This is a genomic window from Pseudomonas peli, assembly GCF_050563605.1.
In the GTDB taxonomy this organism is placed as follows: Bacteria; Pseudomonadota; Gammaproteobacteria; order Pseudomonadales; family Pseudomonadaceae; genus Aquipseudomonas; species Aquipseudomonas peli_A.
Genome location: NZ_JBNXUH010000021.1, coordinates 1 through 45,766 on the forward strand (window position 1 = coordinate 1; position 45,766 = coordinate 45,766).

The window sequence follows — 45,766 nt, forward strand, 5'->3', positions numbered from 1 at the left end:
GTCGCCGCCGGCGTCAGTTGTGTAAAAGAGACRRMRGAGAMAGCTGAAGDTCCKGCCCGGCNGCCRGGCCCGCTGCSCCCCGCCCCGCCCCCGCCCATAAGCGACGCCAGTTGCTKGGCAAKGGCCRGGCCGAGACCGGTACCGCCATAACGGCGGGTGGTCGAGGCATCGGCCTGCTGGAAACTGGTGAACAGCTGCCCGCACTGCTGCTCGGTAAGGCCAATACCGGTATCGCTGACCTGGAACTCCAGACAAAGGTCATGCGCAGCGGTGTCGCGCAGGGCCACAGCGACCTCGATCCGCCCCTGTTCGGTGAACTTCAGCGCGTTACTCAGGTAATTGAGCAAAATCTGGCGCAAGCGCAGCGGGTCGCCATGCAGCTGATCCGGCACCTGCGGCAGGATTTTCAGCTCCAGTTGCAGGCCCTTGCCGAGAATGCGCGGCTGCAGCAGGCCGGTGGTCTCGTGCAGCAGCTGTTCGAGGCTGAAGTCCTGGGTGTCCAGTTCGAGCTTGCCGGCCTCGATCTTGGAGAAATCGAGAATGTCGTCGAGGATACCCAGCAGGTGCCGGCTGGAACTCTGCACCTTGCTCAGGTAGTCGCGCTGGCGCTCATCCAGGGTGGTCGCCAAAACCAGATGGGTCATGCCGATGATGGCGTTCATCGGCGTACGGATCTCGTGACTCATATTGGCCAGGAACTCGGCCTTGACCCGCGCCGCAGTCTCGGCCAGCTCGCGCGCCTCACGCATCTCCGTGGCGGCGGCCTGCTGCAGCGAGATGTCCTGGACGATCCAGATCGAGCCCTGCTCGAGATCCCCTGGGCACACCGCGCGGGCACTGAGGCCGGCCCAGAACAGGCTGCCATCCTTGCGCCGCACCTGCATCTCGCGGCGGAAGGTCGAGCCCTCATGCAGTTGCTGGCGAATCCCGGCGACAAATTCCTGATTGAGCAGCTCGCCCTGCCAGATGGTAGCGGGCTGCTGCAACAGCTCACCCTCGGCATAGCCGAACACCTCATGCAGGCTGGAGTTGGCCTGCACGATCAGCCCACCGCGGATAAAGGCGATGCCATAGGGCGCCGCCATCAGGATCGCCCGTTGCTGCTCGTGGGCCAGCTGCAAACGCCGCTCATGCTGCTTGCGCAGGCTCAGATCGCGGATCACCACGCACATCGATTGGCTCTCGCCCTGGCGCGATGGCAGCGCCGACAGACGCACCTCGTTGGGAAACTCGCTGCCATCGAAACGCAGCGCCATACCCTCGCCCACGCTGATCCGCGTGGGGTTGGCCTGGAAGGCCTGCAGGATGCTGCCTAGCGCCTCACGCTGGTCGTACGGCACCAATGCCTTGAAGTGCCGGCCGAGTAACCCGCCGCTCGGATAGCCGAAAATGCGCTCGCATTCGAGGTTGGCCAAGATGACCTGCCCCTGCTCGTCGAACACCAGCATGCCATCGGGCGCCGCCTCGACGATGCCACGGAACCAGCTTTCCGTGGTGGCCAACGCGTGCTGTTGCACTTCCAACTGCCGCGCTTGCTGATGCGCCTGGTGCAACAGCGCCTGCTTGTACTCACGCTGCAACAGCAGCCCCCACCAGGCGCAGATCGGCTCGTGCAGGGCGCTCAGCAGTGCCAGCTGCTGGGCACTCGGCTGCTGCGCCAGGCGCAGCTCGACGATGCCCTGCAGTTGGCCGTCGTGCAGCAACGGCAGGTGATAGCGCAGGCAGCCTTCGCTGCTCGCCACGCTCAATTCGTCCTCGCTGAAGGAGACCGTGCTACCTGGCAGCCACTGCGCCAAGCGCGCAACCAGGCAGGCGGTGAATGCCGTCTGGCTGGGGCTGGACTGCAGCTCCTGAGCCAGCTCACCGAGGCGATCCTTGGCCCATTGCTGGTGCAGGATCTGCTGGTTGACCTGGCGGTAGGCATCCAGGGCACGGGCCAGGGCACCTAATTCGTTGCGCACCCGACAGTTGACCAGGCTCTCGATGTCCTCACCCGCCTGCAGTCGCAGAGTCTGTTCGGTCAGCATACGCAGCGGCTTAAGCAGGCCGCGACGCACAAACAGCAGCATCACCAGCACCACATAAAACACGGTAACGATCAGCATCAGTGCAGCCAGGCGCTGAGCCGCCGTGGCCTGCTTGATCGACTCGGCCGCCTGCTGACTCAGCCGGACAAAGACACCATCGCGCAGTTCATCCAGCGCCCGGGCGATTTCCAGCTCGGTGTTTACATAAATCTGCTGCTCCAACTGCTGGCTGGCACCGTGAGCGGATCGCTCCGTTATGGCCAGCTGCTCCATCTGCACCTGCAGCCCATTGAGTTCGGCGGTACGCCGCAACAACCGTTTTTCCTGCGGCAACAGAGGCAAGCCCAACAACTGTGCGCGCATCTTGGTGACGCCGCCTTCCCGGCTCAGCTGGCGATACTGTTCTCGATAGGCATCATTGCCAGAACTCACATACAGACGGGCGTACTGGGTCATCAGCCGATTATCAGACGCCAGCTGCGCAGTGAGCGCGGTTACCTCGAAACGCTGCTGCGCCACCTGCAGGCTCTGCCGGTAATGCCGATCGGCCTGCCAGACACTGGCCAAGCAGGCGATGCCAATCACCAGCATGCCGCCTGCCAACCACTTGCTCAGTTTATCGAGACTCACTCGCTCACCCTCTTCGATCACGACTGCCAAGGCGCCGCAACAGGAGGGTTGCGGCGCCCGGAAATCCGGGATGGCATTGACCCACGGCCAGGGTGCCGCTGCTCTGAAATCCCCTGAAAAGCCATGAAGTGGGCGCTGAAAGATGCTGATTGGCTCAGCCGAGCACGCGTGGCGGTGGTCAAGCCAAGCATGCGCGCCCAGTCGGCCGGATTTTCTCTGAGAGGCCACCGATTACCGTCAAGTATTCGTGACAATCTTCGAGAGTAAGAAGGCGAAGAATGGCCGCACCGCCAGCTTCGTATTGTTTTTTTTACAAGCCAGCGCCTCGCCGAAGCCCTACTGCCCCATCCAACCAGATGCAGCGCCAATCCTTCTGCGGTACTGCTAGTGCAATACAACAAAACTCCGCGGCAGCGCCGCAGACGAGGAGGCAATGCAATGACACCCACGCAATACGTGGCTCGCCAACCGGATGACAGTGGCTTTATCGATTACCCGGAGGCTGAGCATCAGGTGTGGAATACCCTGATCACCCGTCAGCTCAAGGTGATTGAAGGGCGCGCCTGCCAGGAATACCTCGATGGTATCGAGCAGCTCGGCCTGCCTCATGAGCGCATTCCGCAGCTCGGCGAAATCAATCAGGTGCTGCAAGCCAGCACCGGCTGGCGTGTGGCGCGGGTGCCGGCGCTAATTCCGTTTCAGACTTTCTTCGAGCTGCTGGCCAGCAAGCAATTCCCGGTGGCGACCTTTATTCGCACGCCTGAGGAGCTGGACTACCTGCAGGAGCCGGATATCTTCCACGAGATCTTTGGTCACTGTCCGCTGCTGACCAACCCCTGGTTCGCCGAATTCACCCATACCTACGGCAAGCTCGGTTTGGCCGCCAGCAAGGAAGAGCGTGTGTACCTGGCGCGCCTGTACTGGCTGACCATCGAGTTCGGCCTGGTTGATACCAGCCAGGGCCAGCGCATCTACGGCGGCGGCATTCTTTCCTCGCCGAAAGAAACCCTCTACTGCCTGTCCGATGCGCCGCAGCACCTGGCCTTCGACCCGATTGAGGCAATGCGCACGCCCTACCGTATCGACATCCTGCAGCCGCTGTACTTTGTTCTGCCCGAGCTCAAGCGCCTGTTCGAACTGGCCCATGAAGACATCATGGCCATGGTGCAGCAAGCCATGCGCCTAGGCTTGCATGCGCCGAAGTTTCCGCCGAAAGCGGCATAACCTTTGTAGGATGGCCCGACACCCATCCTACGGCTCACTTTTGACCCTTGGAGAATCCCCATGTCCCTTGCCCAAGCCCAATGCGAAGCCTGCCGCGCCGATGCGCCAAAAGTCAGCGATGAAGAACTGGCCGAACTGATCCGCGAAATCCCCGACTGGAATATCGAAGTACGCGGCGACCATATGGAACTGGAACGGGTTTACCTGTTCAAGAATTTCCGCCACGCCCTGACCTTCACCAACGCGGTCGGCGCCATCGCCGAGGAAGTCGGCCACCACCCGGCGCTGCTCACTGAATGGGGCAAAGTCACCGTGACCTGGTGGAGCCATGAAATGCGCGGTCTGCACCGTAACGACTTCATCATGGCCGCGCGCACCGATGTACTAGCCGCCAGCGCCGAGGGCCGCAAGTGAGTCATTTCCACAGGATTGTGCGAGTGCCTGGCGACCCGATTCTCGGTCTGATGGACGCCTACCGCGCTGACCGTAACCCGGCCAAGCTCGACCTCGGCGTGGGCGTGTACAAAGACGCTCAGGGCCTGACGCCGATTCCGCGCGCGGTAAAGCTCGCCGAACAGCGACTGGTGGAAAGCGAAACGACCAAGAGCTATATCGGCGGCCATGGCGACCCACTGTTTGGCAGCCTGCTCAGCCAGTTGGTACTGGGCGCCGACAGCCCGCTGCTGGCCGAACGCGCTGGCGCTACCCAAACGCCTGGCGGTACCGGAGCGCTGCGCCTGTGTGCGGACTTTATCGCTAACTGCCTGCCGGGCCGTGGCATCTGGCTAAGCGACCCGACCTGGCCAATCCACGAGAGCATCTTTGCTGCCGCCGGCCTAAGCGTTGGCCATTACCCCTATGTCGGCGCGGACAACCAGCTGAATGTCGAGGCGATGATCGCCGCCCTCGCCCACGTGCCCAAAGGCGATGTGGTGCTGCTGCACGCCTGCTGCCACAACCCCACCGGCTTCGACCTCACACCGCGTGACTGGAAGCGTGTGCTGGAGGTGGTAAAAGCCCGCGAGCTGCTGCCGCTGATCGACTTCGCTTACCAGGGCTTTGGCGATGGCCTGGAACAGGACGCCTTTGCCGTGCGCCTGTTTGCCGCCGAGCTGCCCGAGCTGCTGATCACCAGCTCCTGCTCGAAGAATTTCGGTCTGTACCGCGAACGCACCGGCGCACTGATCGTCTGCGCCGAGACTGCGACAAAGCTGCAGGACGTGCGCAGCCAGCTGGCGTTTATCGCGCGCAATCTGTGGTCTACCCCGCCGGCCCATGGCGCGGCAGTGGTCGCCACTATCCTGGCTGACACCGAGCTGAACAGCCTCTGGGTCAGCGAGCTGGACGCCATGCGCCAGCGCGTCGCCAGCCTGCGCGCCGGGCTGGTTGAAGCCCTGCAACCTTACGGCCTGAGTGAGCGCTTTGCGCATATCGCGGTGCAACGCGGCATGTTCTCCTACACCGGTCTGAGCCCAACCCAGGTGCAACGCCTGCGCGATGAGTTCAGCGTGTATATGGTCGGCTCAGGCCGAGCCAATATGGCCGGGCTCGACGCTGAGCGCCTGGATCAGCTGGCCAGCGCGATTGCTCGGGTCTGTGGCTGAGCGAACTGCGAAAAGCATCGCAGCTAAAGCCCCTCCCACAAGTGGTCGCTGATCCTGTTGGAGGGGCTTTAGCCGCGACAGGGGCTGCCCCAAAGCGAGAGTCATGGTGGTGCAACAGGGTTTATCGGCGCCCTCGGCACGCGCATAAAGAGCGGCCGGGAATATCCATCGACCGTTTATCTATAAAATTAATCTTTCAAAAACAATAGCTTAATTCGTTACCCAGCTAAGCACTGGCACCCTTCATGCTTGCACTCAGCGGCATAGTTCCCTAGGGTAGGTCGCCATGTGGTCCCTGATTGCCCCTATCAGCTCGTTGCTCGGTGGGGTTGCTTTACTCCTCCTCGGCAATGGTCTGCTCAACACCCTACTGACCCTGCGTGGCGTCGCCGAAGGCTACTCCACCTCGATGCTCGGCCTGATTATGTCCGGGTACTTTGTCGGTTTTCTCCTTGGCACCTGGCTAGCGATTCCGCTGGTCCGCCGCGTTGGGCATATCCGTGCGTTTGCCTTTTGCGCCGCCCTCGCTGCCATCACCGCCCTGCTCCATGTCCTGATCGTCGACCCTTGGGTTTGGCTGGGTCTGCGCGTGCTCTACGGCCTGGCGCTGGTCAGCCTGTATATGGTGATCGAGAGCTGGCTTAACGCGCAGGTGCCCAACGACAAACGCGGCCAGGTGTTTGCCGTGTATATGGCGGTCAACCTCGGCGCGCTGGCCGCCGCGCAGCAGCTGCTCAATCTGGCCTCGCCGAGCGACTTCGTGCTGTTCGTGCTGGCCGCCATGCTGATCAGCGCGGCCTTGATGCCCATCACCCTGACCCGGCAGATCCAGCCCAGCGTGCCAGATACCCTGCACACCAATCTGCGCCAGATCGCTGGTATCGCCCCACTGGCGTTGGCCGCCGCGGGCTTATCCGGTCTGGCCCTCGGCGCGTTCTGGGGCATGGCGCCGGTATACGCCAGCCTGAACGGCTTCGATGCCACCGGCGTGGGTTTGCTGATGAGCAGCACGATTCTCGGCGGCGCACTGTTGCAATGGCCGATTGGCATCTACTCGGATAAACACGACCGTCGTCTGGTGCTGTTCTGGGTGGTGGCGCTGGCCGTAGTGGTCGCCCTGCTGATGAGCCTGCTACCGGCCGGTCGCCTGCTGCTCGGGTTGATATTTATCTGGGGCGGCCTGGCGTTTGCCATCTACCCGATTGCCGTGGCGCAGCTGATCGACCAATTGCACAGCGATGAAATCCTCGCCGGCTCCAGCAGCCTGCTAATGGTCAATGGCATTGGCTCGGTGTGCGGCCCGTTACTCGCCGGCCTGCTGATGCAGCACCTGGGCGCTCAGGCGCTGCCGCTGTATTTCGCCGCCACGCTCGGCCTGCTCGCGGCATACACGCTGTACCGCCTGCGCCATGTCAGCGACCTGGTCAGCGCACCGGCCGGGCACTTTATGCCCATGCTGCGGACCAGCCACACGGTGCTTGAGCTGATGCCCGATGCACCGCCCACAGACGACCCAGACTCCACTGACTCACATGAGGACCCGCCCAACCCGGCGCCGCAGACGCCTGGGTAAACCAAGAGACGAACGCCCCGTGGCGCAATCGTCCATAGCTCGTCGGCCTTTGTCGGCGCGTCACTGCACCCACTTAACTGGACAGGAAGACAGCGCATGTTACTTGCCACCGATCTCGATGGAACCTTTCTCGGCGGCGATCCCAAGGATCGCCTAAGCCTCTATCAAACCATCGCCGCCCACCCGGAAATCCGCCTGGCCTATGTCACCGGCCGCAGCCTGGAGTCGGTGCTGCCACTGCTGGCAGACCCGACCCTGCCGCAACCGGATTTCATCATCTCCGACGTTGGCGCCAGCCTGGTGCATGGCGACAGCCTGCAGCCAATCCAGCCGCTGCAAAGCGCGGTGGACGCCCTCTGGCCCGGCGACAGCCAGGTTGCCAGCGCCATCGAACGCTTTGCCCTGGAGCGTCAAGACGTACCGCAGGTGCGCCGCTGCTCCTACTTCTGTAGCCCCGAGCAGGCAGCCAACCCGGAGCTGCTGACAATTGCTGAAAGCCTCGGTTGCGACCTGCTCTACTCGGCCGAGCGCTATCTGGATTTCCTGCCCAAAGGTGTTAACAAAGGCAGCAGCCTGCAGGCGCTGATCGACTGGCTGGAACTGGACAACGACCAGGTGCTGACCGCTGGCGACACGCTCAACGACCTGTCCATGCTGAGCGGCCAGTTCAAGGGCGTCTGCGTAGGCGCATCCGAGCCGGGCCTGCTGCAGGCCACGCGGCAGTATTCGCGGGTATTCCATGCCGAGCGCGCCGGGTGCGGCGGCATTCTTGAGGCCTTTGTGCATTTTGGCTTTCTCGGCAAACAGGGCATCGCTGCCGAAGGTAAGCAGGTTGCCGACCCCGGTAAGGCCGATCTGGTGATGGTCTACCACCGCCTGCCCTATGAAGAATTCCGTGGCGCTGATGGCAAGCTGCAGCGCCGCCGCCCGACTTCACCCAACGGCATTATTCCGACCCTGCTGAGCTTCTTCGGCGATGGTCGCGCCGGTTCCTGGGTGGCCTGGGCCGAGCATGACGAAAACAGCGGGGAAACCTTCGACAGCCACACCACCGTGGATGCCGAGCGCTACCCAAAACTGACCGCCGCACGGGTGGCGCTGAGCAAGGAAGAGGTCGACATTTTCTACAAGCGCTTCTCCAAGGAAGCCTTCTGGCCGACCCTGCACACCTTCTGGGAGCGTGCGCAGTTCCGTGAAGACGACTGGCAGGTGTTCCTCAAGGTCAACCGCGCCTTTGCCGAACGCACCGCCCTGGAAGCAGCTGAGGGCGCCACCGTCTGGCTGCACGATTACAACCTGTGGATGGTCCCCGGCTACCTGCGCGAGCTGCGCCCGGATCTGCGCATCGCCTTCTTCCACCACACCTACTTCCCTTCGGCGGATGTGTTCAACGTGCTGCCCTGGCGCCGGCAGATCATCGGCAGCCTGCTGCAATGCGACTACATCGGCTTCCATATCCCGCGCCAGGTGGAAAACTTCGTCGATGCTGCGCGCGGCGTGATGCCACTGCAAACCGTCAGCCGGCAGAACTGCGCACCACGCTTTATCACCTATGGCTGCGCCGTGGGCCTGGAGCGTATGACCACCGCCGTGGACACCGGCAGCCGCGTGGTCAAACTCGGTGCTCACCCGGTGGGCCTGGATATCGAGCGAGTACGCAGCGCCCTGGCCGCGCCAAAGATCAGGCAAATGATGGAACGCCTGCGCGCCGAGCTTGCCGGGGTCAAACTGATTCTCTCGGTGGAGCGCCTCGACTACACCAAAGGCATTCTGGAAAAGCTCAACGCTTACGAGCGCCTGCTGGAGGAAAACCCCGAGCTGCTGGGCAAGGTCACCCTGGTGACCGTATGCGTGCCGGCGGCCAAGGAGATGACCATCTATGACGAGCTGCAAGGGCAGATCGAGCAAGCCGTGGGCCGCATCAACGGCCGCTTTGCCCGCATCGGCTGGACGCCGCTGCAGTTCTTCTTCCGCAGCCTACCGTTTGAGGAAGTTAGCGCCTGGTACGCCATGGCCGACGTGATGTGGATTACCCCACTGCGCGACGGCCTCAACCTGGTGGCCAAGGAATTTGTCGCCGCTCAGGGCTTGCTGGATGGGCGTGGCGTGCTGGTGCTCTCGGAGTTTGCCGGCGCTGCCGCCGAACTCAAGGGCGCCCTGCTGACCAATCCGCATGACCCGGTGGACATGGTGCAAACCTGTTACGTGGCGCTGAACATGCCCAAGGCCGAAGCCCAGGCACGCCTGCGTGAGCTGTTCGATATCGTCAACTACAACGATATCCGCCGCTGGGGCGATGAGTTTCTCGCTGCCGTCAGCGACCCGCAGGATCAACTGGACCGCGCCCTCGGGCTGGTCGGCTAGGCGGCAACGGCGCAGCTGCGTAGTTCAGCTGCGCCGAGCCAAGCCTGCATACCTAGCCCATCTGCGCATCAATATCGCAGTTAATCATCCAGCCGACGCCAAAGCGGTCGGTGAACATGGCAAAGCGCGTGGCCCAGAAGGTCGCCTGCAACTCCATCTGCACCGAACCGCCCGCCGACAGCGCTTTATACAGGCGCTCGGCCTCCGGCACGTTTTCCACCTGCAGGGAAACCGAAGCGCCCTTGATACCCTCGTACGCCATACCCGGAAAGGTGTCGGACGCCATCAGCAACTGATCGCCCACTGTCAGGCAAACGTGCATCACACGGTCATGAAACTGCTCCGGCACATTGCCAGCTTCCGGGCTTTCGCCCATGCGCATCAGCTCCAGACTGCCGCCCAGGCATTCGGCGTAATAGTTAAAGGCCGCTTCGCACTGGCCATCGAAGGTCAAGTAGGTATGGATCTTCATCTGCACTCTCCTTAGTACTTCTTCATGGTTGTTTTACGATTCAAGCCGCGTGCGCAGGCGTTCTTCCTGTTCACGCATCTCGGGGGTTAATTCGTCACCAAAATCCTCGGCCTCAAAAATCTGCCGGATCTCGATTTCGCTATCGCCTGGCATCGGGTTGGGGCAACGCTTGACCCACTCGATGCACTCCGCCAGAGACGCCACCTGGAAAATCCAGAAGCCGGCGATCAACTCCTTGGTTTCTATAAAAGGCCCATCCGTAACGCTGCGCTGGCTGCCAGAGAACTTTACCCGCACGCCTTTGCTGCTCGGCTGCAGGCCTTCACCGGCGAGCAGCACGCCCGCCTCAACCAGCTCTTCGTTGTAACGCCACATCGCCGCCATCAGTTCTTTACTGGGCATAAAGCCGGCTTCGGAATCTGCAGTAGCCTTGACTATCACCATAAAACGCATTGCCTTCCTCCTTGTTCGGTTCGGTAAACCGCACGCAGGGTGCGCTGTACGCGCCCTACTGCAGACAGCGAACCCGTGGCAGGGTTCTAAACCATAGTCGAGCGCGCGACAGACGAATCGACAGGCGTAGGAAATTTTTTTAGTTGAGTTACAGCGCTACTTTCACCACCGAGAGAACAAAGGTGACGATCAACCGCTCACCCAGCAGAACGCCCCACCAATGCAGCTGAGTGGCGTTGTTGCCCTTGCACTGGTTTTCCCCATGTACTGCTGGTCCATGTCGACACTGCTGAAGGCTGGATCGACCGGGTGTTCGCCACGGCCATGCCGCAGCCGTAAAGGCGCAGATTGCTCACGGCAACTTCGACTATTGCGCCGCCAAGGGGGGAGCTTACAGCTGCGGCTCAACTCCAACAGCGGAGGCGGCCCAGACCTTGCGGATGAGTTGGGCGCATAGCGCCCCTCGCTCAGCCCAGCAACTGCAAGGCCTCGCTGCTGCATTGCTGAATGCGTGCCCAGTCGCCGTTCCTGACCCACTCGCTGTCAAACATCCAGGTACCACCGACACACATCACGTTGTTTAGGGCCATATAGCGCTGCACGTTGCCTGGATTGATTCCGCCAGTGGGGCAGAATTTCACTTCACCGAAGGGCCCACCCAGGGCTTTGAGCGCCGAGGTGCCGCCGCAAACTTCTGCGGGGAACAACTTGAAGCGGCGGTAGCCAAGGGCATAACCAAGCATGATGTCGGAGGCGCTGCCAGTACCGGGCAACAGCGGTACCTCGACCTCCAGGCCGGCCTGCAGCAACTCGGCGGTCGAACCCGGGGTGACGATAAATTGCGCGCCGGCCTCAAGCGCCGCGTCGAGCATCTGCCGATCCAGCACCGTGCCGGCACCCACGCACAGCTCGGGGCGCTGTTCGCGCAGCAGGCGGATGGCCGTGAGGCCATGGGCCGAACGCAGGGTGATTTCCAGCACCGTCAGGCCACCAGCGGCCAGGGCATCGGCCAGCGGCAGGATATCCGCTTCTCGGGCGATGGTGATCACCGGCATGATCCGCGCCCGGGTGCAGATGCTGTCGATCTGGGCGATCTTCTCGGCCATGCGGGCCTGCGGGCTAGTCTCGTTGATGGTCATATCGGCTGGTCCTTCGGCCCTAAGGGCACCAGTAAATCTCAAGGGAAGAATGCAGCAAGGCGCGGATCGGCATGCTCACCACATCGCTGCCTGCCAGGGCCGCACGCAGAGTAGCCAGCTTATCCGGGCCCTGAATCGCCAGTAACGTCAGACTCGCCGCCGTCAGCAGTGGCAGGGTCAGGGTCAGACGCTGAGCCGGCTCACTGGGGGCCTGCATCGGCAAGACTCGGTTCGGGCAGTCGACCTGCAGAGCCAGGTCCAGATTGGGGCTGTTGGGAAACAGCGAAGCGGTATGGCCGTCGTCGCCCATGCCGAGCACCAGCACATCGATCGGCGGCAGGTCGACAAGGGACGCATCAGCCAGCTCGGCGGCCTGCTGCAGACTGCTCGCCACCCGATACAGGCCGAGAAACCGTACTTCGGCAGCCGGGCCGCGGAGCAGATGACGACGCACCAACCCCTCGTTACTGCTGGCGTGATTGATCGGTACCCAGCGCTCGTCCGCCAGGCTGATCGTCACCTTGTGCCAGTGCAGTGGCTGCTGCGCCAGAGCGTCGAAAAAGGCAATCGGGCTGCGCCCTCCGGACACCACCAGGGTCGCCTGACCGCGGCTTTCAATGGCAACCCGCAGCGCTTCGGCCACGACCACGGCCTGCGCCTCGGCTAGGGCCTGGGCATTGGCATGACTGTGGGCAACCACGCCCGGCGGCAGTTCGAGATCAGAGATCGCCATACCAGCTCCTCCCGTCACGGGTGATCAGGGCAATCGAGCCCATCGGCCCCCAGGAGCCGGCGGCATAGGGTTTGGGCGCGTCACCCAGGCGTTTCCAGCCGGCGATCAACTGGTCGCACCATTGCCAGGCGTGCTCGATCTCGTCTTTGCGTACAAACAGGTTCTGATTGCCGCGCATCACTTCCAGCAGCAACCGTTCGTAAGCATCGGGTACCCGGGCGCTGCGGTAGGTGTCGGAGAAATTCAGTTGCAGCGGGCCGCTGCGCAGTTGCATGCCCTTGTCTAGGCCCTGGTCCTTGGTCATCACCTGCAGAGCAATGCCCTCGTCCGGCTGCAGACGGATGATCAACTTGTTGCCGATCAGCTGGCGCTGCTCCGGATCGAAGATGTAGTGCGGCGGCGTCTTGAAGTGGATAACAATCTGCGACATTTTCTGCGCCATGCGCTTGCCGGTGCGTAGGTAGAACGGCACGCCGGCCCAACGCCAGTTGCGGATATCGGCGCGCAGGGCGACGAAGGTTTCGGTGTCGCTGCGGGTGTTGGAATTCTCTTCTTCAAGGTAGCCCGGTACCGCCCTGCCATCGCTACTGCCGGCCACGTACTGGCCACGCACCACCTGCTGGCTAAGCTGCTCGCCGGTGATCGGGGCCAGGGCCTTGAGTACCTTGACCTTCTCGTCGCGAATGCTGTCGGCGGAGAGGTCGCTGGGCGGGTCCATGGCAATCAGGCAAAGCAGTTGCAACAGGTGGTTCTGGATCATGTCGCGCAGCTGGCCGGCCTGGTCGAAATAACCCCAGCGGCCCTCGATACCAACCTTCTCCGCCACGGTGATTTCCACGTGGGAGATATGGTTCTGGTTCCACTGGGTTTCGAACAGGCTGTTGGCGAAACGCAGGGCGATCAGGTTCTGCACCGTTTCCTTGCCCAGGTAATGGTCGATGCGATAGATGCGGGTTTCCGGGAAGTACTGTGCCACCGCGTCGTTGACCTCGCGGGACGAAGCCAGGTCGTGGCCGATGGGCTTTTCCAGCACGGCGCGGGTGCGCTCGGCCAGGCCGACCGCCGCCAGGTTGGCGCAGATGCCGCCGTACACCGAGGCCGGGGTGGCGAAATAGGCAATCAACCGCTCACTGCTGCCAACCTGTTCGGCCAGCAATTGATAGTCGTCGGCCTTGAGGAAATCCATGCTCAGGTAGCTCAGGCGCGCCTGAAAGCGTTGCAGTACGGTGTCGTCCACCTCGGCGGCCGGCACATGGCGGCGCAGGTGTTGTTCGATCTGCTGCAGATACTGCTGCGCCTCGCCGGTTTCGCGGGCTAGGGCGAGAATCTGCGTATCGGCGTGCAGCAGCCCGGCCCGATCCAGCTGATAAAGCGCCGGAAACAGCTTGCGCAGCGCCAGATCACCCAGGGCACCAAACAAGGCAAAAGTACAAGATTCAACGATTATCGAAGGCATAATGTTTGTTCTTTTATCAATTTAAACTAGGAATACCCGACTTAACGGGTTTAATCAAGGCGATATGTAGTAATAAAACAACATAACAACAACTCCCACTCCGCAGTGGTCGCCGCCAGATCCAATCAGTACGATAGGCAAGCAAACTCAGTAAAGGTTTAAGGAATCAACATGGATCGCGTGCGCAATTTACTGGAGCAGATCCAGGGTCGACTCGACAGCCTGAACAAGGCCGAACGCAAGGTCGCCGAGGTGATCCTGCAAGGTCCGCAGCAGGCCACCCGCCTGAGCATTGCCGCCCTCGCCCAGGCCGCCCATGTCAGTGAGCCCACGGTCAATCGTTTCTGCCGCTCCTTCGGCGTCAGCGGCTACCCCGAACTGAAGATGCAACTGGCGCAGAGCCTGGCCAGTGGCGCTGCCTATGTCAGCCGCGCAGTGGAAGCCGACGACACGCCGGAAGCCTATACCCGCAAGATCTTCGGCAGCGCCATCGCCTCACTGGACAGTACCTGTCAGTCCCTCGACTCGCAGCTGATCAGCCGCGCCGTCGATTTGCTGATCCAGGCCCGCCAGATCCACTTCTTCGGCCTCGGCGCTTCGGCTTCGGTAGCCCTGGACGCGCAACACAAGTTCTTCCGCTTCAACCTGGCAGTCACCGCGCATTCCGACGTACTGATGCAGCGCATGCTGGCCTCGGTGGCACATACCGGTGATCTGTTCGTGATCATCTCCTACACCGGACGTACCCGCGAGTTGGTGGAAGTGGCACGCCTGGCCCGAGAAAACGGCGCCTCGGTACTCGGCCTCACGGCCGCCGGCTCGCCCCTGGCCCAGGCCTGCACCCTGAGCCTGCACATCCCACTACCCGAGGACACTGACATCTATATGCCGATGACCTCGCGGATCATCCAACTCACCGTGCTCGACGTGCTCGCCACCGGCATGACCCTGCGCCGTGGCGTGGACTTCCAGCCGCACCTGCGCAAGATCAAGGAAAGCCTTAACGCCAGCCGCTATCCGGTGGACGAGGAACTGCTGTAATTTGCCAAGGCGCCGTATATGGCCCCCCTCAACCTAACCGCGCCTGCAACACCAACACGGCCTCTTCACCCGGTTTGAGGATCAGGCTATCGGCGCCGCAACAGGCGGCCTGAACACTTAGAAAACCCAACGCCTCACTCCAGCCGACATCGGTCAAAGGCCGACTGCCGGGGTGCCAAACCACGCTGTTGGCAGCACCTTGCGTATCGATCAACAAGCTGCGCTGCCAGGCCAGATCCTGCAGCTGCAGGAGCCCGCCATGACGAAAGATGCGGTGGCAGCCATTCTCGACCCGCAACGCACCGCGCTGCTGGCAGTCGGCGCGCCTGAGCAGGTCATGGCCGTGGACACCCTCCAGGCCGAGCACGGTCACCCGCACCACATCGCTGACACGCCAATAGGCATGCAGGGCATGGCTCAGTTGGCAGGACTCGCTGTCCTGATGACTGCTGCGCAGGCGCAGACGCATGCCCTCGCCCAGCTCGGCTTCCAGGGTCACCTGCCAGTCACACAACTGCAATTGCCAGCGCAGGCGCACGCCCTGCTCGTCCACAGTGCAGTCCAGTAGTTCCCAATCGCTCAACCGCGCCCAGCCATGGGATGGCCAGCCACTCTCACCGGGATGTCGACCAAACCAGGGCCAGCACACCGGCACCCCACCACGAATCGCCCCACCGCGCTGCCAGTGACTGGCACACCAGAGCCAGGGCCGCTGGTCGCGGGGCTGGAAATGCAGCAGCTGCCCCCCCTGACGGCTGAATGCTGCCTGAAAGCGCGAATGCTCGATCAACAGCAGGTCGCGCTGCTGATGGCTGACCCAGCGCAGGCCGGGCTCTCCAGAGGGCGCAAACAACCCGGACAGGGGATGCTCGGCGGCAAACCCTGGCCGGGTTGTTGGCGCAGCTATGGGGGCGCCTGAAGCAGCCCCATAGCGGGCCCTGTTACTCGGCTTGGCAGGCACCGGCCTATTTCCACCAGTATTCGACCTGTACGCCGAAGTTGGAGCCATGCCGAGCATTGTCGAAAGCACCGCTGTCCGACAGCGCCGAACCGGCGGCGATCAAGCTGGCCGCGCGTTGCGCCGCTTCGTTCCAGCTGGCATAGGTGTAGTACAAGCGCACTTCCGGACGTGTCCAAAAACCTGGACCGGCCGGCGACCAGGTCGGCGCCACAGTGAACTTGGTCAGCTTGCGCGTACCGTCGGTGGCATCAACCTGATCATGGCCCAACTCGCCGACCAGCTTGAACTGCTCGGTAAAGGCGTAGCTGGTACGCCCGCCGACCGACAGCCAATCCTGGTCGTCGCCATCAGGACGGATGTCCTTCTGGTAGATGAACTGCACCTGGCCGCCCAGGCGTGGCGTAGCCTGCCAGTCAAAGAACTCGACCAGGCGATAGCTCTTGTTGTCGCGTTCCAGGGTCACGTCACCGGTGTAACCCAGGCCCGTACCGGGGCCGCGGCCGTACTGCAGGGCCAGGGTGTTCTTGCCGCCGAGGAAATCGCTCTGTTTGTGCTGCGCGGTGATCGCCCAGCCGCTGTGGGCATCGGTGCTGTCGGGCTTGTCGATATAGCTCAGGCCGAACTCCAGCTCACCGCCCGGATTGACCTTGAAGCCGGCGACGTTGAAGTCGTGGCGATTGATATAGGGCTCCTGGAAATAGCTGTCCTTGCGCGAAAACGCGTAGCTGTATTTCAGCCCACCCAGCTCGAAGTCCTCGATACCGGCGCCGGTACCGCTCTGGTTCCAGTAGAAGAAGTCAGAGATATGGATATCGTTACGCTTGTAGAAGCGCCGCCCGGCCCAGACCGAACCGCCATTGAGCGCACTGACGTTGCTCCACTCCGCGTACATCTGGTTCATCCGCGCGAAGCCGTAATCGCCGGTGAACTTCGGCGTATGGCCATAGGCGTTATACAGCTGCGCCATGCCCTCGACGCTGAGTACCGAGCCGTCGTCGAAGCTGGCCAGATCCTGACGCAGATCCAGCTCGATGTACTGCTCACACTCGTTGCCCAGGCGGTATTTCGACTGCGCGCCCGGTAACTGGAAGCAGGATTGCGTACCGCCGTTCTCCGAACCGCCGACGCCGCTACGGGCGTAACCCGTAAACTCCAGCGCGCTCGCGGCCTGAGGCAAGGCCAGGCTACCGAGGGTCAGTGCCAGGCCGAATTTCATTGCTGCTCTCATGTTTACTCCTTCTTGTTTTTATTGTTGTAACGCTTGCTGCAGGGTCCCAAAGGCGCGGATGTGGCAGGCGCCCTCGGAGATGTTTAGCTGCGTAGTCTCAGCGGCTCTTGAACTGGGCGACCTTGCTTGCCTGCTCAACCGTTTGCGGCTTTCCCGGCAGCAGGCGCTCGCCACTCTGAGCGTCGAACAGCAGCACCTTGCTCGGGTCGAATTGCAGCTCTAGGGTTTGTCCCACCCGGGGCGCATCGTCTGGGGCCATGCGGCAACACACCTTGGTCTGATTCAGCTCGACGAACACCAGGGTGTCCGGCCCGGTGGGCTCGATAACCTCGGCCTCGGCACGGATCGACGATTGATTGCGGCCCTCGGCCGTGGCCAGGAGGATCTGCTCGGGACGAATGCCGAGGATCACCTCGCGGTTCTCGAAGCCCGCCTCCATCGCCCCAAGCGGCAGTTCGCAACGTGCCTGACCCGAGTCGAGCAACGCCAGCAATTGACCGTCGCGGCGCTGCAGGCGCAGGGGAATGAAATTCATCGGTGGCGAGCCGATAAAGCTCGCCACAAACAGATTGGCCGGATCGTTGTAGATCTCACGCGGGGTGCCGAACTGCTGGATTATGCCGTCCTTCATCACCGCCACCTTGTCGCCCAGGGTCATGGCTTCGATCTGGTCGTGGGTGACATACACCGTGGTGGTCTTCAGGCGCTGGTGCATCAGCTTGATTTCGGTGCGCATTTCCACGCGTAGCTTGGCGTCGAGGTTCGACAGCGGCTCGTCGAACAGGTAGATCTTCGGCCGCCGCGCCAGCGCCCGCCCCATGGCCACGCGCTGCTGCTGACCACCGGAGAGCTGGCCGGGTTTACGGCTGAGCAAATGTTCGATCTGCAGCAGCTTGGCCACCCGCGCCACTTCGGCCTCGATATCGGCCGGCGCCATTTTGCGCATCTTCAGGCCGAAGGCGATGTTGCCGTGCACGGTCATGGTCGGATACAGCGCATAGGACTGAAAGACCATGGCGATATCGCGATCCTTGGGGCTCATGCCGCTGATGTCCTGATCGTCGACCAGAATCGCCCCGCCGCTGATCGCCTCCAGCCCGGCGATGCAATTCATCAGGGTGGATTTACCGCAACCGGACGGTCCCACGAGAATCAGAAACTCGCCGGAGTCGATTGAGATATCGATGTTCTTCAAGGTGTCCGCCAGGCCGCTGCCGTAGGACTTGTTGACGTTGCGCAGTTCGAGGGTTGCCATTGTTGTTTCTCCAATCTTGAAGGCGTCAGCCTTTCACCGCGCCGGCAGTCAGCCCGCGCAAGAAATATTTGCCAGCGAGGATGTAGACGACCAGCGTGGGCAGCCCGGCGATCATCGCGGCGGCCATATCGACGTTGTATTCCTTGGCCCCGGTGCTGGTGTTGACCAGGTTGTTCAGGGCCACGGTGATCGGCTGGGTATCGCCGCTGGCGAACACCACACCGAAGAGGAAGTCGTTCCAGATCTGGGTGAACTGCCAGATCAGGCAGACCATGATGATCGGGGTCGACATCGGCAGCAGGATGCGTCCGAAGATGGTGAAGAAACCCGCCCCATCCAGTCGCGCCGCCCGCACCAGGGCATCCGGAATGCTCACGTAGTAGTTGCGGAAGAACAGCGTGGTAAAGGCCATGCCATAGACCACATGGATCAGCACCAGGCCGCTGGTGGTATTGGCCAAGCCGAGATGACCGAGGGTGAAGGACGCCGGCAGCAGCACCACCTGGAACGGCAGGAAGCAGCCGAATAGCAGCAGGCCGAAGAACAGCTGTGAGCCGCGAAAGCGCCACATGGCCAGCACATAACCGTTCAGCGCGCCGATCACGGTGGAAATCAGCACCGCCGGGATGGTGATCTTCACCGAGTTCCAGAAGTAACCACCGACGCCATCCCAGGCTTTGAGCCAGCCGATGGCGGTAAACACCTCCGGCCAGGACAGCAGGTTGCCGGTGCGGATATCTTCCGGGCTCTTGAAGCTGGTCAGCAGCATGATGATCAGCGGGATCAGATAGACCGCACAGGCCGCCAACAGGGTGGCGTAGATGGCCAAACGGCTCAGGCTAAAAGCGCGATTAGTCATGGCGTTTGCCTCGCAGTTCGGAGTACAGGTAGGGCACCAGAATCGCCAGCACCGCGCCGAGCATCAGGATCGCGCTGGCCGCGCCGAGGCCCATCTGGCCGCGGGTAAAGGTGTGGGCGTACATAAACATCGCCGGCAGATCGGAGGCGTAACCGGGGCCGCCGGCAGTCATCGAGGCCACCAGATCGAAGCTTTTGATCGCGATATGCGCGAGGATCATCAGCGAGCTGAAGAACACCGGTCCCAGGCTCGGCAGCACGATACGCAGGTAGATATTCGGCAAGCTCGCCCCGTCGACCTGGGCGGCGCGAATAATCGACTGATCGACCCCACGCAAACCGGCGAGGAACAGCGCCATAACAAATCCCGAGGCCTGCCAGACCGCGGCGATTACCAGGCAGTAGACCACCCGATCGGGGTCCACCAGCCAGTCGAAACGAAAACCTTCCCAGCCCCAGTCACGCAGCATCTTGTCGATGCCCAGGCCTGGGTTGAGCAGCCACTTCCAGGCGGTGCCGGTGACGATCATCGACAGCGCCATGGGGTACAGAAAGATGGTGCGGATAAAGCCTTCGCGGCGAATGCGCTGATCCAGCAGCACCGCCAGCAGCACGCCAATCACCAGGCTGATGCTGATAAACAGACCGCCGAAGACCATCAGGTTCTTGCTCGCCACCCACCAGCGATCGTTGTCCCACAAGCGCGCGTACTGCTGCAGGCCAACCCAGCTGTAGCTGGGCATAAAGCGCGAGCTGGTGAACGAGAGGACAAAGGTCCAGAGGATGTAGCCGTAGAAGCCGACCATGATGATCAGCATGCTCGGTGCCAGCACCAGCTTGGGCAGCCAGCGCTGCAGCGCATCCAGCGGCGAGGCCTTGCTAAAGACGGCGATTGAACTCATGGGTAACTCCGTTGCGTGATGCGTTACCTACAAAACCCGGCACAGCCGATCCCCTGGCGCATGCTTTGCAGCATGCACCGGAGAAGGCAGAGGTTTATAAGCCGGCGGGTTGCACCCGCCCTACGTAGCGCTCTGTAGTGAGCGCCAGTGCTCTACTGCACGGCCTGAATGGCCGCTGCCAGTTGCTGGGCGGCCTTGTTCGGGTCGGCCTTGGGGTCGTTGAAGAAGTTGGTCACCACATCGAACACCGCGCCCTGCACATAGCTGGAGGCGGCCATGCCGTGCGCCATGCTTGGTTGCAGACCGCCACTGGCTGCCGCTTCCTTGAAGTCCTTCATCGAAGCCTGAGCGCAGGCATCGAAGGAACTCATGTCCATATCCGTGCGTACCGGGATCGAACCTTTGTTCTGGTTGAAGAACTCCTGAAACTCCGGCTCCATCACGGTGCGCGCCAGGTCTTCCTGAGCCTTGCGGTTTTCCGCATTGCTCAGCTTGAACATGGCCAGGGAGTCGATGTTGTAGGCGAAACTACCTTTGGTGCCGGGGAACGGCAGGCACTGGTAGTCCTTGCCGGCGACCTTGCCCGCGGCAGTCCATTCGCTCTTGGCCCAGTCGCCCATGATCTGCATGCCGGCCTTGCCGTTGATGACCATAGCGGTGGCGCTGTTCCAGTCACGCCCGGCGGCGTTGGCATCGACATAGCCGCGCAGCTTCTGCAGGGCGGCGAACACCTCGACCATCTTGGCGCTGGTCAGCACCGACTCATCCAGATCGACGAACGCCTTGCGGAAATCATCCGGGCCGAGCACGGCCAGGGCCAGGTCTTCGAACACGGTGCTGTCCTGCCAGGGCTGACCGCCGTGGGCCAGGGGCATAAAGCCGGCGGCCTTGAGCTTGTCGGCGGCAGCGAAGAATTCATCGAGGGTGGTCGGTGGCGTGGCACCAGCCTTGGCGAACACCTCGGGGTTGATCCACAGCCAGTTGACCCGGTGCACATTGACTGGCACGGCCACGTAGTCGCCGCCGAACTGCATCACCTTGATCACCTGGGGCGGCAGCAGCTTGTCCCAGCCATTCTGCTCGGCCACCTGATTGAGGTCGGCGAGCAGACCCAGCTCGCCCCACTCCTGAATGTCCGGGCCCTTGATCTGCGCAGCGGCAGGCGGGTTGCCGGAGACGGCGCGGGTTTTCAGTACGGTCATGGCCGCTTCGCCACCACCACCGGCGACGGCGAAGTCCTTCCAGCTATGGCCCTTGTCTTCGACCAGTTTTTGCAGGGTATCGGCGGCGCGCTTTTCGCCACCGGAGGTCCACCAGTGCAGCACTTCGACTTCGCCGGCATGGGCAGCCAGCGGCAGCAGGGAAACGAGGGAAATAGCAGTAGCCAGACGGGAGATCGCATTCATGAGCAGTAGTACCTTTATTGTTGTTATTCACGGGCAAGTCTGGTGCTTGCGCTGGAATCGAGTCTAACCAAGGGTCATTGCCCGGCGGGTAACGAAGGGATGCGCAAAGGTCACGGGATGGTTACAAAGCAGATTGCTACCGCGCCGTGTGAATCCCTAGGCATTGCGCGGCAGCCAGAGCGTCACCCGCAAGCCACCCTCACGCAGGTTGCGCAGGCTTACTTCGCCGCCGTGGGTATGGGCGATATTGCGCGCGATGCCCAGGCCCAGGCCGTAGCCCTGCTGCTGCCCGGCCAGGCGGAAATGCGGTTCGAACACCTGTTCCAGACGCTGCTCGGGCACCCCCGGCCCTTCGTCGTCGACATGCAGGACGAAGGCCTGGCCATCATCCTCGATATGCAGGTGGGCGCGTTCGCCATATTTCAGCGCGTTGTCCACCAGGTTGCCGATGCAGCGCTTGAGCGCCAGGGGCTTGCCTGGATAGGAGGCCAGCGCCTGACCATCGAGGGTCACCCGGCCATTGCCGGCCGGGGCCAGGTAGGGCTCGATCACGCAATTGAGCAGCTGGTTGAGTTCCACCGGCTCGATATTCTCGTGGATATCGGTGTCCTTGACGCATTGCAGCGCGCCCTTGACCAGCATCTCCAGCTCATCCAGATCACGACTGAACTTGACCTGCACGACCTCGTCGTCGAGCAGTTCGACGCGCAGACGCAGGCGGGTGATGGGGGTGCGCAAGTCATGGGAAATGGCGCTGAACAGCTGGCTGCGCTCGCGCAGGTAGCGGCCGATGCGTTCGCGCATGGCGTTGAAGGCGCGGCTGACCTCAACCACCTCACTGCCGCCCGCCTCGGCCAGTGGCTCGACCTCGCTACCCAGGGACATTTCCCGCGCCGCCAGCGCCAGGCGCTTGAGCGGCCGGCTCTGCCAATGCACCAGGATGCCGATAAACAGCAGCAGAAAACTGCTGGTGAGGATGATAAACCACAGCTGCTGAGCCGGCAGACCCTGCTGCTCCAGGCTGACATAGGGCTCGGGCATCAAAGAGGCAAGGTACAGCCATTCACCCGGGGCGATCTGGATCTGCGTCACCAACACCGGCGGATTAAGCGGCTCCAGGCTCAGGGCGTAATGGGCCCAGGAGCGCGGCAGTTCGTCGAGCGTTAGGGCGCTGTTGAAGATGCGCAGATCCTCCGGGCTGACGAACTGCACCAGCAGATCCAGGTCATTGCCCAGACGCTCACGCAGGGTTTCATCCACCGCATCCAGCACCGCGCGTTTGCGCGGCGTCTGCGGTAACACGCGCATTTCCAACGGTTTGTCGTTAAGCGAGACGAAGAAACGCGTGCCGCCCATATTGCGCAACTGGTCGAGGACCATCGGCCGATAACCCAGGGGCAGCGAGCGAAAGTAGCTGACGCTGGCAGCCATCGACTGAGCCAGGCTACGCGAGCTGGTCAGCAGGCCTTCCACCTGGCTGGCACGCAGCTGCGAGACCCAGATCAGGCTGGACAAGGCCTGGGCCAGCAACACCACCAGCAGGGTCAGCAGCAGCATACGGCCAAGCAGCGAGCGCGGCACCGGCAACCACTTGCGCAGGCTAATCGCCGACATAGGGACCCACCGCCGCCGCCAGCTGGTAACCACTGCCGCGTACGGTACGGATCAGCCGCGCCGGCTTGCCGGTATCGCGCAGACGCTGACGCAGGCGGCTGACGGCCATATCGACGATCCGCTCCAGCGGCATCAACTCGCGGCCGCGGGTGGCATTGCCGATGGTGTCGCGGTCGAGGATCTGCTGCGGGTGGTCGAGAAACAGCTTGAGCAGGGCAAAGTCGGCACCGGAGAGGATCACCTCCTCACCGTCGGCATGGAACAGACGGTGACTGACCATATCCAGCCGCCATTCATCGAAGGCCAGCACTTCGCTGCCGCGTTCCTGAGTGAAGTGCGCGCGGCGCAGCAGCGCCTTGATCCGCGCCAGCAACTCGCGCGGACTGAAGGGTTTGCCCAGGTAGTCGTCGGCGCCCAGTTCCAGGCCGATCACCCGGTCGGTTTCGTCCGAGCTGGCGGTGAGCATGATGATCGGCACCTGGGCAAACCGCTGGTGCTCGCGCACCCAGCGGCACAGGCTGAAACCATCCTCGTCGGGCAACATCACATCGAGGATCACCAGGTCCGCCGTCTCGGCGCACAGGCCCTGGCGGAAACCCGCGCCATCGCCGACGGTACGCACCGTAAAGCCGGCGCGGCTCAGGTAGGTGTGCAGCAGCTCGCGAATTTCCTGGTCGTCGTCGACCAGCAGAATGGATTTACCGGGCTGGCTCATGGTCCGCCGTCCTTATTGTCATGCACTCGCCAAAAATGGCATGTATAGCCTCCGGCAGGGACGGCCAGCCCGTCATCCCACCGCCTGCTGCAAAGCCACACCCGCGCCCATCAGCCCTGGGTATTCGGCGGTTACCAGCCATACCGGGATGCCGGCAAAGTACGCACTCATGCAGCCTTTGTCACTGAAGCTTTTGGCAAAACCGCTGGCCAGAAAGAGTTCGGCAAAGCGCGGCACCACACCGCCGACTATATACACCCCGCCGCGCGCGCCCAGGCTCAGCACATTGTTGCCGGCGGCGCGGCCGAGCCAGACGCAGAACTGCTCCAACACCGCCATCGCCAGCGTGTCGCCGGCCAGCGCTGCCACCGTGACCTCGGCCGGCGAATGCAGGCGCGGCTCATGCCCATCCAGGGCGCAGACCGCCTGATAGAGATGCAGCAGACCTCTGCCACTCAACACATCTTCGGCGCGCACATGGCCGAGCTGGCGATACAGCTGCTGCCAGAGCTCGGCCTCGCGCGGGCTGCCGATCGGCAGATCGACATGACCGCCCTCACCCGGCAAGGCCAGCCAGCTGCCATCAGCCAGGGCCAACAGGGTGCCTACACCAAGGCCGGTGCCAGGGCCAATCACCACACAGGGGCGCTCATGCTCGGGCGTGCCAGGGCAGACCTGCACCCGCTCGTCATCACGCAGCCGAGTCATGCCCAGGGCCATGGCGGAAAAATCGTTGACCAGCAGCAACTCGCGTACCTCCAGCTCACGGCAGAAAGCCGCGCGACTGATACGCCAGTGGTTGTTGGTAAAGCGAAACAGGTCGCCGCTGACCGGTCCGGCGCAGGCCAGACAGACCGAATCCACCGAGCCGAGAGGCAGGCCCAGCTCGCTCAGGTAGGCGCAAATTGCCGCTTCCGGCCCCGGAAAATCGGCGGCAGCCAACACCCGAACCGACTCCAGCTGCTCATCGCGCCACAGGGCAAAGCGCGCGTTGGTACCACCGATATCACCGACCAGGGCCAACTTCACTGCAGCGATTCCAGGCTGGTGGTGAAGGCACTAGCACCCTGCTCCGCCGAGCTAAAGGACTGGCGCATAAAGGCGAACAGCTCGCGGCCGCAGCCCACGGCATTGTCCAGGGTGCCACGCGCCGGTTCGCGCGCCGCCAGCTCCTCGGCGCCCACCAGCAGCTGCAATTCGCCGGTATGGCCGTCGAGGCGAATCAGGTCGCCGTCACGCACCAGCGCCAGCGGCCCGCCGCCGTATGCCTCAGGGCAGACATGGATGGCCGCAGGGATCTTGCCCGAGGCCCCGGACATGCGCCCGTCGGTGACCAACGCGACCTTGAAGCCGCGATCCTGCAGCACACCGAGGAAGGGGGTCATCTTGTGCAGCTCGGGCATGCCGTTACTCTGCGGCCCCTGAAAGCGCATCACCGCGACGAAGTCGCGCTCCAGCTTGCCGGCCTTGAAGGCATCGGCCAGCTGCTGTTGATCCTCGAACACCAACGCCGGGGCCTCAACCAGCTGGTGCTCCAGGGCCACGGCGGAAACCTTCATCACCCCGCGACCGAGATTGCCCTGCATCAGACGCAGGCCACCCTCGGCGGAGAAGGGATTGGCCACCGGGCGCAGCACGCTTTCATCGTGGCTCTTGCCCGGGCCATCGCGCCAGACCAATTTGCCCTCCTCAAGGAAGGGCTCGCGGGTGTAGCGGGAAAGCCCATGGCCAGCCACCGTATTGACGTTCTCGTGCAGCAGCCCGGCATCGAGCAGCTCGCGAATCAAGAAGGCCATACCGCCAGCCGCCTGGAAATGGTTGATATCGGCCTTGCCGTTGGGATAGACGTGGGCCAGGGTCGGGGTAACTGCGGACAGGTCGGCCATGTCCTGCCAGGTCAGCTGGATACCGGCGGCGCGGGCAATGGCCGGCATATGCAGGGTGTGATTGGTGGAGCCGCCGGTGGCGCTCAGGGCGATGATGGAGTTGACCAGGCAGCGCTCGTCGACGATCTCGCCGAGAGGCATAAATTGCCCGCTCTGCTTGGTCAAACGAGTGACCTGCTGCGCCGCCTCGTGGGTCAGGGCATCGCGCAATGGGGTGCCCGGGTTGATAAAGGAAGCGCCCGGCAGATGCAGGCCCATCACCTCCATCAACAGCTGGTTGGTGTTGGCGGTGCCGTAGAAGGTGCAGGTGCCGGGGCTGTGGTAGGCGGCCATCTCGGCAGCGAGCAGCTCATCACGGGTGGCCTTGCCCTCGGCATAGCGCTGGCGCACATCGGCCTTTTCCTTGTTCGATAGGCCGGACGGCATGGGTCCGGCCGGCACGAACAGACTCGGCAGATGGCCGAAGCGCAGCGCGCCCATCAGCAGGCCGGGGACAATCTTGTCGCAAATCCCCAGGTACAGCGCGGCATCGAACATGTTGTGCGACAGCGCCACCGCGGTGGCCATGGCGATCACTTCGCGGCTGGCGATGCCCAGCTCCATACCCGGCTCGCCCTGGGTCACGCCATCGCACATGGCCGGCACGCCGCCGGCGAACTGACCCACCGAGCCGATTTCGCGCAAGGCCTGTTTGAGCTGCTCCGGGTAATCCTGATAGGGCTGGTGAGCCGAGAGCATGTCGTTATAAGCAGAAACAATCGCCACGTTGGCTGCATTCATCAAACGTAGGGCCTGCTTGTCCTCGCTGCCGCACCCGGCTACACCATGGGCGAAATTGGCACATTGCAGCTTGCCACGCTGCGGACCTTCGCTGGCCGCCGCGCGAATCATCGCTAGATAAGGCTCGCGCGTGGCGCGGCTGCGGGCGATCAGACGGTCGGTTACCTCAAGTACGCGGGGATGCATGTAATTGACTCCAGGCTGATGAACGGCAATACCTTGTACTTAATACAAAAATACCGCCACTTAAAACACTTGATTTCTATTGATACGGGAATAATCTTGTAATTCCAACAACAAAATAAAGAATGGATCTCAGCCATGACTATTCGCATCGCCATCAACGGCTTCGGCCGCATCGGCCGCAATGTGCTCCGCGCCCTCTACTGCCAAGACTACCGCCAACAGCTGCAGGTGGTCGCCATCAATGACTTGGGCGATAGCGCGATGAATGCCCATCTACTCAAGTACGACAGTGTTCACGGGATTTTCGCCGGCAGCGTCGACAGCGACGGCGAAAGCCTCACGGTCAACGGCGACCGCATCGCCGTCAGCGCCATTCGCAACCCCGTGGACCTACCCTGGCAGGCACTCGGGGTCGATGTAGTCTTCGAGTGCACCGGGCTGTTTACCGAGCGCAGCAAGGCCGCCGCCCACCTCAGCGCCGGCGCACGCAAGGTGATCATCTCGGCACCGGCCAAGGGGGCCGACGCCACCATCGTCTATGGCGTCAATCACGACATTCTGCGCTCATCCATGCAGATCATCTCCAATGCCTCCTGCACCACCAACTGCCTGGCCCCGGTGGTCCAGGTGCTGCAGCGCGAGCTGGGCATCGAGCACGGTCTGATGACCACCATCCACGCCTACACCAACGACCAGAACCTCTCCGACGTCTACCACAGCGACCCCTATCGGGCGCGCTCGGCCACCCAGTCGATGATCCCGACCCAGACCGGTGCCGCTGAAGCGGTCGGCCTGGTGCTGCCGGAACTGGCCGGCAAACTGACCGGCATGGCCGTGCGCGTGCCAGTCATCAATGTCTCGCTGGTGGACCTGACCCTGCAGGTCAAGCGCGACACCAGCCGCGATGAAATCAACGCCCTGCTCCTGGCCGCCAGCCAGAAGTCGCCAGTGCTTGGCTATAACAACCTGCCGCTGGTGTCCTGCGACTTCAACCACAACCCGCTGTCGTCGATCTTCGACGCCAACCACACCAAGGTCAGCGGCCGGCTGGTGAAAGTCATGGCCTGGTACGACAACGAATGGGGCTTTTCCAACCGCATGCTCGATACCTGCCTGGCGCTATGCAAAGCGGCGTGAGGGCGTTCGTAATCCGCGGCATCGGTGCGAGCCACAAGCCCCCCCGGATTGCATCCGGGCTACGCCCCCTTGATGCCAAAAGGTGCCGCATCCGTAGGTTGGCGCTGAGACCGCGAAGCCCACCGCAAGGCAGGCACCCTTTAACCCTTCGCTGAGCAAACTAGGAAACCGCCATGCCGCGTATCAGCTTTACCACCGCCACCCTACCCGAGCGCAAGCGCATCGCCCTGGTGGCTCACGACCACTGCAAGGAGTTCCTGCTTGAGTGGAGCAAGCGTCAGCGCGACAAGCTCGCGCGTCATCATCTGCTGGCCACCGGCACCACCGGCCTGCTGTTGGGCCGTCGCCTTGGCTTGCCGATCGAATGCATGATCAGCGGCCCACTCGGCGGCGACCAACAGCTGGGCGCACGCATCGCCGAACAGCGGGTGGATATGCTGGTGTTCTTCTGGGACCCCTTCGAGCAGCAGCCCCATGACCCAGATATCAAGGCCCTGCTGCGCGTGGCAGCGGTGTGGAATATCCCCGTCGCCTGCAACGAAAGCAGCGCCGACTATATGCTCGGCAGCGCCCTGCTGGACCAGGCGCACGCTTACCGAGTGCCGGACTACCAGACCTACCTGGATAACCGTCAATAACAAACTGCTAGCCGCCCTTTCGAGCCTCACGGTCGAGACAACAGGCGCGGCTGTCCAGCACTCGAGAAACCGCAGTGTTCTGCCTCGGTGCTGGTGCAGCCAGCGAGCTTGCTCAGCTCGATTTTCATTCTCTGTAGATTGCGAATCCGCGCATAGGGTGATGCACCATGCGCGTCAGGCACTGACCGAAGAGGCTGCGGCTAGCACGGCCTAGGTCAGTTGGCCGGCGAGATAATCGAGAAAACAGGTGATGCGCGACGCCAGTGCGGTGTTGCGGTAGTACACCGCATGAATCGGCTGGCACACCTCGACGGTATCGCGCAGCAGCAGTTGCACCAGCGCGCCGCTGGCGCGGTCGGCAGCAGTCATAAAGTCCGCCAGGCAGACAATCCCCGCACCGGCCAACGCCAGTTGACGCAGGGTCTCGCCACTGGAGGCGCTCAAGCTGGGGTTGATGCTCAGCGAGTCACCCAATGGATGACGCAGCGGCCACTGATTAAGGCTTTCCGGCTGGGTAAAACCCAGCAGGCTGTGCTGGTCCAAATCGGCGACAGTTTTCGGTGTGCCATGGGCCTTGAGGTACGCCGGGCTGGCGAGAATGCGCAGGCGATTGCTGCCCAGCGGCCGCGCATGCAGGGTGGAATCGCGTAGCGGGCCGATGCGGATAGCGATATCGGTGCGCTGCTCCAGCAGGTCGATAATCTGGTCGCTGCTATGCAGCTCCAGCTGAATCCCCGGGTACTGCGCTCGAAAGCCCGCCACCAGCGGCACCACCGCATGCAGCATAAAGGGCGCAGCGGCATTCACCCGCAAACGCCCGGCGGGCTTCTGTCGGCGCACCTTCATCTGCTCTTCGGCGCTTTCCACCGCATCGAGAATCTTACGCGCCTGGGCCAGAAAGGCCTGGCCCTCCTCGGTCAGCTCCAAACGCCGCGTGGTGCGGCGCAACAGGGTGACATCGAGCTTTTCTTCCAGCCGGCTAAGTGCCCGGCTGACACCGGAAGCGGTCTGCGTCAGTTGTTCGGCGGCGGCGCTGATCGAGCCGCTGTCCACCACGCTGACAAAGGCCAGCAATTCATCGAGGGTCGTCTTCATTCGTGCATCTTAGTCAAATATGCACGAATGAAAACCCCACTTCCCCTCACGAAAAATCAGCTGATAAAACCCGCTTTAAACACGCAGCAAACCGTAAACAGACTTTAGAAATCGACCTTGCCGCGCCCGGCTTTAATCGTACCGCGGATGTTCTTGCCTTCCAGACGGCGCTTTTTCGAGCCCAGGGTCGGCTTGGTCGGGCGGCGGGCTTTTTCAGTTTTAGCGGCGCTGCGAATCAGCTCGGCCAGACGCTCCAGCGCGTCGGCACGATTCTGCTCCTGGGTGCGGTACTGCTGGGCTTTGAGAACCACCACGCCTTCGGCGGTGATGCGGCTATCGCGCAACGCCAGCAGCCGCTCCTTGTAGAACGGCGGCAAGCTGGAAGCCTGGATGTCGAAGCGCAGGTGTATCGCACTGGACACCTTGTTGACGTTCTGCCCGCCCGCGCCCTGGGCGCGGATGGCGGTCAGCTCAATGTCAGCGTCCGGTAGATGAACGCTGTTGGAAATCACCAGCATGGATGGGCTTCACCACAGAAAAGGACGCTCAGGATAACGCGAACGCTGCACAGCTGCTGAATTGGCATATATGCCGCAGGCCGTGGCGGGCTGCCAAGGCCAGCGGGCTTGCTCGTTAAACGCGGAAGCGACTGACCAGCGTTTGCAGTTGATTGCCGAGGCGCGCCAACTCGGCGCTGGAGGCGGCGGTTTCGTCGCTGGCGGTGGCGGTCTGCTCAGAGACGTCACGCACGCTGAGGATGCTGCGGCTGATTTCCTCGGCCACCGCACTCTGCTCCTCGGCGGCTGCGGCGATCTGCTGGTTCATCGACTGGATGTTGGACACCGCATGGGTGATGTTACCCAGCGAGTCGCCGGCCTTGCGCGTCAGTTCGACGCTGCTATCGGTAAGGCTGCAGCTGTTGCGCATCGCCGCTGCCACCTGTTTGGTGCCGTTCTGCAGACCAGCGATCAGCGCTTCGATTTCCTCGGTGGATTTCTGCGTGCGCTGGGCCAGGCCGCGCACTTCATCAGCGACCACGGCAAAACCGCGCCCTGCTTCGCCTGCGCGTGCTGCCTCAATGGCGGCATTCAGCGCCAGCAGATTGGTTTGCTCGGCCACCGCTTTGATCACGTCCATCACGCTACCGATCTTGTTGCTCTCCTGCTGCAAGCCGTTCATGGCCTCGCTGGAGCGACTGACCTCAGCGGCCAGGCGTTCGATCTGGGCAATGACTTCGCCCACCACCTGATCACCCAAACGCGCCTGACCGTCCGCCTCGTTGGCAGCCTGCGAAGCCTGTTCGGCGTTGCGCGCCACTTCTTGCACGGTGGCAGACATCTCATGCATGGCAGTGGCCACCTGATCGGTCTCGCTTTTCTGGCTGTTGGCACCGGCACTGGTCTGCTCAGTCACCGCAGACAGCTCCTCGGCAGCGCTGGCGATCTGCGCTACGCCATCGCGGATACCGCCGATCAGCTCACGCAGGGTCGCGGCCATATGCTGAATACCTTGCTGCAGCTGGCCCATCTCATCGCGACGGTCGACCTGCACGCTGGCGGTCAGATCACCTTCGGCAATGCGCTGCACCGCGCTCAGGGTGTCCTGCAGCGGCCGAGTGATCTGCCGGGTGATAACCCAGGCGGCCAGCACGCCGAAGAGCATCGCCAGCAGCGTGGCGCCGATCTGCAGGCTACGCGCCTGGGCGCTCTCGATGGCCAGGCGGTCCATCTGGAACTGGTACAGGGTTTCGCTGATACGCACGATTTCGCCCTGCTGCTCGGTCATTTCCTGGCGAGTGCGAGCAATATCGCCAGTGGCCAGCTTGAACGCCTGCAGCGCCTCCTGGTACTGGCCCAAGGCCGTCGCGATGCGGCGTACTGCATCCTGCTGGGCGGCGCCGAAGGCTTGCTCCAACGGCCCAAGGCTGGTGCGGGCGGCCGTGATGCGCTCGACCAGCGCCTGCTCGGTTTGCGTATCAGGGGCGCTGTCGTAACGCTCCAGCAGGTAACGCAGGCGCAGCAACTCGCCTTGGGTGCGGGTCAGCGCCTGCAACTGGGCAAAACGGCCGCCGTCGTATTCCGGCAGCGACTGCACGCTGCGCTCCATGGCGTTCAACAGCTCGCCGAGCTGCTGCGTCTCGCTCGCCACTTTGCGCCGCGCGGCATCGGCGGCCGTGTAGGCGGCGCGCATACCACCTAACGATCGCTGGTAATCCTGGTTATAGCGATCCTGCTCCTGCAGCAGCTTGACGTTGACCGGGTTGGTGAAGCTGCCGAGTAGCTTCTTCTGCTGCTGCAAATAGATATCCAGGTTGCTCAGCACGCGATCACTGCTCGCTGCATCGCCCTTGGCCAGCATGAACTGCAGGCGGGCAATGCGTAGATTGGTCAGTGTGGTGTTGAGCTGGGTGATATCGCTCATCCAGGTGCTGCGCTGGATAACGCTGCCAAGGCCGGTCCAGGCGACCCAGGCCAGGGCAAGAGTCAGGGCCAGCACCAGGCCGAAGCCGAGAGCCAGCTTGCGGGTGACGCTAAGGTTGGCAAACCAGGTGTTCATAAGAATTCTCCAACTGTCGTTAAGACAGGCAGTTCAGGTTTCGCTGGAGAATTGTTTTTGTTGAAGCCAGCACAAGGCCTGTGCTGACGCTCTAACGCGGGCTTTCGGCACAGGCTTCTGGCACTTTCTGCGAAAGCGACCTGTAGCAACCGGTCGTGGCGAGGGCTAGGCAGTAACAGGCACCTTGCCGCTCAAGCATCTGATCCGCTTTTTATTTGAAAACCTGAGTCTGTTATCCAAACAGCAGCGCTCACATCATTCGCCTCGCCTGATTAAGCCCAGCGAGGCCCGTAATGAGCGAACGTATTCCCGCGCAGATCATCCAGACCATCGACCCGCGCCAGCCCATCCGCCTGACGCCGTCCCAGGCCGGCGGGCCGATTCATACCCGCAGTTTTAGCGGGCGCTTTCGCAATCTGCGCCTGTACGGCGCTGGCTTGCTGTTTCTGATCTTCTTCGGCACCGCCTGGCTAGACTGGGACGGCCGTCAGGCGGTGTTGTGGAACCTCGCCGAGCACCGCTATTACATCTTCGGCGCGACCTTCTGGCCGCAGGATTTCACCCTGCTCTCGGCGCTGTTGATTATTGCCGCCTTTGGCCTGTTCACCATCACCGTGGTGGCCGGGCGGGTGTGGTGTGGCTACACCTGCCCGCAGAGTGTGTGGACCTGGGTCTTCATGTGGGCCGAGAAAGTCACCGAAGGCGAGCGCAATCAGCGGGTCAAGCTGGATGCCGCACCTTGGTCACTGAACAAGCTGGCGCGGCGCGGCGCCAAGCACGCAATCTGGCTGGGCGTCAGCCTGCTCACGGCGCTGACCTTTATCGGTTATTTCACGCCGATCCGCGAACTTTCCAGCGACCTGCTGCGCCTGCAACTGGACGGCGGTACGCTGGTGTGGGTGTTGTTCTTTATGGCCGCCACCTACCTCAACGCCGGCTGGTTGCGCGAGAAAGTCTGCGTGCACATGTGCCCCTACTCGCGCTTCCAGAGTGCGATGTTCGACGATGACACCCTGCTGGTGGCCTACGACGCCAAGCGCGGCGAAGGCCGTGGCCCGCGCAGGAAGGACAGCGAGCACAAAGCCGAGGGCCTGGGCGATTGCATCGACTGCTATATGTGCGTGCAGGTATGCCCGACCGGTATCGATATCCGCGATGGCCTGCAGATCGACTGCATCAGTTGCGGCGCCTGTATCGATGCCTGCGACTCGGTTATGGACAAGATGGGCTATGCCCGCGGCCTGGTCGGCTATCACTCCGAACGTGAACTGCAAGGCGGCAAGACCCACTGGCTGCGACCACGGCTGATCGGCTATGGGATTGCCCTAGTGTTGATGCTCGCTGCCTTTGTCTGGGCCTTGAGCGCGCGCTCGATGCTGTCCATCGACTCGGCCAAGGACCGCAGCATGTTCCGCGAGAACCAGTTGGGGCAGATCGAGAACACCTACCTGCTCAAGGTGATCAACAAGACCCAGCAGCCACAACGCTATGGCCTGACGCTGGTCGACAGCCCCAGCCTGCGTCTGGATGCACCTGCACAGCTGCTGCTGAACCCAGGGGAAATCCTTGATGTACCAGTGACCGTGGTGCTGGAGAGCGAACAGGCCGAGTCCAGCACCCTGCCCGTGCGCTTTGTGATCCACAACCTGGCCGATGCCAGCGAACAGGCGCAGACGCAAAGCACTTTTCTCTCGCCGCGCGGGCGCTGACAGTCGCATGGCAAAGCAACTCCCCGTAGAGTGCGGTCATCTACTGGCCGCCCCTACGGACACGATGAAACGCTACGAGAAATTCGCCGACCAGATTGCCGAACTGATCCGCAGCGGCATGCTCGCCCCTGGCGAAAAGGTGCCCTCGGTGCGCCACGCCAGCCGTACCTATGGGGTCAGCCCGTCCACAGTGTTCCAGGCCTATTACCTGCTGGAAGACCGTGGCCTGATCCAGGCCCGCGCCCGCTCCGGCTATTTCGTGCGCGAGCTGGCGCGGCATTCCCTGGCCGAGCCGGAAACCAGCCAGCAGCCGACGCAAACCACCGAAGTGGATGTCAGCGAACTGGTGTTCTCGGTGCTCGCCTCACTGAAAGATCCAGGCACCGTGCCGTTTGGCTCGGCCTTCCCCAGCCCACAATTGTTTCCCCTGCCGCGCCTGGCCCGCTCCATGGCGCACAGCCTGCGTGATATGCAACCGCAGGCGGTGATTGCCGACATGACCGAGGGCAACCCCAATCTGCGCCGGCAGATTGCCCTGCGCTATATGGTCAGCGGCGTGATGCTGCCGCTGGAGGAGCTGGTGATCACCAGTGGCGCCATGGAGGCGCTCAATCTGTGCCTGCAATGCGTGACTCAACCGGGCGATCTGGTGGCTATTGAGGCCCCGGCCTTCTACGCCACGCTACAGGTGCTGGAACGCCTCAAGCTCAAGGCGGTAGAAATCCCGGTCAACCCGCGTGAAGGTATCGACCTGGATGTACTGGCCGAGCGCCTGAATGACCTGCCGATCAAGGCCTGCTGGTTTATGAGCAGCCTGCAGAACCCACTCGGCGCGAGCATGAGTGATGACAAGAAGCGCGCGCTATATGAACTGCTGCAGCGCCATCAGGTGCCGCTGATCGAGGATGACGTGTACGCCGAGCTGTACTTCGGCACGCAGCCACCCAAGCCGGTAAAGAGCTTCGATCGCGACGGCCTGGTGATGCACTGCGGCTCGTTTTCCAAATGCCTGGCGCCGGGTTATCGAGTCGGCTGGGTGGCGGGCGGGCGCTATGCCGAGCAGATCAGCCGGCTCAAGCTGATGACTACCATCTCGCCTTCCGTACCGGCCCAGGCCGCCCTTGCCGATTATCTGCAACACGGCGGTTATGACCGCCATCTGCGCAAACTGCGCCACGCCCTGGAGGCGCAACAGGCGTCGATGCTCGCCTCGGCGGCGCGACACTTCCCGGCCAGTACCAAGGTCACTAGACCCAGCGGCGGCTACTTTCTTTGGTTCGAGTTTCCCGAACAGGTCGATGCGCTGCGCCTGTTCCAACTGGCCCTGGCCCAGGGCATCAGCCTGGCACCAGGGCCGATATTCTCGGCCACCCGCCGCTTCGGCAACTGCGCCCGCCTGAATTACGGCCACCCCTGGGATGCACAGAGCGAGCAGGCGATGGCCGTGCTGGGGCGCATCCTCGCCTCGTTCTGAGCCTTACACACAGGCCGCTTACAGCGGCCTGCTGACTTATGGCTCGGCATAAGGTCTCTTCCAGTCCCTCTCGCCCAAGCTGTACAACTTTCGTATAAGCCTGACGATCATCTTCCGCTCAGTTGAACAGGCCGGCCTCACCGTTTCTATACAGTAATCAACCGCCTATTTACGGGCATTCCAGCCATTTTATGGACTCCTGGGCCGCGCCGATACCGGCCATCAGCCACTATGGCTAAAACCTAAAACAAAATTGTACAAACTGAATATTTTGTATAAGGTTTGCACAAGAGAGTACTCACCACCTGCTGAGCCTCCCCTTCAACGCAGTAAGCAGTCGCCGCCCTAAGGGGCAAGAGGAGTCGATTTCATGCAATCACAATTGAGTATTGCGCAACGCCTGAGCCTTGGATTTGGCTTGATTCTGTCGCTGATGATCCTGATTACCCTTATCGGTGTAATGCGCGTTGGCTTTATCGACGAGACCCTGACCGCAGTCAGTGAAGGGGCTTCGCTCAAGCAGCGTTATGCCATCAACTTCCGTGGCAGCGTGCATGACCGCGCCATCGCCATACGCGATGCGGTGTTGGTGGATAACGATGTGGCGCTGAACCGTCAACTGAGCGAAATTCAACGCCTTAAAGACTTCTATCAAGAGTCGGCACGGTCCATGGACAGTTTGCTGCGCGAACAAGCGCCAACAGCTGCCGAACAGCGCCTATTAAGCGATATTCAGGCTATTGAGCGCAGCACCCTGAGCTTGACCGAGCAACTGATCAGCCTGCGCAGTCAAGGCGATACGGACGCAGCTAAAAGCCTGCTGATGGAGCAAGCCTCGCCGGCTTATGGGGAATGGCTTAAAAGCATCAACGCCTATATCGACCATCAGGAACAAGTAATCGGCAATGATATTGGCGCGGTACGTGAGACCGCTGGAGGCTTTCAAATGTTGATTCTGCTGATCACTGCCGCCGCCGTGCTGCTGAGCATTGGCGTGTCACTGATCATCATCAACAAGCTGAAATCCACACTGGGCGCCGAGCCTTACAAAGTCGCCGAGGTTATCCAGCGCCTGGCCAATGGCGAACTTAATCAACGCATCCAGACCCGTTACCCGGACAGCGTTATGGGCGCCCTGCAGGACATGGTCAAGCACCTGGCCGAGACCATCACCCAGGTGCGCAGCGCCGCCGGTGAACTGACCCTGGCCTCAGACCAGTTGCTGACCACATCCGACAGCAACAACCAGCAGATCCGCCTGCAATCCAGCGAGGCCGAGCAGATGGCTACCGCCATCAACCAGATGGCAGCCACCGTCAATGAAGTGGCCAACTATGCCGCCAGTGCAGCTTCCGCCACCCGTAATGCCGATAACGAAGTGGCTACCGGCAATCAGGTGGTCAGCGCCACCGCCAGCGCCATCCAGAACCTGGCGCGCACCCTGGAAAGCGCCGCCGAAAGCGTGCAGCAGGTGTCCACCGACAGCGAGAGCATTGAGAAAATCATCGAGGTGATTACCTCGATTGCCGAGCAAACCAACCTGCTCGCCCTTAACGCCGCCATTGAGGCCGCACGAGCCGGCGAGCACGGTCGTGGCTTTGCCGTGGTGGCCGACGAAGTACGTTCGCTGGCAACCCGTACCCAGGACTCCACTCGGGAAATTCGCGGCATGATCGGCAAGCTGCAGGAAGGTGCTGGCAAAGCCGCCGAGGTGATGCGCAACAGCCGTCAACTGGCCCAGCAGACAGTCGAGCAAACCGGCCAGGCCGAAACTGCGCTGAACAAGATCCGCAGAGAAGTCACCGCCATCAACGAAATGAACGCGCAGATCGCCAGTGCCTCGGAAGAACAGAGTGCGGTGGCCGAAGAGGTGAACCAGAATATCAACCGCATCCACAGCGCCACCCTGGAAACCTCCTCCGGCTCCGAACAGGTGGCTGCCTCCAGCCGCGAACTGGCCACCCTGGCCAATCGTCTGACTGACAAGGTCAGCTTCTTCAAGCTCTAGCAGGCTGTTGCCAGGCATGCCCATTGAAACCTTTGCTTGAAAATTAGCCGCTGCCAAAACGTGGGCGTTCGGCTAATTTAGCCGCCTGTTTAATTCAGAGATCAGTCATGGACTCGATAACCCAGGCAGTACTTGGCGCCACTATTCAGGGCGCACTGCTCGGCCGCTGGCAGGGGCGTAAGGCGCTGCTGTACGGAGCCATGCTCGGCACGTTGCCGGATCTGGATGTGATCATCGATTACGGCGACGCCGTGGCCGATATGACCTATCACCGCGGCTTCAGCCATTCGTTGTTTGTCCTTACCGGGCTGGCGCTAGTACTGGCCTGGCTGACCCGACGATTCAGGCACAACCCCGGTTATTCATCGCAGCGGCTATTTATCACCCTGTGGCTGGTGCTGATTACCCATCCGCTGCTCGACAGTTTTACCAGCTACGGCACCCAGCTGCTCTGGCCGTTGACGCCGATCCCCACCGCCTGGTCGAGCATCTTTATCATCGATCCGTTCTACACCGTGCCACTGTGTATCGCGGTGGCGCTGGGGCTGCTTTATGGCCTGCGCGACCCTGGCCCGCAGAACAAGGTGGCCAAGGCGCCGGCCCAGGCACTGCTGGTTTCATCGCTGTACCTGGGCTTTACCCTGGGCGGCAAATACATGGCCGAGCAGCGCGTGGAGGCCGAACTAGCGCGTCAGGGCATCGAGGCGCAGCAAATCTTCAGCACCACCACGCCGTTCAACAGCCTGCTGTGGCGGGTGATCGTGCTGGATGGTGAGGATTACCACGAGGCGCTGGTCAGCTGGTTTGACGATACGCCACCGACGCTCGAGCGCATCCCCCGTGGTACGCACCTGGCGGCGGCGCTGGCCGAATCGCCGGCACATGCGCGGCTGGCCTGGTTTACCAATGGTGTGCTGCGCTATGACCAGCTGGGCGAGCAGTTGGTGGTCACCGATATTCGCCTGGGCATGACCGGTTTCCACCCTTTCCGCTTCGACTTCGCCACCCTGGAAAACGGCCAATGGCGCGTGCATAACAACATCCAGCGTCTGCCGATGAACCGCGGCGACTTCTCACGTCTACAGCTGTTGTGGGCGCGCATCTGGCAACCCGAGGTGCAAGTACCGTTACTGGCCTGGGCCGATGAACTGCGCAAAGCGCCGCTGGCCAGTAGCGGCGTGCAATAACCGCAGCGCTTGCCGGCCGGCCTGGGCCGTCCCTACAGAGGCGCGGTGCATGGTCTAGGCTGAATTCCAACCTTTACCCGTTGGAGTCTGGCCATGAACATTCGGCAGAAAATGATCGCCTGCGGTGCGATCAGCGTACTGGCAGCCACCCTGCTGGGTAGCATCGGTTTCTGGGGGCAAACCCGCCTGGCCAGCGCCCTTAACGAAAATCAGCTGAGCGTCAGCGCCCTGCGCAACCACCTGGAAGGCGACATGATGCACGACGCCCTGCGCGCCGATGTACTCGCCGCCTTCTATATCGACCCCGCCGACAGCGCGGCGGTAACCCAGGTACGCGATGACCTGCGCGAGCACAGCGAATGGTTTACCCGCACCCTCAATGACAACGCCAAACTGCCGCTCAGCGCAGATATTCGCCAGGCAATCAGCCAATCGCAGCCAGCCCTGGCCAGCTACATTCAGCAGGCCGAGGGGATCGTCAATCTGGCCCTGACTGACCCGCAGGCCGCGCGCCAACAGATGGCCGCCTTCGATGCCAGCTTCGGCGACCTGGAAGAAAAGAACGAAGCCCTCAGCGGCCTGATCGAAGCGCACTCGGCGCAAACCCGCAGCGAAGGCGAAGCCGCCGTGCAACAAGCCGCCTGGTTGCTGATCGGCGGCATTCTGGTGGTTTGCTGTCTGCTCTGCCTGCTCACCACCCAGTTGATGAAAGCCGTATTACGCCCGTTGGAGAAGATCATCGGGGTGGCGCGCAACATTGCCCAGGGCAACCTGCGCAGCACCATCAGCGTCGACAGCAACGATGAAGCCGGGCAACTGCAGCAGGCGCTGGCGGATATGCAGGGCAATCTGCGGCAGATGATCGACGGCATCCGCCAGGAAGGGGAACAGTTGCAGCAAACCGCGCGCAGCCTTAACGGTGCCTCGCAGAGCATCGTGCGCAGCACCACGGAAGAATCGCAGAGCGCCAGCAGCATGGCCGGGGCCATGGAACAAATGATGCAGAACATCGAACAGATCGCCGGCCACGCGCGCAATGCCCAGGAAATTTCCTCGCATTCCGAGCACCTGGCCAGCAACGGCGGTCAGGTGATCATGGGCGTGGTCGATGGCATGAGCCGGATTGCCGAAGCGGTCAACGAATCCAGCGCCACAATCACCGCGCTGGGCGAATCATCCGAAGAAATTCACTCGATCATTCAGGTGATCAAGAGCATCGCCGAGCAGACCAACCTGCTCGCGCTAAACGCCGCCATCGAGGCCGCGCGCGCGGGTGAAGCTGGCCGTGGCTTTGCCGTGGTCGCCGATGAAGTACGCAACCTGGCCGCGCGCACCGCGCAATCGACCCAGGAAATCACCGGGATGATCGAACGCATCCGCACCAGCACCGAACAGGCGGTCAACAGCATGCAGACTGGTGTGACCCGGGTGAACGATGGCGTGACCTTGGCGCGTCAGGCCGGTGAGTCGATCAGTGAAATCCGCGGCGGCGCGCAACGCGCAGCCGAGGTGGTGGAAGAGATATCGCAGACCATAGACGAACAGAGCCGCGCCAGTAGCGAAGTGGCGCAGCAAGTCGAACATATCGCGCAGATGTCGCAGCAAAACAGCCGCACCGTGCATGAACTGGCCGACGCCGCGCAAAGCCTCGACCGCGTGGCGCGCAGCATGCAGAGCGCGGTGATGCAGTTTCAGACTTGAGTAGAACGCCTGATCAGCTGCGGAACTGCGCCACCAGCCCCTGCAGCTCAACCCCAAGGCGCGCCAGCTCAGCGCTGGATGCTGCGGTCTGCTGACTGGCGCTGGCGCTTTGCTCGCCAATATCACGCACCCGCGTCACGCTTTCACTGATGGTTTCCGCCACCGCACTCTGCTCTTCGGCGGCGGCGGCGATCTGCTGGTTCATCTGCTCGATGGTGCTTACCGCCTGGGTGATACGGCCCAGGGCAGCGCCGGCTTCACCCGCCAAAGTGACGGTGCGCTGGGTCAGATTGCGACTGCTGTCCATCTTCTCCACTGCGCCCTTGGCCAGGCGCTGCAGGCTGGCGATCAGCCCTTCGATTTCTTCGGTGGAATCCTGCGCGCGCTTGGCTAGAGCGCGTACCTCATCGGCTACCACGGCAAAGCCGCGCCCCTGCTCACCAGCCCGCGCGGCTTCGATGGCGGCGTTCAGCGCGAGCAGATTGGTCTGTTCGGCGACATTGCGAATCACCTCAAGCACGCCGCCAATACGCGCGCTTTCTTGATTCAGCGCGGCGATGGCTTCGGCGGATTCCTCCACCTCGGTGGCCAGATGGCCGATCTGGCTTACCGCCTGCTGCACCACCAGATTGCCCTGCTGCGCCTCCTGGTCCGCAGCACGCGCGGCCAGGGAAGCCTGCTCGGCGTTCTGCGCCACTTCCTGCACGGTTGCGGCCATTTCATGCATGGCGGTGGCGGTTTGTTCGGTTTCCATCTTCTGGTTTTGCACGCCTGCACTGGTTTGCGCGGTAATCGCTGACAGCTGCTCGGCGGCGGCGGCAATCTGGCTGACGCCACCGCCAATGCGCCCAACCAGGGTGCGCAGACTCACGCTCATCACCTGCATGGCGGCCATCAGTTGGCCCGGCTCGTCACGGCGATCCTGCGGCAGGTCGTGAGTCAGGTCGCCAGCGGCAATGCGCTGAGCAAACACCACGGTCTGCTGCAAGGGCGCAACAATCAGGCGGGAGATAATCAGCGCCGCCAGCATGCCGATAATCACCGCAGCAATGCCCATGGCGCCGAGCAACAGCATGGCCTGGCGGCTATCAGCGGCCATGGCCTGTTCCTGCTGGACCTTGGCTTCATCCACCAGGGCCAACACCGCCTGGGCACGCTCGACCATCGCCACTTCGCTCTGTTGGCTCTGCCCACGTACCTGCTGGTAATTGGTAAAAGCCTGCTGATACAGGGTCAGCGCCTTTAGGGCGGTTTCGATGGCACCTTTCTGGTCGTCGTCCAGCCAAACCATCAGGCTGCGCGCGACGGTTTGCAGGTCGTCGTTGATATAGGTCCACTCTTCCAGGGCCTCGGCCGAGCCATCGATGATGTACTGGCTTTCATGGCCGCGCAGGTCGAGCATGCGTTTGCTCAGGCCCGAGGCTGTTTCCGCCAGGGTCAGCGGGTCGCTGCCGCGCAACTTGTCCCCTTCCAGACGCAGCTCACGCACCGCGTCGTACATATCCAGCTCGATCACATCAAACTGGTCACGTGCCTCACCAGCCGCCTCACGCATCTGCGTGCGCGCCGCGCGGGCATTGTTCTGCTGCTCGACAAAGCTGTCGAACTGCCGGCGATAGTCATCGATGGCCTGCTGCATGCTTTGCAGACGCGCCTGATCGGCATTGGATGCGGCGGCCAACTGCTGGGCGACTGCGGAACTGACCCGATCCAGCTGTTCATGCACCTGCGCGGCGGCCTCGCTGTTTTGCCGCAGAGCAAAATCACGCTCGGCGCGGCGCGCCTGCAACACCTGGGCGTCGATTGCCGACAGGCCACTGGTGCTGGCATGCCCGTCCAACACGGCTTGCACTGCCAGAAAGCCACTGCCGGTAACGGCAACCGTGAGCAACAGCACCAGGCCGAAGCCACACATAAGCTTTTTACCGACAGACAGATCGGCGAACAGGCGAGCGGCAGAAGAGGACATAACAACGACTCCGTTTTTATTATCGTGCGCTGCGAGGCGGCGTGATGGCGGCCCAGGCAAGCACATGAACTACTGATGGCAGTTTAGCTCCGCTTTATTGCAACCCTTGCGCCAGAGGCCTGATCGGGGCCTAGGTAACCGCGACAAGGCCCGAACCAGAGCTGTTGGCGGTTGCTCAGCGAAATAAAGCCAAAGGTCGAGTGCTGCGAATATCCCGGATTATCGGCAGGTTTCCGCTGATGCTTTATCGAGAGTGGCGAGTTATCGCCAGAAAGCCCGCGCCAAGGATATGACGACCATAAAAAAGGGCGCACGGCTTTTGCCTGTGCGCCCTTCTCTACTGCGGCTTGGCTTGGCGTGATTAACGCCCGGCGAGCGCCGGTACGACCCGTGGTCGCAGCACTTCACCGAGCACCGCGAGCAGGCCAATGGCGCCGGCAATCCAGTACCACTGAGCAATAGGGTCAAACATCAACCAGCCCAGGGCATGCAGGAACACCACCATGATCAGCACCGGGCTGACGTAGCGCACCATAAACAGCCAGAGGGCATAGCCCAGCGGCGGCAGGTTCAGCTCATCACGCATGATTTCATCGCGCAGTGCGTAACCGGCCAGCAGCACCATGAAGATCCCGCCGAGCGGCATCATCCAGCGCGAAGTCAGGTAATCCAGCCAGTCGAAGAAGTTCTTGCCCAGCGGCGTCCAACCGGCCAGCAGGTTGAACGAGAGCATCGCCAGCAGGCTGATCACCAGCAGCACCGCACCAGACGCGGCAGCGGCCTTGAAGCGGCTGATGGCGTACTTCTCGTTAAGGTAGGCCACCGTGGCTTCGATCATGGAAATCGCCGAAGTCAGCGCGGCAATCGATACCATGGCAAAGAACAGCACGCCAAAGGCGGTGCCGAACGGCATCTGCTGGAAGGCCAGCGGCAGGCTCATAAAGATCAACCCGGGCCCGGCGCTCGGGCTCATGCCGTTGGCGAAGATGATAGGGAAGATCGCCAGCCCCGCCAGCAGCGCCACGCAGGTGTCGCAGATGGCCACGACAAAGGTGGTGCGCGCCACCGACTGACCGTCCGGTAGGTAGGAGCCGTAGGTGAGAATCGCCCCGGAGGCCAGACTGAGGGTAAAGAACGCATGGCCCAGTGCGGCCAGCAAGGCTTCACCGGTGATTTTCGAGGCATCGAAGGTAAACAGGAAATCGAAGCCAGCGCTAAAACCGCCACTGGTAAAGGCATAGCCCACCAGAATCAGCAGCATCACGGCCAGGCCCGGCATCATCCAACGCACGGCATTCTCGATGCCCTTCTGCACGCCCTTGGCGACGATCCACAGGGTCAGCAGCGCCACCAGCACGCTCCAACCGCCGAGTTGCCAGGGGTTGGCGTTATGCGCCTCGAATACCCCGCCGAGGGCTTCCACACTGGTGGCAGCCAGGGAGCCGTCGAGCATTTTCACCGTGTAGGCAAAAGCCCAACCGGCCACTACCACGTAGAAACACAGGATCATAAAACCGGCCAGCATGGCCATGCCGCCGACTGCCTTCCACAGCGGGTTGCCGCTGTTTTCCTTGACCACTCGACCAATCGCATCGATGGGGCTGCCACGGCCGCGTCGGCCAATGGCGATCTCGGTCATCATCACCGGAATGCCGATGGCCAGGATGCAGGCCAGGTACATCAGTACAAACGCACCACCGCCGTATTCGCCGGTGATGTAGGGGAATTTCCAGATATTGCCCAGGCCCACAGCGGAGCCGGTTGCAGCAAGAATAAAGCCCCAGCGCGAGAGCCAGAGGTTCTTCGGTTTTTCACGGGTCATGCGTCACCTGTTTGTTTTTATCTGTGACGAAATAGAACCCGCAGCGCTTGTGGCGCGGCGGAGTGGCAAGGCTTTTATGGAGCCGGATTCGCCTGACCCTAGCGGCGGCGAAGCCGGCTGGGATCACTGAGCGTCGGGTTGCACCTCCGGCGCCGCCTGTTTAAAGGCATCCAGAGACTCACAACGCGCCGCCATGGCGAGGATGCGCGGGTACGCATCAAGGTCACAGTTAAAACGGCGCGCATTATACAGCTGTGGAACCAGACAGGCTTCCAGATATCCGGGCCGTTCGCCGAGCGACAGGCGATCATTGAATACCGCCAGCCCAGCCTCGACCGCAGCAAGGCCCTTGTGCAGCCAGTGTTGATACCAGGCGTCCTTGGCCGTCTCGCCCACCCCAAGCTCGCCGCTCAGGTACTGCAGCACCCGCAGGTTGTTCAGCGGATGCAGGTCGCAGGCGATATGCAGGGCCAGGGCGCGCACCTGAGCGCGCTGCACCGGATCGCTGGGCAGCAATGCCGGCGTCGGAAACACCTCATCGAGGTATTCAAGAATCGCCAGCGACTGGGCGATGCGCACCCCGCCGTTGCCTTTATCCACCAGCAAGGGCAGCAGCTCCTGCGGATTCAGCGCCTGATACTCGGCCGAGTGTTGCTGGCCGCCGTCCTTGACCAGGTGCACCGGCACTTGCTGGTAGGCCAGGCCCTTGAGGTTTAGCGCAATACGCACCCGGTAGGCCGCGCTGGATCGCCAGTAGCCATAGAGCGTCAACTCAGTGTTCATAGCGCTCCACCGCCTGGTCGATAGCGCCGAACAGGCTATGGCCGGCGGCGTCGAACATCTCGATGCGCACCCGGTCACCGAACTTGAGGAACGGGGTTTTCGCCTCGCCGCTCTCGATGATTTCCAGCATGCGCTTCTCTGCCAGGCAGGAAGAACCCGCACTGCGGTCGTAGTTCGACACGGTGCCGGAACCGATGATGGTGCCGCAGCACAACGGCCGGGTCTTGGCAGCATGGGCGACCAGGGTCGGGAAGTTGAAGGTCATGTCCACGCCGGCATCCGGCTGGCCGAACAGCGCGCCGTTGATATGCGACACCAGCGGCCGGTGCACCTTGCCATCGCGCCAGGTATCACCCAGCTCATCCGGGGTAATCGCCACGGGTGAGAAACTCGACGACGGCTTGCTCTGGTAGAAGCCGAAGCCCTTGGCCAACTCACCGGGAATCAGGTTACGCAACGACACATCGTTGACCAGCATCAGCAGCTGGATATGTCCGGCCGCCTCGGCAGCGGTCGCGCCCATCGGCACGTCATCGGTGATCACCGCAATCTCGGCTTCCAGGTCGATGCCCCAGGTCTCGTCGGCCATCTGAATCGGGCTGTGCGGCGGGATAAAGCAGTCGGCGCCGCCCTGGTACATCAGCGGGTCGTGCCAGAAGCTTTCCGGAATTTCGGCGCCACGGGCCTTGCGTACCAGCTCCACATGATTGACGTAAGCGCTGCCGTCGGCCCAGTGATAGGCGCGCGGCAACGGGCTGTGGCAGGCCGCCTGATCGAAGGCAAACGCGCCCTCTTCCAGGCCATCGTTCAAGCGTTGATACACCGCCTCCAGCTTGGGCTTGGCCGCTGCCCAGTTATCCAGCGCGGCCTGCAGGGTGGCGGCAATCGATGGGACTTCGGTGGCGCGGCTTAGGTCGCGCGATACCACGACGAGCACGCCGTCGCGGCCTTGCTGCAGTGATGCGAGTTTCATCAGGATTCCTTGCCCGGCGCACGCCAGGAATTCACATATTCGGGAACATCCACCCCGGCGGCGGCTTCGCCAACTTCCAGGGCGCGGCGGGTATCGATCATCACCSCCMCTTCATCGATAAAAGGCGCCGGRTCGGGCTGCGCCTTTTTTAATGCCTTAGGGTGCGGGCCATGGGGGAAGCCGCACGGGTGCAGGGKGACCAAAGGG

At 62.2% G+C, this 45,766-nt stretch carries 36 protein-coding genes and 4 pseudogenes; 14 read left to right on the top strand and 26 right to left on the bottom strand.

Annotated elements, in window-relative coordinates:
• On the bottom strand, positions 1-2,618 hold a 2,618-nt coding region (locus ACQ4LH_RS18305), incomplete at its 3' end, for a PAS domain S-box protein (RefSeq protein WP_430698546.1).
• Positions 2,619-3,044: 426 nt separating this feature from the next.
• On the opposite strand from ACQ4LH_RS18305, the gene phhA reads away from it, so the two are divergent.
• The 5 genes from phhA (at position 3,045) to ggpS (ending at position 9,422) form a co-directional block, all read left to right on the top strand.
• Complete coding sequence (phhA, locus tag ACQ4LH_RS18310; RefSeq protein WP_430698515.1) at positions 3,045-3,881, top strand: phenylalanine 4-monooxygenase; 837 nt, start codon at positions 3,045-3,047, stop codon at positions 3,879-3,881.
• Between the two features lie 60 nt (positions 3,882-3,941).
• On the top strand, positions 3,942-4,295 hold the full coding sequence (locus ACQ4LH_RS18315; RefSeq protein WP_430698516.1) for a 4a-hydroxytetrahydrobiopterin dehydratase: 354 nt from the start codon (positions 3,942-3,944) through the stop codon (positions 4,293-4,295).
• Positions 4,292-5,485: an amino acid aminotransferase gene (locus ACQ4LH_RS18320; RefSeq protein WP_430698517.1), complete on the top strand. Its 1,194-nt coding sequence runs from the start codon at positions 4,292-4,294 to the stop codon at positions 5,483-5,485. The genes ACQ4LH_RS18315 and ACQ4LH_RS18320 overlap by 4 nt, the downstream gene beginning before the upstream one ends.
• 286 nt (positions 5,486-5,771) lie before the next feature.
• Positions 5,772-7,058, top strand: coding sequence for an MFS transporter (locus ACQ4LH_RS18325; RefSeq protein WP_430698519.1), 1,287 nt, complete (start codon positions 5,772-5,774; stop codon positions 7,056-7,058).
• 96 nt (positions 7,059-7,154) lie between these two features.
• The gene (gene ggpS, locus ACQ4LH_RS18330) at positions 7,155-9,422 is read left to right on the top strand and encodes a glucosylglycerol-phosphate synthase (RefSeq protein ID WP_430698520.1); all 2,268 of its coding nucleotides are present in this window, start codon (positions 7,155-7,157) and stop codon (positions 9,420-9,422) included.
• Between the two features lie 52 nt (positions 9,423-9,474).
• Here ggpS and ACQ4LH_RS18335 read toward each other — a convergent pair whose 3' ends face one another.
• From ACQ4LH_RS18335 to zwf, 5 genes are all read right to left on the bottom strand, one after another.
• A complete protein-coding gene (locus tag ACQ4LH_RS18335) occupies positions 9,475-9,894 on the bottom strand; it encodes a VOC family protein (protein ID WP_160087104.1) in 420 nt (139 codons plus the stop codon).
• A 33-nt stretch (positions 9,895-9,927) separates the two neighbouring features.
• The gene (locus ACQ4LH_RS18340) at positions 9,928-10,347 is read right to left on the bottom strand and encodes a YciI family protein (RefSeq protein ID WP_430698521.1); all 420 of its coding nucleotides are present in this window, start codon (positions 10,345-10,347) and stop codon (positions 9,928-9,930) included.
• 467 nt (positions 10,348-10,814) lie between these two features.
• Positions 10,815-11,486 carry a bifunctional 4-hydroxy-2-oxoglutarate aldolase/2-dehydro-3-deoxy-phosphogluconate aldolase gene (locus ACQ4LH_RS18345; RefSeq protein ID WP_430698522.1) on the bottom strand — a complete coding sequence of 224 codons (672 nt, stop codon included), beginning with the start codon at positions 11,484-11,486 and terminating at the stop codon, positions 10,815-10,817.
• A 19-nt stretch (positions 11,487-11,505) separates the two neighbouring features.
• Positions 11,506-12,219: a 6-phosphogluconolactonase gene (pgl, locus tag ACQ4LH_RS18350; RefSeq protein ID WP_430698523.1), complete on the bottom strand. Its 714-nt coding sequence runs from the start codon at positions 12,217-12,219 to the stop codon at positions 11,506-11,508.
• Positions 12,206-13,675, bottom strand: a complete 1,470-nt coding sequence (zwf, locus tag ACQ4LH_RS18355; protein WP_430698524.1) for a glucose-6-phosphate dehydrogenase — start codon at positions 13,673-13,675, stop codon at positions 12,206-12,208. The genes pgl and zwf overlap by 14 nt, the downstream gene beginning before the upstream one ends.
• A 180-nt stretch (positions 13,676-13,855) precedes the next feature.
• On the opposite strand from zwf, the gene ACQ4LH_RS18360 reads away from it, so the two are divergent.
• On the top strand, positions 13,856-14,716 hold the full coding sequence (locus ACQ4LH_RS18360) for a MurR/RpiR family transcriptional regulator (protein ID WP_430698547.1): 861 nt from the start codon (positions 13,856-13,858) through the stop codon (positions 14,714-14,716).
• Between the two features lie 28 nt (positions 14,717-14,744).
• Here ACQ4LH_RS18360 and ACQ4LH_RS18365 read toward each other — a convergent pair whose 3' ends face one another.
• The 10 genes from ACQ4LH_RS18365 to edd form a co-directional block, all read right to left on the bottom strand.
• On the bottom strand, positions 14,745-15,569 hold the full coding sequence (locus tag ACQ4LH_RS18365) for a D-hexose-6-phosphate mutarotase (protein WP_430698525.1): 825 nt from the start codon (positions 15,567-15,569) through the stop codon (positions 14,745-14,747).
• A gap of 112 nt (positions 15,570-15,681) precedes the next feature.
• The gene (locus ACQ4LH_RS18370) at positions 15,682-16,893 is read right to left on the bottom strand and encodes a maltoporin (protein WP_430698526.1); all 1,212 of its coding nucleotides are present in this window, start codon (positions 16,891-16,893) and stop codon (positions 15,682-15,684) included.
• 109 nt (positions 16,894-17,002) lie between these two features.
• The gene (locus tag ACQ4LH_RS18375; RefSeq protein WP_430698527.1) at positions 17,003-18,160 is read right to left on the bottom strand and encodes an ABC transporter ATP-binding protein; all 1,158 of its coding nucleotides are present in this window, start codon (positions 18,158-18,160) and stop codon (positions 17,003-17,005) included.
• A 25-nt stretch (positions 18,161-18,185) separates the two neighbouring features.
• Positions 18,186-19,019, bottom strand: a complete 834-nt coding sequence (locus tag ACQ4LH_RS18380; RefSeq protein WP_430698529.1) for a carbohydrate ABC transporter permease — start codon at positions 19,017-19,019, stop codon at positions 18,186-18,188.
• Entirely contained in the window at positions 19,012-19,920 is a 909-nt protein-coding gene (locus ACQ4LH_RS18385; protein ID WP_430698530.1) for a carbohydrate ABC transporter permease, read from the bottom strand. The genes ACQ4LH_RS18380 and ACQ4LH_RS18385 overlap by 8 nt, the downstream gene beginning before the upstream one ends.
• A gap of 152 nt (positions 19,921-20,072) precedes the next feature.
• Positions 20,073-21,326, bottom strand: a complete 1,254-nt coding sequence (locus ACQ4LH_RS18390) for an ABC transporter substrate-binding protein (protein WP_430698531.1) — start codon at positions 21,324-21,326, stop codon at positions 20,073-20,075.
• A gap of 156 nt (positions 21,327-21,482) precedes the next feature.
• On the bottom strand, positions 21,483-22,907 hold the full coding sequence (locus tag ACQ4LH_RS18395; RefSeq protein ID WP_430698548.1) for an ATP-binding protein: 1,425 nt from the start codon (positions 22,905-22,907) through the stop codon (positions 21,483-21,485).
• A 19-nt stretch (positions 22,908-22,926) separates the two neighbouring features.
• Positions 22,927-23,655 (bottom strand): response regulator, encoded by a 729-nt coding sequence (locus tag ACQ4LH_RS18400; protein WP_430698532.1) that lies wholly within the window; start codon positions 23,653-23,655, stop codon positions 22,927-22,929.
• A gap of 72 nt (positions 23,656-23,727) precedes the next feature.
• Entirely contained in the window at positions 23,728-24,684 is a 957-nt protein-coding gene (locus ACQ4LH_RS18405; RefSeq protein ID WP_430698533.1) for a glucokinase, read from the bottom strand.
• Positions 24,681-26,507: a phosphogluconate dehydratase gene (edd, locus tag ACQ4LH_RS18410; RefSeq protein WP_430698534.1), complete on the bottom strand. Its 1,827-nt coding sequence runs from the start codon at positions 26,505-26,507 to the stop codon at positions 24,681-24,683. The genes ACQ4LH_RS18405 and edd overlap by 4 nt, the downstream gene beginning before the upstream one ends.
• Positions 26,508-26,642: 135 nt before the next feature.
• Here edd and gap point away from each other — a divergent pair, with 135 nt between their 5' ends.
• Positions 26,643-27,644: a type I glyceraldehyde-3-phosphate dehydrogenase gene (gene gap / locus ACQ4LH_RS18415; RefSeq protein ID WP_430698535.1), complete on the top strand. Its 1,002-nt coding sequence runs from the start codon at positions 26,643-26,645 to the stop codon at positions 27,642-27,644.
• A gap of 173 nt (positions 27,645-27,817) precedes the next feature.
• Positions 27,818-28,282 carry a methylglyoxal synthase gene (locus tag ACQ4LH_RS18420; protein WP_430698536.1) on the top strand — a complete coding sequence of 155 codons (465 nt, stop codon included), beginning with the start codon at positions 27,818-27,820 and terminating at the stop codon, positions 28,280-28,282.
• Positions 28,283-28,492: 210 nt separating this feature from the next.
• On the opposite strand, the gene ACQ4LH_RS18425 is transcribed toward ACQ4LH_RS18420, so the two are convergent.
• The 4 genes and pseudogenes from ACQ4LH_RS18425 to ACQ4LH_RS18440 all read right to left on the bottom strand — a co-directional run.
• On the bottom strand, positions 28,493-29,377 hold the full coding sequence (locus ACQ4LH_RS18425) for a LysR substrate-binding domain-containing protein (protein WP_430698537.1): 885 nt from the start codon (positions 29,375-29,377) through the stop codon (positions 28,493-28,495).
• A gap of 104 nt (positions 29,378-29,481) precedes the next feature.
• A complete protein-coding gene (gene arfB / locus ACQ4LH_RS18430) occupies positions 29,482-29,895 on the bottom strand; it encodes an alternative ribosome rescue aminoacyl-tRNA hydrolase ArfB (protein ID WP_430698538.1) in 414 nt (137 codons plus the stop codon).
• A 115-nt stretch (positions 29,896-30,010) separates the two neighbouring features.
• Positions 30,011-30,904, bottom strand: a complete 894-nt coding sequence (locus ACQ4LH_RS18435) for a methyl-accepting chemotaxis protein (protein WP_430698549.1) — start codon at positions 30,902-30,904, stop codon at positions 30,011-30,013.
• 9 nt (positions 30,905-30,913) lie between these two features.
• Positions 30,914-31,933 (bottom strand): annotated as a pseudogene (locus ACQ4LH_RS18440) (methyl-accepting chemotaxis protein); the annotation flags it as partial.
• Positions 31,934-32,226: 293 nt separating this feature from the next.
• On the opposite strand from ACQ4LH_RS18440, the gene ccoG reads away from it, so the two are divergent.
• The 6 genes and pseudogenes from ccoG to ACQ4LH_RS18470 all read left to right on the top strand — a co-directional run bounded on the left by ccoG (position 32,227) and on the right by ACQ4LH_RS18470 (position 40,012).
• Entirely contained in the window at positions 32,227-33,642 is a 1,416-nt protein-coding gene (gene ccoG / locus ACQ4LH_RS18445) for a cytochrome c oxidase accessory protein CcoG (RefSeq protein WP_430698539.1), read from the top strand.
• Positions 33,643-33,706: 64 nt separating this feature from the next.
• Entirely contained in the window at positions 33,707-35,116 is a 1,410-nt protein-coding gene (gene mapR / locus ACQ4LH_RS18450) for a GntR family transcriptional regulator MpaR (protein ID WP_430698550.1), read from the top strand.
• A gap of 370 nt (positions 35,117-35,486) precedes the next feature.
• Positions 35,487-36,002, top strand: a pseudogene (locus ACQ4LH_RS18455) (MCP four helix bundle domain-containing protein); the annotation flags it as partial.
• Between the two features lie 417 nt (positions 36,003-36,419).
• Positions 36,420-37,124 carry a methyl-accepting chemotaxis protein gene (locus tag ACQ4LH_RS18460; protein WP_430698551.1) on the top strand — a complete coding sequence of 235 codons (705 nt, stop codon included), beginning with the start codon at positions 36,420-36,422 and terminating at the stop codon, positions 37,122-37,124.
• Between the two features lie 107 nt (positions 37,125-37,231).
• A complete protein-coding gene (locus ACQ4LH_RS18465; protein ID WP_430698540.1) occupies positions 37,232-38,311 on the top strand; it encodes a metal-dependent hydrolase in 1,080 nt (359 codons plus the stop codon).
• Between the two features lie 93 nt (positions 38,312-38,404).
• Positions 38,405-40,012: a methyl-accepting chemotaxis protein gene (locus tag ACQ4LH_RS18470; protein ID WP_430698541.1), complete on the top strand. Its 1,608-nt coding sequence runs from the start codon at positions 38,405-38,407 to the stop codon at positions 40,010-40,012.
• Between the two features lie 13 nt (positions 40,013-40,025).
• Here the strand turns inward: ACQ4LH_RS18470 and ACQ4LH_RS18475 are convergent, their stop codons facing one another.
• The 6 genes and pseudogenes from ACQ4LH_RS18475 to ACQ4LH_RS18500 all read right to left on the bottom strand — a co-directional run.
• Positions 40,026-40,907, bottom strand: a complete 882-nt coding sequence (locus ACQ4LH_RS18475) for a methyl-accepting chemotaxis protein (protein ID WP_430698552.1) — start codon at positions 40,905-40,907, stop codon at positions 40,026-40,028.
• Positions 40,884-42,047, bottom strand: a pseudogene (locus ACQ4LH_RS18480) (methyl-accepting chemotaxis protein); the annotation flags it as partial. The gene ACQ4LH_RS18475 and the pseudogene ACQ4LH_RS18480, both read right to left, overlap by 24 nt.
• A 295-nt stretch (positions 42,048-42,342) precedes the next feature.
• Positions 42,343-43,803 carry a sodium-dependent transporter gene (locus tag ACQ4LH_RS18485; RefSeq protein ID WP_430698542.1) on the bottom strand — a complete coding sequence of 487 codons (1,461 nt, stop codon included), beginning with the start codon at positions 43,801-43,803 and terminating at the stop codon, positions 42,343-42,345.
• A gap of 123 nt (positions 43,804-43,926) precedes the next feature.
• On the bottom strand, positions 43,927-44,586 hold the full coding sequence (gene maiA / locus ACQ4LH_RS18490) for a maleylacetoacetate isomerase (RefSeq protein ID WP_430698543.1): 660 nt from the start codon (positions 44,584-44,586) through the stop codon (positions 43,927-43,929).
• A complete protein-coding gene (locus tag ACQ4LH_RS18495; RefSeq protein ID WP_430698544.1) occupies positions 44,576-45,559 on the bottom strand; it encodes a fumarylacetoacetate hydrolase family protein in 984 nt (327 codons plus the stop codon). The genes maiA and ACQ4LH_RS18495 overlap by 11 nt, the downstream gene beginning before the upstream one ends.
• A pseudogene (locus ACQ4LH_RS18500) lies at positions 45,559-45,766 on the bottom strand (homogentisate 1,2-dioxygenase); the annotation flags it as partial. The gene ACQ4LH_RS18495 and the pseudogene ACQ4LH_RS18500, both read right to left, overlap by 1 nt.

Coding starts and splice junctions, on each gene's coding strand:
- ACQ4LH_RS18315 (WP_430698516.1), top strand. CDS start 3,942: ATGTCCCTTGCCCAAGCCCAATGCGAAGCCTGCCGCGCCGATGCGCCA.
- ACQ4LH_RS18325 (WP_430698519.1), top strand. CDS start 5,772: ATGTGGTCCCTGATTGCCCCTATCAGCTCGTTGCTCGGTGGGGTTGCT.
- ggpS (WP_430698520.1), top strand. CDS start 7,155: ATGTTACTTGCCACCGATCTCGATGGAACCTTTCTCGGCGGCGATCCC.
- ACQ4LH_RS18335 (WP_160087104.1), bottom strand. CDS start 9,894: ATGAAGATCCATACCTACTTGACCTTCGATGGCCAGTGCGAAGCGGCC.
- ACQ4LH_RS18340 (WP_430698521.1), bottom strand. CDS start 10,347: ATGCGTTTTATGGTGATAGTCAAGGCTACTGCAGATTCCGAAGCCGGC.
- ACQ4LH_RS18345 (WP_430698522.1), bottom strand. CDS start 11,486: ATGACCATCAACGAGACTAGCCCGCAGGCCCGCATGGCCGAGAAGATC.
- pgl (WP_430698523.1), bottom strand. CDS start 12,219: ATGGCGATCTCTGATCTCGAACTGCCGCCGGGCGTGGTTGCCCACAGT.
- zwf (WP_430698524.1), bottom strand. CDS start 13,675: ATGCCTTCGATAATCGTTGAATCTTGTACTTTTGCCTTGTTTGGTGCC.
- ACQ4LH_RS18370 (WP_430698526.1), bottom strand. CDS start 16,893: ATGAAATTCGGCCTGGCACTGACCCTCGGTAGCCTGGCCTTGCCTCAG.
- ACQ4LH_RS18375 (WP_430698527.1), bottom strand. CDS start 18,160: ATGGCAACCCTCGAACTGCGCAACGTCAACAAGTCCTACGGCAGCGGC.
- ACQ4LH_RS18380 (WP_430698529.1), bottom strand. CDS start 19,019: ATGACTAATCGCGCTTTTAGCCTGAGCCGTTTGGCCATCTACGCCACC.
- ACQ4LH_RS18385 (WP_430698530.1), bottom strand. CDS start 19,920: ATGAGTTCAATCGCCGTCTTTAGCAAGGCCTCGCCGCTGGATGCGCTG.
- ACQ4LH_RS18390 (WP_430698531.1), bottom strand. CDS start 21,326: ATGAATGCGATCTCCCGTCTGGCTACTGCTATTTCCCTCGTTTCCCTG.
- ACQ4LH_RS18400 (WP_430698532.1), bottom strand. CDS start 23,655: ATGAGCCAGCCCGGTAAATCCATTCTGCTGGTCGACGACGACCAGGAA.
- edd (WP_430698534.1), bottom strand. CDS start 26,507: ATGCATCCCCGCGTACTTGAGGTAACCGACCGTCTGATCGCCCGCAGC.
- gap (WP_430698535.1), top strand. CDS start 26,643: ATGACTATTCGCATCGCCATCAACGGCTTCGGCCGCATCGGCCGCAAT.
- ACQ4LH_RS18420 (WP_430698536.1), top strand. CDS start 27,818: ATGCCGCGTATCAGCTTTACCACCGCCACCCTACCCGAGCGCAAGCGC.
- ACQ4LH_RS18425 (WP_430698537.1), bottom strand. CDS start 29,377: ATGAAGACGACCCTCGATGAATTGCTGGCCTTTGTCAGCGTGGTGGAC.
- arfB (WP_430698538.1), bottom strand. CDS start 29,895: ATGCTGGTGATTTCCAACAGCGTTCATCTACCGGACGCTGACATTGAG.
- ACQ4LH_RS18435 (WP_430698549.1), bottom strand. CDS start 30,904: ATGGGCCAGCTGCAGCAAGGTATTCAGCATATGGCCGCGACCCTGCGT.
- ccoG (WP_430698539.1), top strand. CDS start 32,227: ATGAGCGAACGTATTCCCGCGCAGATCATCCAGACCATCGACCCGCGC.
- mapR (WP_430698550.1), top strand. CDS start 33,707: ATGAAACGCTACGAGAAATTCGCCGACCAGATTGCCGAACTGATCCGC.
- ACQ4LH_RS18460 (WP_430698551.1), top strand. CDS start 36,420: ATGGCAGCCACCGTCAATGAAGTGGCCAACTATGCCGCCAGTGCAGCT.
- ACQ4LH_RS18465 (WP_430698540.1), top strand. CDS start 37,232: ATGGACTCGATAACCCAGGCAGTACTTGGCGCCACTATTCAGGGCGCA.
- ACQ4LH_RS18470 (WP_430698541.1), top strand. CDS start 38,405: ATGAACATTCGGCAGAAAATGATCGCCTGCGGTGCGATCAGCGTACTG.
- ACQ4LH_RS18475 (WP_430698552.1), bottom strand. CDS start 40,907: ATGGCCGCCATGCAGGTGATGAGCGTGAGTCTGCGCACCCTGGTTGGG.
- ACQ4LH_RS18485 (WP_430698542.1), bottom strand. CDS start 43,803: ATGACCCGTGAAAAACCGAAGAACCTCTGGCTCTCGCGCTGGGGCTTT.
- maiA (WP_430698543.1), bottom strand. CDS start 44,586: ATGAACACTGAGTTGACGCTCTATGGCTACTGGCGATCCAGCGCGGCC.
- ACQ4LH_RS18495 (WP_430698544.1), bottom strand. CDS start 45,559: ATGAAACTCGCATCACTGCAGCAAGGCCGCGACGGCGTGCTCGTCGTG.